Consider the following 55,655-nt stretch of genomic DNA (forward strand, 5'->3'; position numbering starts at 1 on the left):
TGCAGGAATGCCGATGCCTGACCATGGTGGTCGCGCTTGACGGTGATGCGGTATTCCGAGGTATCGGGCGCCCCCGACACGGAATAGTTGCGCTTGACGCCCGCAAGACCGGCGATGTCCAGACGAAGCGTCAGATACTGCCCCGGCTGGTGCGGCACGACAGGTCCGCCATCCTCCGGCCGCAAGGTGAACGACACGATCTCGTCCGCCTCGGCGTGCCGATCGCTGATGACGAAGCGGCGCCAATCCGTCCAGCCGCCCGGCTGCGCAAGGATTTCAGCGCGGATTTCGGTCTCACGGTCGATCATGACATTGGCGAGAAACCAATAGGCTTCACCCCACGCGGCCAAAACCTCGGGCGACGCGGCATCGCCCAGAACCTCTTTGATCGCCGTCAGCAACGCATCTGCGACATAGGGATAGTGAGCCGGTAGGATCACGTATCCGATATGCTTTTGCGAAATCCGCTCGATGACCGGTCCGAGGGCACCGGGATTGTCGATGTTTTCAGCATAGGCAATCACTGCCTGCGACAGGGCCAGCGGTTGCGCGCCGGTCGTCTGGTTCGCGTGGTTGAACAGCGCTGCGATGCTCTCGTCTTTCAGGAGGTGGCGATACATCGTCGTGGCAATGGCAGGCCCATGTGCCTTCAAGGGCGGAACCGTGGCTTTGATGATTGCGATCGTTGCGGCCGAAAGCGGAGTGGGCATGTTCTGCTCCAGTGATATATCAGAAGATCTGTGATGACGCTCGCATGAGCATCTGTCAGCCGACTCATGCCAATGAGTGCCATGATCGGCCTGGAACCGACATCGAAGGTGTCCACGAGACCGAAGACCCGACAGGTCCTGCTATCACCGCCGTGATCACAGGCAACTAACCTGCGTCAGTTCCGGACGCGAGATGCCATGCCATTTTGACAAACAGCAAAGCCAGAGACGGGTTGATGTGACGACGATACAGCCCCGAGAGCTTTCGGCATGAGGGCTGCACGAAGTCCGGCGACCAGTGCTGAATGGGTATTGGGGTCAGGGGCATTGGCGGGCGTGTGCCCCGGGCACGCCTGCGGCCCCGCCTGCGCCGGACCGGAAGCCCTTCTTCGCGGGTGAGCCGATACAGCTTCTTCGGGTTTGCCAGCATGCTCCTGCGCTCTGGCAGGCCAGAGCGTGAAGATAAGCGTGACCCGGCTGAGCGGCTTTGGTCCCAGGTGTCAGATCAGCGGGAAAAGAGCTTGTCTCAGATGCCCGATGCGGGACGCAGGCTTTGATACATCGCAGAGATGACCAGATGCGCTGATGCCGCCCCCGGGTCGATATGACCGATCGACCGGGCGCCCAGCTTGGCAGACCTGCCGCGACGGCTTTCGATGTCAGCGGTGCGGTCCCGGCCCTCTTGCGCGGCCGCGGTGGCGGCGCGCAGGCAAGCTGACGGATCGCTGTCATGGGCGCGCGCGGCCTCGGCGGCGGGCAGCCACGCATCAATCATCGTCTTGTCGCCGGGGCGCGCACCGCCGCGCGACAGGATGCCGTCGCAGATGCCTGTGATCCATGCGGCCATGGCGGGGCCGTCAAGGTTCAGCCGGTCGGCCACAGCCCGGGCAGCCTCATGAAATGCGCTGGCGTAAAGCGGCCCTGTCGAGGCGCCGACCGCGTCGAGAAAGGCCGCCGACATGCGCGTGCAAAGCTGTGTGATCGTCTCGTCGGCGGGGGCCTCGTTCATCACGCGGGCAATGGCGGTCCAGCCGATCTCCATCGTGATGCCGTGATCGCCATCGCCGATGATCCCGTCCAGCTCCGACAGCCAGTCCCGCTGCGCGCGGATCGCCTGTGCGGCGGCCAGCATCATGGCGCGGAAGACATCCGGTGTGACCGTCCCCTCCGTCGCCAGCTGGTCGCGGTCCTGCGCGATGGTGGTGACCGCCGGCGCCCGGACCACACGCGGCATGCGGCGGGTGGCGGGCGCTGTCACCGCGCTGCCGACCGTCAGGGCAGGGGTGCGGCAGGGATGGTCCAGCAGCCGGGTCAGGTCCTCGTCCAGCCGCATCACCGTGACCGAGGCGCCCGACATGTCCAGCGAGGTGCAGTATTCGCCGACCCAGGTGCGATGGGTCGCAATGCCGCGTGCGGCCAGTATCTGCGCCACCCGGCGATTGAGCACATACAGCTCAAGCTGTCCGGTCGCGCCCAGGCCGTTGACCAGCACCGCCACCCGGTCGCCTGCGGTCAGGCCCAGATCGTCCAGAATGGCGCCAAGCAACTCGTCCGCCACCGCGTCGGCAGTGCCCACAGGCCCCGATCGCATGCCCGGCTCGCCATGGATTCCCATACCGATCTCCATCCGGTCAGGCGCGATGTCGAAATGCGCACGCCCTGTCTGCGGCATGGAACAGGGCGTCAGCGCGACCCCCATGGAGCGTGTGGCCGCATTGGCGGCCCGCGCGGCCGCCACGCAGCCGTCCAGATCACGGCCCGCATCGGCGGCGGCGCCCGCAACCTTGAAGACGAAGAAATCACCCGCGATCCCGCGCCGTTCGCCTTCCCGCCCGGCAGGGGCCGAGGCGACGTCATCGGTCACCGCGACGGACCGTGCCGGAATGCCTTCGGCCTGACACGCCTCGGCGGCCATGTCGAAATTCATCACGTCGCCGGTGTAGTTGCCATAGAGAAACAGCACGCCCGTCCCACCATCGACAGCGCGGGCGGCGTCCATGATCTGCTGCGGACCGGGCGAGGCGAACACATTGCCCACCGCCGCCGCATCGGCCAGACCCCGGCCCACATAGCCCGCAAAGGCCGGTTCATGGCCCGAGCCGCCGCCGATGACGACCCCGACCTTGCCCTCGCGCGGGCCGTCGACGGCGACGACGGCCCGCCGCGTCGGCCCCTCCAGCGCCAGCAGGTCGGGATGGGCGGCGATCATGCCCTCCAGCGCGTCGGTCACGATGGTCTCGGGTGCGTTCAGCAGGCGCTTGGTGCAGTGGTCGGTCATGGTGTCTCCTCCCTCAGGTGACGATGCGGCGGGCATGGGCGACGGTCTGGTCCAGCCACGGGCCTTCTGCGGCACGGGCCCGGGCGGGATCGTCGCCCAAAGGCAGCCAATGTTCCAGAATGCAGCTTGTGTCGGGCGGGCAATGGGCCAGCTGCGCCAGCACCCATTCCAGCGGCGCGCGGCCCTGCCCCAAAGGAACGCCCCGGATGCGGAACCCCACGCCATAAGGGTCGGGCGTGATGACGTAGTCCTTCAGGTGCAGGTTGATCGTATAGGGGGCCAGCATGCCGACGGTTTCCTCGGTCCATTCGCCCGCGCAGATGGAGTTTGCCACGTCCAGACAGACGCCCAGCTGCGGATCGTCGACGCTGTCCAGCAGATCGACCATGCGCGGCGAGGGATAGTTGAAATGGTTTTCGATCGCGATCCGGAGACCGGCGGTTCGCGCCCTGTCCAGCAACGGGCGCAGTTGCGCGGCCAGACCGGCCACCGGCAGATGCGCATCGGCCTCGTCCAGCGCCACGCGCAGGATGCGCGCACCGATCCGCTGGCCGATGACCAGATAGCGCGCGACCTCGTCGGCATCAAAGCACTGGGTGCCCAGTTCCAGCGCGATGCCGCGATCATGGGCCGCCTGCGCCAGCGCGTGCTGCGCGGCCTCGGACAGGCGGTCCAGCGGCATGTTGTCTGCATATTGCACGACACCAAGTCCGCGCGCATGCGCCTCGTCCAGCAGGTCCAAGGCGGTCATCGGCTGCGGTGGGTACTGATCCCTGATGCCGATGTTCCAGCGAAAGGCATAGCTGCCCAGTCCCAGTTTCATGCGCGTCCCCTCCCGTCTGCGTTGCGCGACCTTGCCTGAGTGGCGCGCCGTTACAATTCAGTTTTTCTACACAGTTTGTTAATTTTTACTGCCTTACGCGGTGCCGTCTTTCAGCTAGCGTCATGGCAACTGGTCGCAGGGGAGGACGACATGACCGCAATGACACGGCCCTTACACGGGTCGAACATTTCGCTGGCCCGCCGGGCATGGGCGATCCGCCGCCATGCCCTGCGCATGGGGCAGGTGCAGGGGCAGGGCTATATCGGTCAGGCACTGGGCATCGCCGATGTGCTGGCTGTGGCCTATTTTCACGCGATGGATTTTCGTCCCGAAGACCCCGAATGGGAAGGGCGCGACCGCTTTTTGCTGTCGATCGGCCATTACGCCATCGCGCTGTATGCCGCGCTGATCGAGGCGGGCATCCTGCCGGAAGAGGAAATCGAGACCTATGGCATGGATGACAGCCGCATGCCCATGTCCGGCATGGCGTCCTATACGCCGGGGATGGAGATCACCGGCGGCTCGCTGGGTCACGGTCTGGGCATTGCCGTCGGCATGGCGATGGGTCTGAAGCGCAAGAAGAACCCCGCATTTGTCATCAATCTGATGTCGGACGGCGAACTGGGCGAAGGCTCGACCTGGGAGGCCGCGATGTCGGCCTCGGCGCAGGGGCTGTCGAACCTGATCTGTCTGGTGGACTTCAATGACCAGCAGGCGGACGGGCCTTCCACGCAGGTTCTGTCCGCCGAGCCGGTGGCCGACAAATGGGTGGCCTTTGGATGGTACACGCAGCGCGTCAACGGCAATGATATCAACGCCGTGCGCGATGCGTTCGATGCCGCCCGCAACCATGCCGGGACCCAGCCCCGCGTGATCGTGTTCGACACCACCATGTGCAAGGGCGTACCCTTTCTGGAAGCCCGTGACGTGAACCATTTCGTGCGCGTCGAGGCCGAGGAATGGGACCGCGCGCTGGCCATTCTGGACCAAGGACAACCGCAATGACCCATGCAAGCCAGGCGCGCAAATACGAGGCCCGCCACGCCCCCGAGGGCCCCCGCGCCGCCACATCGGCGATGATCGCCTCGCTGGCCGCCGAAGGCTACGATGCCGTGCCCGCGCCGTTCGGTCACGCGCTGATCGAACTGGCGAAAAAGGACGACCGCGTTGTCGGCCTGTCCGCTGATCTGGCCAAATACACCGACATGCACATTCTGGCGCAGGCGATGCCGGACCGGTTCTTTCAGATGGGCATGGCCGAGCAGCTGCTGATGTCCGCGGCGGCCGGGATGGCGCGCGAGGGCTTTTTGCCCTTCGCCACCACCTATGCGGTCTTTGCCAGCCGCCGCGCCTATGATTTCATCGCCATGGCCATCGCCGAGGAGAACCTGCCGGTCAAGATCTGCTGCGCCCTGCCGGGCCTGACCACCGGCTATGGCCCCAGCCATCAGGCGACCGAGGATCTGGCGATCTTTCGCGGCCTGCCCAACATGACCTTGATCGACCCCTGCGACGCGGCGGATATTCAGGGCATGGTGCCCGCAATGGCCGCCCATCCCGGCCCGGTCTATGCCCGCCTGCTGCGCGGCAAGGTTCCGGACGTGCTGCGCCGCCACAAGCCCGACTACAAATTCGAGCTGGGCCGCGCGCAGATGATCCGCGAGGGGGGCGACGTGCTGGTCATCTCGACCGGGATCATGACGATGCGGGCGCTGGATGCCGCCGTCCGGCTGGAGGCGGACGGGATCGGGGTGGCCGTGCTGCACGTCCCCACGATCAAGCCGCTGGACCGCGCCACCATCCTGGCCGAGGCGCGGCGCGGTGGCCGTCTGGTCGTCACCGCCGAGAACCACACCGTGATCGGTGGGCTGGGCGAGGCTGTCGCCACCACGCTGATGCTGGAGGGTGTGGCGCCGCAATTCCGTATGATCGGCCTGCCGGATGAATTTCTCGAGGCCGGTGCGCTGCCGACCTTGCACGACATGTATGGGCTGTCCGTCGACCGGGTGGCCGAACAGATCAAGGGCTGGCTGTAGGCCAGAGAGGGAGAGGATGAGAATGGGACTTCTGGACGGTAAATACGCGATCATCACCGGCGCCGCCTCGGCGCGCGGTCTGGGCAAGGCCACGGCGCAATTGTTTGCCGATCACGGCGCGGCGGTGGCGATCCTGGATCTGGACGAGGGCGCGGCGCAGGCGGCGGCCGATGATCTTGGCGCGGGCCATCTGGGCCTGGCCTGCGACGTGACCGACAAGGCGGCCTGCCAGGCCGTCATCGAGCGGCTGACGCTGGCCTGGGGCCGCATCGACATTCTGGTAAACAACGCAGGCATCACGCAGCCGCTGAAATCGCTGCAGATCGAGGCGGCGCATTACGATGCGGTCCTCGATGTGAACCTGCGCGGCACGCTGTATATGACACAGGCGGTGGTGCCGGTCATGCAGAAGAACGGCGGTGGCAGCATCGTGAACATGTCCTCGGTCAGCGCGCAGCGCGGCGGCGGCATCTTCGGCGGGCCGCATTACTCGGCGGCCAAGGCGGGGGTGCTGGGTCTGACCAAGGCGATGGCCCGCGAATTCGCGCCCGACCAGATCCGCATCAACGCGATCTGCCCCGGTTTCATCGCCACCGACATCACCGCAGGCAAGCTGACGCCCGAGATGATGGAGACGATCCTGTCGGGCATCCCGATGGGGCGGGCGGGCGAGGCGCGCGACGTGGCGGGCTGTGCGCTGTTTCTGGCCTCTGACCTGTCGGCCTATTGCACCGGCACAGAGGTCGATGTGAACGGCGGCGCGCTGATCCACTGACGACGAAGCCGCAGGCCTTTGGAGGGGCCGGCGGGTGACATATCAATCAAATGGGAGGACTGACCAATGACCAAGAAAATTCTCACCGCTCTGACGCTGTCCGCGGCCCTGACGGGGGCGGCTGGCGCACAAGAGGTGATCTTTGCCCATGGCGCCGCGCCCGGCAATCCGCGCGATGTCGCCGCGAATGAATGGGCCGAGGCCTTCGCCGCCTGTTCCGAGGGCGCCAGCGTCAACGTGGCAGGTGCTGCCACCATGGGCGATGACGTCGAAATGCTGACCTCGGCCAGCGCGGGCATCATCCATGTTTCTGCCAACAGTCAGGGCGCGCTGTCGCAGATGGTGCCGGAAATCGGCCTGCTTGGCCTGCCCTTCCTGTTCCCCGATCTGCCCACCGCATGGGAGGTGATGGACGGCGAAGTCGGCCAGATGCTGGACGCACAGGCGCAGAACGCGGGGCTCAAGATTCTGGGGTTCTGGGACAACGGCATCCGCCATGTCAGCCACATGTCGAAGACGGTCGCGACCCCGGCGGATCTGGCCGGAATGAACATCCGCACGCCGCCCGATCAGATGACGATCGACATTTTCTCGGCCCTCGGGGCCTCGCCTGCGCCGCTGTCGTTTTCCGAGCTGCCGACCGCGCTGCAATCGGGTGTGTTCGACGGGCAGGAAAACCCGCTGACCAATATCTATTCCTCGAAGATCCACGAGATCACCAAATTCATCACGCTGACCGGGCACAAATACGAATCCACCCCGGTCGTTGCGGGTCTGGGATGGTGGTCGGGGCTGGACGAGGCCACCCAGACCTGCGCGCTGGAGGCGACAGCCGAGGCTGGCGCGCGCCAGCGTCAGGCCTCGCTTGAGGCCGAGGAAAGCCTGCGCGCCGCGATGGAGGCCGAAGGTGTCACCTTTGCCGAGGCCGACCGTGACGCCTATATCGCGGCCACGACGGGGGTCTATGAACGCCATGCGGCCAACTTCCCCGAACTGGTCGAGGCTTTGCGCGCCGCGTCGGGCCAATGACACCGGGTCAGCCGCAGGCAGGGCAGGGGGGCGTGACCCCTCTGATCCTGCGCGCGGGCCGCGGGCTGGCATGGCTGATCGAGGGCAGCGGCAAGGTGATTGCGGTCGCCTGCCTTGCCTTCATGTTCGGCGCGTTGCTGGTCAATGTGATCCTGCGTTATGCGTTTTCCAGTGGTATCCCCTGGGCCTACGAAATCCACGCGGTGCTGCTGCCGTGGCTGGTCGCGGGCGGCGTCGTGATCGCCGCCGCAAACGGTGCGAATATCGCCATCACGCTGCTGCCCGGAGTGCTGCGGCCACGCGGGGCGCGGGCGCTGCTGGGCGTTGTGCAGGTGGCGATCCTTGTCATCTCGCTGTCGGTGCTGCTGAGCAGCCAGCCGATCCTGCGCGCCTCGCAGTTTCAGACATTGTCCACCTTGGGCATCCGGCAGGTCTGGGGTTACGCCAGTCTGGTCTACGCCTTCGGGGGCATGGCGCTGATCGCCGCGCTTGACCTGTTGCGTGTGGTTCTGGGCGGGCTGACCTGGGACCGCGATCCGGCTGCAAACAGCCTCAGCTGAAAGGATGATCCGATGACGACAACGATGATCTGGGTCTTTTTCGCGCTGATGGCGCTGGCGGTGCCGGTGGCCCACGCGATGCTGGGCGGCACCGCATTCGCCCTGTGGATGGAGGGCCGCCCGATGGCCGTCATCGCGCAGCGCCTGTATTCGCCGACGCAGAGCTTTCCGATGCTGGCGGTCCCCTTCTTCATTCTGGCGGGCAGTCTGATGATGCAGGGGCGGTTCGGCGAGTATCTTGTCAATATCGCCCGCCTCTTTGTCGGTCATATGCGGGGTGGGCTGGGACAGGTCTCGGTCATCGGCTCGGTGATGTTCGGGGGGGTGTCAGGCTCGGCGGTGGCGGATGCCACGGCGATGGGCAACGCGCTGATCCCGGTGCAGAAAAAGGCCGGGTATCCGGGCGGATTTGCGGCCGCGGTCAACGCCTCATCCTCGACCATCTCGGTGCTGATCCCGCCCTCGATCCCGTTGATCCTGTATGGGCTGGTGGCGAATGTGTCGATCATCGACCTGTTCGTCGCGGGCATCCTGCCCGGCGTGATTCTGGGACTGGGCATGTTCGGTTGTGTCTGGTGGGTCGCCCGCCGCCGCGACCTGCCCCGCGCGCCGCTGGAAGGCGGTTTCCGCGCGTTTCGCAGCCAGTTGCTGATGGCAGTGCCCGCGCTGCTGATGCCCGTCTTCGTCATCGGCACGCTGCGGTTCGGGGTCGCCACCCCCACCGAGGTCAGCGTGATGGCGGTGGCCTATGCACTGGTCATCAGCGGGCTGATCTATCGCGACCTGACGCTGCGCGCCGCATGGCGGGCGTCGGTCGAGACGGCGATGATGACGGGCGCGGTGATGCTGATCATCATGGCCTCGTCGACGATCCAGTGGTTGCTGACCGCCGAGCGGGTGCCACAGGAACTGGCGGTCTGGGTCACCGGCACGCTGTCCGAACCGTGGATGGTCATCCTGGCCCTGAATCTGGTGATGCTGATCATCGGCGCCTTTCTTGACCTGCCTGCGGCGATCTTGCTGCTGGGGCCACTGTTTGTGGGCATCGGTCAGGCCATCGGGCTGGACCCGGTGCAACTGGGCCTGATGATGGTCGTGAACCTGTCGATCGGCCTTTATACCCCGCCGGTGGGCACGACGCTGTTCATATCCGCCGGGATCGCCAGGGTCGGGATCGGCGAGACGGTGCGCGCGCTGGTGCCCTTCTATCTGGTCGCACTGGCGGTGTTGCTGCTGATCTCGTATGTGCCGGCGCTGACGATCTACTAGGGGGCGCCAGGCAGGCCGGGCGGATCGGCCTGTCGGAAGCGGCAGCCGAGGTCTGCCAGCGTCGCACGCGCCTCGGCCTCATGGGCCTGCGCTGCGGCGCTGATCCAGTCGGCAAAACGGGCCACGATGCGGCGGTTCAGGTGGCGCGGCGGGCAGACCATCCAATAGGCGGGAAAGTCGATCACCTCGAACGCCGTCGACAGCGGCACCAGATCGCCACGCCGGATGTCGGGCAGGCACAGGTTCACGCTGTCCAGCGCCACCCCCATGCCCTGCCGCGCCAGCTCCAGCGACATCGAGGACCGGTCGAACGCCATCGGATAGGTCAGATCCGGCAGATCCACCCGGTTCAGCGCCAGCCAGAGATCCCACCGGAACATCGTCTTGACGCTGTCGATCAGCACGGCATGGCGCAACTGCCCGGCCGGATCGTCCGACATGGCGCGCAGCCGGGCCAGATAATCCGGGCTGCACATCGGCATGACCAGATCGTGCATCACCCCCATGACCGACAAGCCCGCCCACTGACCATGGCCATAGCGCAGGTCGAAATCGACCGTCTCGGTCTCGAAGGCGGTGAAATCCTGGGTGGCATCGACGCGGATGGCCCATTCCGGGTTGGCGGTCAGAAAGGCGCCGATGCGCGGTCCCAGCCAGCGCACGCCGAAACTGGGGCTGACGCGCAGGATCAGGTTGCGCAGGTCACGCTGCCGGGTGATGGCGCTGCGGGCGTTGCGGATCGCGCCGAATGCGTGGGTGGCGGTCTGGTACAGGATGTCGCCTTCCTGCGTCAGGATCAGTTTGCGCCGCTCGCGGCGGAACAGGCGGACGCCGAACTGCTCTTCCAGCAGGCGCAGTTGCTGGCTGACGGCCGAGGGCGTGACGCCCAGCTCTGCGGCGGCTCCGGTGACCGACCCCTGCCGGGCGACAGTCTCGAAATATTCGATCGCCTTGATGTTGATGTCACGCATGGGGGCGTTGAACCGGCTGGCGCGGCATGTCCGGCCTCTGCATCATGTGTTGCGGCGAATATTCGGTCGGGCCACGTCTTCTCCGATGCAATCTGCAATGGACTGCCTGAATAGCCCTATTCGATGCGATTCGCGAACGGCAAGGCAGCGGGCCGCAAACCGCCGGACCGGCATTGCTGAACGCGCGGACCGGATCCGGGCGGAACGGCAGGTGCTGCCGAAAGCCCTTTCAGGGCCTGTGCCGCGCCCGGATCGTTGAGGCCGGCCCATCCTGCAGGCGGCGGTTGCGGCAACGCGGCGACGATCGGTCTGATCTGGCGTTGATGGCGCGCCGTCCGCATGCCTGTGCCGCCGCGTTTTGGTCGGTCACGTCTCGCCGGGTCGTTCCGACATGTCAGAGACAGAGGCCGCGATTCCGTCCATGCCCTTGCTGAAGTCGATCCCGACCTCTTTGCCGAGCGCGGTCAGGATCGGCATGGCCACGGCATTGCGCTGCATGCCGGACATGACCTGATCGACGATCCCCCCTCCTGCCCCCCCTCGTGCGCCGTCCTCGGCCCCGCCGGTTGCGGGCGCACTGCCGGACATGCCGGTCACCTGATTGATGCGGAACGACTGGATGTGCCGCGCAGGTTCCACCATCTCGCGGATGATGGCGGGCAGGGCTTCGATCTTGGCAAGGCGCAGCTTGAAATCCATCACCTCGGACGACAGAGAGTTCTCGGCCTCGACCTTGGCGCGGATGGTGGAGGCCTCGGCCTCGCCCTTTTCGCGCTCGGCGGCGGCGGCAATCTTGATGGCGTCGGCTTCGGCCCGTGCATGGGCGATGATTGCCAGCGCCTGATCTTCGGCAGCCTCTCGCTCGACCCGGGCGCGGACGCGGACGGATGTCGCTTCCCTCTCGGCGTCCTTCTCGGCCTGGATGATCTCGATGGTCTTTTCGCGCTCTGCGATGGCGGTCAGCTTGGCCGTGTTGATGGCCTCTTCGGCGGTGATGGCTTCGGCGCGGGCAAGCGCCGCCTGCGCTTCGGCGCGGCTTTGCTTTTCCGATTGCAGCGCAACGCTGGCCGTCGATTCCTGACGGGCAATCTGGAGGGTCAGTTCCTGTTCGATCTGTGCCGTGCGCACGCCGCGCTCTCGTTCGATCCGGGCGACCTCGCGCAGGCGCTCGGTCTCTTCGGCGATGCGGGTCTGCTCGCGTGCGGCCCGCGCCTCCAGTTCGGAGACGGCAATCCGCTGCGCCTGCGTCGCCTCGGCCTCGACCCGCTCCACCTCCAGCGTGTGGATGCGGTTGGATTGCTGCGTGCGGGCGATTTCCAGCGCCGCGGACTCTTCGATCACGACCCGTTGCTTCTTTTGCTCGGACACGATGGCCGAGCGGACGCGCATGCCTGTCACGTCAAAGGTGTTGTTCTCGTCCAGCTTGCTGATCGGCGTTTCGTCCAGCTTGGTCAGCGCAACGCTTTCAAGTTCCAGCCCGTTGGGGCTGAGGTCGTTGTTCAGCGTCTGCTGTACCTTCTGCACGAAACTGGCGCGCGACTGGTGCAGCTCGATCAGGTCCATCCCCGCGGTGATCGCGCGCATGGTGTCCTGAACCTTGCCCTCCAGCAGGCTGCGGATCGCGCCCAGATCATTTGTGTTCTGGCCCAGTGACTGTGCGGCGCGGGCAATGGCGTCGATATCGGGTGCCACGCGGATGAAGAACTGCGCCGCGGCATCGACCCGGCGGCTGTCCTTGGTGATCAGCCCGTCGCCGCCGTCGACCGTGATGGTCATGGTCTTCATGTTGACGCGCAGCAGGTCGTGCAGGCCCGGCAGCACGATGATCCCGCCGCCCATCACCACCCTGAGCCCGCCGGCACCGGTGCGGACCAGCGCCATTTCCTGGGTGGACCGGCAATAGAGCCGCACCATGATGAGGCCCAGCACCACAAGGGCCAGAACGATGATGGCGCCGGGAATGAAAACAGCCAGAAAATCCACGGAGAACTCCTTTCAGCGGAACAGGGCTCAGCTTGTGCTGATGGAAACGATGCGCGGTTGCCGCGCCTTGGTCTTGACGATGAGAACTTCGGTATTGGCCGCGATGGTGTCGCCGTCGCGCAGCGGTTCGGCCATCAGGCTGTGCGTGGTGCCGTACATGTCGCGCCAGCGCACCTGCGCAGGCTCGCCACGGCGCGCCTCGCCGATCACCACATGGCCCCGGCGGCCGTTATAGGTCTGCCCCGAGATGGCGTGGGATTCGAACGAGGGGATCAGACGCGACGCGAAGGCGGCCAGCCGACCGCCCAGCAAAAGCCCCGGCACAAGCGCAATGGCCAGGGCAAGGCCTGCCGGAAGCATGGCTCCGGTGGCCGCCTGAAGCGACAGCTGCAGGAAGTATCCGCAGGACGAGATGCCCGAGGCGATGCAGGTCAGCGACACCAGCAGCGGCCCGTGGCCCAGACCGGCCAGGCGCAGCAGGCGGGCTGTGCGTGACGGGCCACGCGGGGGTGCGTTCGGCGGCAGATCGAGTGTCGCAAGCTCTGCCTCGGTCAGCACTCCGGTCTCGGGCAGGGTGATGCTGTCGTAAACCCCGGCGTCGAAACCGGCGGCCACATCCGGCCCTTCGCCCGCGCCCTCCACCTCGATGTTGCTGGACAGCCCGATCAGCATCAAGGCGATCTCTGTGACCAGAAGCACGACGATGAATCCCGCCAGCACGGAAAAGGGCTTCAGTCCGTCCACAAGCAAGAGGTGCATTTGTCAGTCTCACCGATTTTCCCGGCAGTATGCGCAGTTCTCTTCGGCAGGCAATGACCAAAGCGCCTGAAATCAGGCACATGTACGGATCTGCTGTCAGCGCATCGGTCTGACCGTGACGCGGATCGCTTTTGTCGCAAGGCGGGTCCATGGCGCTTTGACGGTCAGTCTGGCCGACAGCGTGGACGCGCCGTGAACCTGCCGGTCGCACGTCAACGGGGCGCAAATGCAATGCGCCGGACAGCATGGCTGACGCACCGCTTGCGCACCAACAGCAAGCACGACGGAATTGCCGGAGTGCTGATCGTCAGCGAAGCGGAGTTTGTGCAGATCCCGGAGGGTCCCCGAACGGCAGTTTCCAGGAGTTTCATGCACATCATGCAGGACAACCGGCATCAGAATGTCAGAATCCTGTTTGCGGGCGCAGGCAACAGCTCGCATCAGACCGGGCCCAGGGGAAACGAGAGGGTGACAACCAGGCCATCCGGCTCATAGATCTGCTCAACGCGACCGCCGAGATCGCTTTCTGCGGTGAACTGGATAAGGCGCGTGCCGAAGCCGGTCGACGTTGGTGACGTCACTTCCGGACCATTGCTTTCCCGCCAGCGCAGGTTGACATGAGGTTGTCCGATCTCTTCATCGCTGATGGTCCAGACGATGGTCACCCGGCCATCGGGTGCGGAAAGTGCGCCGTATTTGGCCGCGTTCGTCGCCAGCTCATGCAGGATCATCCCCAGCGCCATCGACTCATGCGCGGACAGAGACACTTTCGGCCCTTTCTCCAGCACGACAGCGTTTCTTTTCCCCATATAGGGCGCGAGGACCGTTTCCGCCAAGGCGGGCAGTTCTGCCATGTCCTCCTTGGCGGTCACTTCCAGAACCTTTCCCAGCGCATCAAGACGGCCGAGAAAGGCGTCACGGTATTCTGCCGCCGTGCGATCCTTTACGTTCGTCTGGCGGGCCAATGCGCGGGTGACCGACAGAAGGTTTTTGAGGCGATGGTGCAGCTCGCCGATCAGGTTGCTCTGCGACTCCTCCTTTTGTTGTCGCAGGGTGGCATCCACCATCGACAGCAACAGGATGCGACGTCCGCTGCCAGGCTGGGCGATGCGCTGTGCGCTGAGCAGCATCGTGCGCTGCCCGATGGCAGGAAATTTTGCCGTCACCTCATAGTCAAAGACCGAGGCGCTGTTGGGAATCACCTTTTCGAGAATGAGGCGCAGCTCGTCAATGTTCCACTGGCCATCGCCCAGTTCGTGGAACGCAACACCGACAGTGTCGTCGCGGCTGGTCTCGAACATGCGGTAAAATGCGGGGTTGGCGCTAATGATCGTCAGCTCGTTGTCGAGCACCAGAAGCGGGTCGCGGATGGTATCAATCACCCCCTGTGTCTGGAGGTGGGACGTGCGCAACAGGCGATAGAGGTCATCAAGGTCCAGAGACATGTTTCACCGGTAATTGTCAGGCATCTCAGGGTTGCATAGCCCAAGTCCCTAAGGCAACACGACTTGCTCACGAACCCGCGAAATCGCTGTCCGCGCGCGCGTGAAACAGACGGTCATCATCGCGTGCAATCTGCGCCCATCACCCGCTGACGTCACGCCCGCCATCATGCGAAACACGCAGGCCATGCCTGTGCTGTCAGGTGGGATCCTGCAAGGGGCCGCCCTGCGCCTGATGCGGGCGACCCGGTGTCGTGCAGAGCCGGGTTGAAGCCGGTCGCCGCCTGCCGGAAGCTGCGCAACGCCGCGTGCTTTTGTAAATGCGGTTCGGTATGATTTGATCATCACTTGCGGATTTTGTCGGAACTGGCTGGGCGCTGGTCTGGCCTGCTGGCCCGGCAGGCGGCACAGGGCACATAAACGTTTGGAGGTCCATTTGCAGCGGCTGAACAAACGCCACTCGCTTTCGGTGCAGATCACCGGGTCCGTCCTCGTCGTGCTGGCGACGGGAATGCTGTGTCTCATATTCGTGGGCCGGGACGCGGTTCACAGGGCCGATATGAATGCTGTGGCACGACAGGAACGGTTTGCCGCAGGCAATTTCTCTGCCGCCGTCGCGCACCTTCCCGAGCAACAGCGAAGCGCGACGATCTGGGATGACGCAGTTTTCAGAACCGGGCTCCGGGATCACGACTGGATGGATGCGAACCTGGGTGCCTGGATGCAAAGCTATTTCGGGCACAACGAAAGCTACATTCTGGATCATCGGAACAGGCCGTTTTTCGCATCGGTCGCAGGCACGCGCCTTTCGCCCGAAGCCTACGACATCCGGCGCGAGGCCATCGCGCCGCTGGTGATGCAGCTTCGGGCGGCGATGGCCGAGGTCAGCGAAGGATCTGACAATCCCTATCAGGCGCTTGCCGAGGCGTCGATCGCAGCTCCTGTCCGGTTTGACAGCGGCGCGGCCATCGTCAGTGTGGTTCCCATCGTTTCTGATACGGGAGAGATGGCGCAAACGCCCGGTACGGAAGCATTGCACGTTGCGGTGCGTTATCTGGACCTTGGTCTTGCGCAGGCAATCGGCAAGCCGATCGAGCTTGCGGATGTGGCATTTGACAGTGCTCCCAGGGGTGGCGGGATGGCGGGCATTCCTGTGAATGCGTCGTCCGGGGACGCCATAGCCTGGCTTGTCTGGCAGCCAGAGCGGCCAGGATCGGGACTGGTGATGCGGATGCTGCCAGTGCTGCTGGGAAGCGGCCTGGCCTTCGCACTGTTGATATGGTGGATTATCCGACATCTGCTGCGTGTCTCGGGGCAATTGCAGGTCAGCGAAGCGCAGGCCCGGTTTCTGGCGAACCATGACGCTTTGACCGGCCTCCCGAACCGGGCGCTGTTTCACGACCGGCTTGCGCAGGCCATGCGCACTGCAGGGCAGGACGGTCAGTCCCTAGCCCTTCTGGCCATCGATCTGGACGGATTCAAGCGGATCAATGACACTCTGGGCCACCCGGCCGGAGACGAGCTGATCCGGCAAGTCGGAAACAGGTTGTCAGAACTCGTGCGCGCGTCAGACACGGTCGCGCGCATCGGAGGGGACGAATTCATGCTGCTTCTGTCCAACATGAACGACGACAGCGCGCTTCGACGCATCGGCACCAAGATCGTGGAGGACCTGTCACGTCCATACTCGTTGCTGGGAAATTCCAGCCGTGTCGGTGCCAGCGTGGGGGCCGTCAGGACCAGCACCCCGCTCGCTGACCCGGACGAACTCGTCCGGCGGGCCGATATGGCGCTCTACCGGGCCAAAGCTGAAGGCAAAGGGCGGTTCAACCTGTTCGACGAGAATCTGACAGCCCCGGCAAAGCAGCGGAGCGCCATCGGGTCCGACCTGCGGCAGGCGCTGGAAACCGGGGAAGGGCTCAGACTGGTCTATCAGCCATTTTATGACAGAGACGGGCAGGTGACCGGCGCCGAGGCCCTGTGCCGTTGGGATCATCCCCGCCATGGCCCGTTGTCCCCCGAGATCTTCATCCGCATTGCCGAGGAACGGGGGTTGATCGACAAGCTGGGACGCTGGACGCTTGAAACGGCCTGTCAGTTTGCGGCCGACACGAACCTGCCCAAGATCGCCGTCAACGTCTCTCCGATACAACTGCGACATGCTGAATTCATCCCGTTGGTGCTTCGGACTTTGGAAAGCACCGGCCTTCCACCCCCGCGGCTGGAGCTGGAACTCACTGAGAATGCGGTGCTCGAACAGAGCCGTGAGATCGCAGATACCCTCAGCCGGCTTCGCACTATCGGTATCAGGATTGCTCTCGACGACTTTGCGACTGGCAACTCATCCCTGCAATATCTGCGTGACCATCGGGTCGACTGCCTCAAGATCGACAGGACATTTGTGGCGCGCCTTGGCATGGACGAGGAATCGGATCGCCTTGTCCGGGCCATCTTTGGATTGGCGCGGGCGACGGGCATTTCCGTGACGGTCGAAGGGATCGAGACCGAGGCACAGCACAGCCTGCTGGCCGCGATGGGGTGCACGACATTCCAGGGGTTCTTTCTGAGCCGCCCGTTGGAGCCCCAGCAGTTCGCGGCGCAACTTCGCGATGACCGGATGCAGCCGTCACGATCTTCGCCATAGCGTCATCCTGAGCGGCGGACAGGCCCGGAATCAGCAGCAGTGCAGCGACAATACAGACCGGACGGTGGAGGCCGAATTCGCGCAGACCCTTCAGAAACGGGTGCCCGGCCAGAACGAAGACCGGCCCCTGCGCGACCCGGCGCGATACCGCCAGATCATGCTGGCGCTGCTGGAAAACACGAGCTGTCATGCGGAAGGCGGCGGTTGGTTGCGCGTCGAGACCCAGCTGCATGCCTGATCGCGGCCCAGGCTTCCCCGAGGATATGGACGCGGTTGCGATCAATCCGGTCTGGAGAGGCGCGCCATCTGCGTCCGGAACAGCGTGCGGCTTCCTCCGGCGTCGTCATCGCGTGCGGCGCATGGCCGGGCACCGGCCTTGGGGCCGTGGGCCTTCAGCCTCCTGAGGATGCGGGTGCAGGGCGGGTGCCCAGCCATGCGCAGATCAGGACGATGACCGCTCCGGTCAGCTGGACGGGGCTGAGGGTCTCGCCCAGAATGGCCCATCCCAGAACCACGGCAGTCAGCGGGCTGAGAAAACCCAGACTCGTGATGGCCGAGGGGCCAAGCCGCTCGATCCCGCGGAACCAGAAGAAATAGCTGATGGCCGCCCCGAAACTGCCCAGCCACAGAAAGCCCAGAATGTTCACGCCGCTCAGCACCGGCAGGTGCGGCTCGAACCACAGTGCGGCGGGGGCCAGCAGCAGACCGCCCGCTGTCAGCTGCCACGCGGTCAGCGTCAGGGTCGGCACATCGGGCCGCCATTTGCGCGTCAGAACCACGCCGCAGGCCATCGACACGGCGCCGGTCAGCGCCGCGACGATGCCCACCGGGTCAAGCTGCATCCGGGGCCCCAGCACCAGCAGCGCAACACCCGCGATGCCCGCCAGCGCCACCGCCAGCCGCAGGCGTGTCAGCGGCGCGTCCAGCGCAAGCCGCGCCAGCAGCAGCACGATCATGGGCTGCACCGCCCCCAGCGTCGCGGCGACGCCGCCCGGCAGGCGATAGGCCGCAACAAACAGCGCCGCCCAGAAAACCGCAAAATTCAGCCCGCCCAGAACGGCCAGCCGTCCCAGCCAGGCGGCGGGCGGCAGGTGTCGCGTCACCATCATCAGCACCAGCCCCGCCGGAAGCGCCCGCAAGGCCGCATCCGTCAGCGGATAACCCGCAGGCAGCATCTGCGAGGTCACGATATAGGTGCTGCCCCAGATTGCGGGCGCGCAGGCGGCAAGCAGAATGTCGGTCTGGCGGGACATGGGGGTGCTCCATTTATCTTGATGTCGAGATATGTGGGGCATTTGTCTTGACGTCAAGATAGATGTGATGCATTTGCTGGTCATGGATCAGGTGGACCGCATCTTGCAGCAATGGCGCCGGGAGCGGCCCGACCTTGATGTCGGGCCCATGGGCCTCATGGGCCGTCTCAAACGGCTGGCCGATCATCTGTCCGAGGAACTTGGCCGGACCTATCAGCGCCACGGCCTGACGGCTGCGGGCTTTGATGTGCTGGCCACGCTGCGGCGGGCGGGTGCGCCCTATGCGCTCAGCCCCTCGGCGCTGATCGGCTGGACAATGGTCGCCTCGGGCACAATGACCAATCGCCTCGACCGGCTGGAGGCGGCGGGCCTGATCGAGCGTCGCCCCAACCCCGAGGATGGTCGCGGATCGGTTGCCGCGCTGACCTCGAAGGGACACGCCCTGATTGATCGGGTCGTGTCCGAGCACGTCGCCAATCAGCACCGGCTGTTGCAGCCGCTGCCTCCGGCGCTGCGCACCCAGCTGGATGAAAGCCTGCGGACATGGTTAAGCCTGTTCGAAGACACGGGCGACCGCACAGACCAGGCGGCCGCCCGGAAAAATCAACGATAGGACCTTGCCGTTAAACGGTACAAGCCCGGTTGCGGCGGCCTGCCTGACTCCGGACTGATCGTTTGCGCGCCTCCTGCCAGGAAGAGTGGCCTCTCTGTGGGGCCGGACGAACGCACCCTTTGTGGGGCGTGCCGCGCGTCATGGGGCGGGGATGCGAGCGATGACCTTGATCTCGAAGTCGAAGCCCGCCAGCCAGGTCACGCCAACGGCGGTCCAGCTGGGGAATGGCCTGACCGGAAAGAACCGCTCTTTCACCGGCATGAGAACCGGGAGCTGCGTCTCGGGGTCGGTGTGGAACGTTGTGACGTCAATGATGTCGTCAAAGCTGCAACCGGCTGCATCCAGCACCCCCTTGAGGTTGTCGAAGGCGCGCTGAACCTGGCCCAGATAGGTGTCTTCGGGCGAGCCATCCGCCCGGCTTCCGACCTGGCCCGAGACGAAAAGGAGGTCGCCCGACCGCACGGCGGGTGAATAGCCATGCGCCTCATATAGCGCGTGACGGGCAGAGCTGGCGGGGAAGATCGCGTGGCGAAGTGCCATGGGTTAATCCTTTGATGTGGCAAGGCGTGGGGCCGGGATGGGAAAAAGCAGCCTTGCGCGCGAGGCCGCCTTTTCGGGGGGTGAATTTCAAGATACGCTGCGTATCTGAAATCTATCGGCATACGGGGCGTATGTAAATAGAATACGCAACGTATGTATCCGGAGGCGATATGGTCAGAAGAACGCGCGCAGAAATGATGGAGGGGACGCGCCGCAGGCTGCTGGCATCGGCGCGCGGGTCCTTTGCCGAAAAGGGCTTTGCGGCCACGTCGATGGACGATCTTACGGCTGCGGCGGGCCTGACGCGCGGGGCGCTCTATCACAACTTCGGGGACAAGAGGGGCCTCTTTGCGGCGGTCGTCGATCAGATTGATGCCGAGATGGCTGGCCGGGCCGGTACTGTCGGTGCCGCTGCCGGAACGTTGTGGGGCGGTCTTCTGGCCGAAGGCTGCGCCTATATCGAGATGGCGCTTGACCCCGAGGTGCAGCGTATCGTCCTGCTCGACGGTCCTGCGGTGCTGGGGGATCCGGCCCACTGGCCCAGCCAGAACCGCTGTCTCGACGCGACCCGCTCGGCGGTGGCGCAGCTGCTGGCCGAAGGCGTGCTGCGGCCTGTGGACGTCGAGGCGGCCTCGCGCCTGCTGAACGGCGCCGCGCTCAATGCGGCGCTCTGGGTGGCGGCCTGCGACCAGCCCGCCGCGATGCTGCCCAAAGCACAGGAGGCCTTTCGCATGCTGGCCGAAGGGCTTCTGGCGGATTGGGCACCGCCGGAACCGGGCGAGACCGAAGGTTGACAGAGCGACCTTCGCTTGGGTCGGATGATGTGGTCGCCTGCGCGGGCCGAACCGTCTCGGAGGCCATCACCGGGTCAGTGACCCTTTCGATCAAGCGGTGATCTCTGTTTCGTGGACGGCGCGAAGATGGTTCCGGTCAGGTCCGGTCATGTATCGGTGTCATGCATCGGTGCGTTTTTCGGCAATTGTCATGTGCAGGATATATGCTAATCCCGAAGCAGGATGGGGGGCTTCAGCATGACAGCAGCAAAGGATGCCCGCTTCTGGGACCGGGCGTCGCGACGATATGCCAAGGCAAAGATCTCGGATCAGGGCGGGTACGAACGGACGCTGGACCGAACCCGCGAGGTGTTGAGCCGCGATGACCGGGTGCTGGAACTGGGCTGCGGGACCGGAACAACCGCTTTGCGGCTTGCCGGGGACGTGCAGAGCTATCTCGCGACCGATATTTCCGGGCAGATGATTGCGATTGCCGAGGAAAAGGCCGCGCTCAGCCCTGTCCCCGGTCTCGTGTTCCGCAGCGGGACGGCAGAAAGCCTGATGTCCGGGCCGGCAGCGTTCGATGCGGTTCTCGGGTTCAATTATCTTCACCTTGTCCGCTCTCCTCAGGAGACGCTGCGCCATATCCATGGATTGCTCCGGCCCGGTGGTTTGTTCGTCTCCAAGACCCCCTGCCTTGCGGATATGAACGTCCTCATCCGAAGCGTCCTGCTTCCGGTCATGGGTGCCGTAGGGCTGGCGCCACATGTCGGTGTCCTTGGCGCGGACGATCTGGTGCGGCTGATCAGCGGGGCGGGTTTCCAGATCCTTGCCACCGAGCGCCATGGCACCAAAGGCAGGGACACCCGGCCCTTTATTCTGGCGCGTAAATCGTGATGTGCCGGGTCTGATACAGCAGCATTGCGGCGACGCGGACCTGACTGATGGTCAGGAAAGGATCATGCATTTGACCGGCTGCGGGGACCGCTGCCTGCCCCGTTGTCAATCAGCCGGTAGAAGATCTGAATTGATCTGGCGCAGCTGGCGTCAATCTCTGCCTGCGACGGGGCCGGGCAATTGTGAATGATACGCCTGATCTGCCGATCTTGGACCAGCAGGCTGATGAACAGCCGGGTGGCTTCTGCGGGCTGGAGGTCGCTGTCGGTGCAGATCCGGTTCATAACCCCGGTCACAAGCGGCATGACCTGCGCGCGCCCCCCGGCCGAGATGGCGGCGCCCAGTTCTCCGGTCGGGTCGGCGGCAGCGGCACGGTTCAGCAGGATCGCCCGGTCCCCCAGCAGCATCCCGAGAAAGACCGGCGCGACGCGTTCCAGCGTCTCGCGCGGACAGCCCCCGTGCTCCAGCGCGCGCAAAAGCACGAGGCGGGTCTCGGCGGCATTGTCCTCGACCATCGCCCGGAACAGCCCCTCTTTGTTGCCATACCACCGATAGAGGGTCTCGTTCGAGGCTTTCGCCGCCGTGGCAATGCGCAGCATCGAGGTGCCGGCATAGCCATGTCCGGCCAGCAGGTCATAGGCCGCGCGGCTGATTGCGCTGTGTCGTTCCTGTCGCTCGCGTTCGTTCATGGAGGCCGCCGAAAGTTCTTCCCTTTTCCCGTACACTTGGGTACGTCTGAGTGAAAGGCGTATTGATCTGTACGCCACTGAACCGGAGAGCGGAGATGAAGCATCTGACCTGCGCCATGATCTTTCTGGCGCTGACACTGAATGCCGCGATCTTTGGATTTTTCTTTGCGTGGGTCTGTTCGACCATGTGGGGGCTGGACGCGGCTGACCCGCGCGTGGCGATCAGCGCCATGCAGGCGATGAACGCCTCGGTGAGGAATGCGGTCTTTGCCCCGGCGTTTTTCGGAACCCCGTTTGCGCTTGCGGCGGTCGCGGGGCTGCTGTTGATCCGGCACCACCGGCGCAGCGCCGCCGCGTTCGCGGCGGCTGCGATCGTCTATCTGGGCCTGGGCCTCGTGCTGACGATGTTGGTCAATGTTCCGATGAACGAGGCATTGGCGGCGGTCGCCATCCCCGATGATGTCGAAAGCGCCACGGCGATCTGGCAAGCCTATTCCGGGCCATGGCAGGTCTGGAACGGGGTCCGCACCGTCGCGTCCGGCGCTGCCTTCCTGCTGGCGCTTTCCGGGCTGATGCTGATCGGTCCGCGCGGACCGTAGGCCAAAGCGGACCGATCAGCTAGAGCGTCATCTGCCGAAGTTCGTCGGGACTGCGCAGCTCCAGCAACTCGTTGGTATAGGCCCAGACATCCGACAGCATGTCGGGGTTCTGGTGCAGCGTCGTGCCGATGGACGGGATCAGCCGACGCAGCGCCCGTTGCCATTCCCGCGAGGCGTATTCCTCGGGGAACATCTGCGCCAGGGCATCGAGGATGATCGAGGTCGCCACTGATGCGCCGGGCGAGGCGCCCAGCAGGGACGCGAAGGTGCCATCCTGTGAGGTGACAAGCTCGGTGCCGAACTGAAGATTGCCGCCGCCGTTTTCGGTGCGCTTGATGATCTGCACCCGTTGCCCCGCCTGTATCAGCCGCCAGTCATCATCCCGGGCCTGAGGGAAATAGCTTCGCAACTGATCCATGCGCGCGCCGTGCGTCTGGATCACCTGACCGGCAAGATAGGTGACCAGCCCGAAATCGTTCAGCCCGACACTGACCATCGGGCGCAGGTTCGACGTGTTGATCGACCGGAACAGCGCCGTCGGATTGCCATGCATGAGAAAGTTGGTCGAGAAGGTCGCGAAGGGCCCGAACGACAGTTTGCGCGCGCCGTCGATGTAGCGGGTGTCCAGATGGGGCACCGACATCGGCGGATCGCCCGACTCTGCCCGGCCATAGGCACATGCCAGATGCCGCCCGGCCACCGCCGGGTCTTCGTTGACGATAAAGGACCCGCCAACCGGAAAGCCGGCATAGTCCCTCGACTCGGGGATGCCGCTTTTTTGCAGCAGCAGCAGGGCCGCACCGCCTGCGCCGTTAAAGACCCGGTCCGCGTCGATGGCCCGCAGCCCGGTATCGAACTCGCGGTTGCGGAAGGTGATGCGCCAGGACCCGTCGGCATTGCGTTCCAGATCCTCGACCTCGGTTCCCAGCAGCAGTTGCGCATTCTCATGCGCCTCGAACGAGGCCACCAGCTGGCGGGTGACCTCGCCCCAGTTTGCATCCGTGCCCATCGGGTGCCATGTCGCAGCGATGGGATCGGCCGGGTCCCGGCCCTCGACCAGCAGGGGCGCCCATTCCCCGATCCGGCCGTGTTCTGCCGAAAACTCCATTCCGGCCCAGAGCGGGTTCTCGGTCAGCCGTTCATGGCGCAGCCGCTGGAATTCCTGCTGGCTGGCCCCCAGGCCAAAGCCCATATGCGGGACCGAGTTGATGAACCGGCGCGGCTCGCTCATCTCGCCGATGCGGACCATCGAGGCCAGGAACTGCCGCGTCACCTGAAACTGCTCGTTCACCGGGATGGCGCGTTCAATGTTCAGCTGACCGTTCTCGACCGGCGTATAGTTCGGCTCGCACAGCGCCGCATGGCCCGTGCCCGCATTGTGCCAGACCCCCGAGCTTTCGCGCGCGGGGGCGTCCAGCCGTTCGAACATGGCCATCTGCCAGTCAGGCTGCAGCTGTTTGATCATGGCCCCCAGCGTCGCGCCCATGATGCCGCCGCCGATGATCGCCACGTTCACGCGGCCCTCTGCGGGCACTGCCGACCGGCCGCAGCCGCTGATCGTCACCGCCGCGCCGGCGGCGATCCCCCCGGCCAGAAGCTGCCGGCGCGATATGCCGCGTCCCGGACTTTCGGGTCCGGTCATGTGATCCAGCGTGCTGTTCATGGATTAACCTCTTGCATTGACGGAATGGCCCACGCCGGTTCAACGGAGAGGTTGCTGCGGGCCAACGCATGTCCGCGCCCGCAGGTTGCAGAAATTCTGAAGACCGTGGTTCTGAACAGCCTGAACATGGAGGTGTGGACGCGCGGGCCCGGATCATGTCTGGCCGCCTGAAGGCCGGGCGCCGCGTCGTCTCGGGGTATGACCGACGCGGCAGGCTGTCCCTCAAGGCAAACACGTTGCGGCAACCGTTCCTTGCTGGCGGCCAGTCGATTGTCCCGGAGCCTAGCCCGCGCTTAGGGCCAGAATGGCCTCTGGCTTGCTTCGCGTGAACGGCCCATGCGGGATCATCGGCGGCGCAAAGCTTTGCGCCGATGCACGGTCCCATCGGTCATGCCATTCGGCCAGATCGGGGTGCCGTTCAGGGGCAAGCAGAAACCCTTCGGGAACATACGCGAACATCTCGTTGCCATCTATGAAACTGCTCGCCTCTTGCCGGAACATCAGATGATAGGGCAGAAATTCGGTCGGATGATCCAGCCCGGCGGCACTGGCCAGTTCGCCCAAAGCATGCAGGGTATTGCGATGAAACCGCGCCACGCGCTGGCCCTTGTCCTCGGGGTCAAGCGCGCGCTGGCGCAGCTTGTCCTGGGTGGCGATGCCGACCGGGCATTTGTTCGTGTGACAGGCCTGCGCCTGAATGCAGCCGATCGCAAACATGAAGCCCCGCGCCGAATTGCACCAGTCCGCCCCCAGCGCCAGCACGCGCGCGATGTCGAATGCGCTGACGATCTTGCCTGCGGCCCCGATCTTGACCTGATCGCGCAGCCCCGCACCGCGCAGGGTGTTGTGGACGAAATGCAGCCCCTCGCGCATCGGCATGCCGACCCGGTTGGCAAACTCCAGCGGGGCCGAGCCTGTGCCGCCCTCCTTGCCATCCACCACGATGAAATCGGGCACGATGCCGGTCTCAAGCATCGCCTTGACGATGCACATGAATTCGCGCCTGTGACCGATGCACAGCTTGATGCCGACGGGTTTGCCATCCGACAGTTCGCGCAGCCGTCCGATCATCTGCACCAGACCCATCGGCGTCGAGAATTCGCTGTGCGCGGCGGGCGAGATACAGTCTATGCCCATCGGAATGCCGCGGGCATGGGCAATTTCGGGGGTGATCTTGGCGGCGGGCAGCATTCCGCCATGTCCGGGCTTGGCGCCCTGGCTCAGCTTGATCTCGATCATCCTGACCTGCGGATCGGCGGCCTGCGCGGCAAAGGCCTGCGGATCGAAACGACCATCCGGCGTGCGGCAGCCGAAATAGCCCGATGCGATCTGATAGATCAGATCGCCGCCCCCGGCGCGGTGATACTGGCTGATGCCCCCCTCGCCGGTGTCATGGGCAAAGCCGCCAAGCCGGGCACCAGCGTTCAGGGCAGAAATCGCATTGCCGGACAGCGCCCCAAAGCTCATGGCCGAGATGTTGTAGAGCGAGGCGTCATAAGGCTGCGTGCAGCTTGCATTGCCGATCCTGACCCGGAAATCGGTATCGGTGATCTGGCGCGGAACGACCGAATGGGTGATCCAGGCATATCCCGCCTCATAGACCTTTTGCGTGGTCCCGAACGGGCGCTTGTCCTCGACGCCCTTGGCACGCTGATAGACCAGACTGCGGGCCTCGCGGCTGAACGGCTCTTCGTCATGCGTGCCTTCCAGCAGGTATTGCCGGATCTCGGGGCGGATGCTTTCCAGCATATAGCGGATATGCCCGACGATCGGATAGTTTCGCAGCACCGCGTGCTGTGTCTGATAGATATCATGGATTCCCACGAGGCTGAGGAACGCCAGCGCCAGCGCCGGAATCGCCAGCCATGAGGCAACAAAAACCGCAAGAAGCGCAAAGGCGAATGTGCCGATAAACACAGTCGCAAGAATGGTGAAACGTCCGAGGGAGGATTGACTGAACATAGGGCGCTGTCTTTCTGTCTTGGGCAGGGACGACATTGGTCCAGGATCAGCTGTGCGGTATCGGGCCAGCCAAGGCCGCCATTACCACGCAGCGCCAGGGGTGGCGAGTGCCGCGACAGGTCCCGCGGCGACCCTGTGATGTGGCCCGGCCCCGATGATACCATCGCTCTGTAACGTCAGGCCGGTCGAGATCGGGGAGACCAGAGCTGAATCGACACGTTCCGCCATGTCATTGCAGGTCGTGAACCCCGCGATATGTCCTTTGCAGAAGCGAAGGTCGGAACCGGCTTTCACCGATGCGGCAGTGCAGATGGGATGCCCTGCCCTCTGGCACATTGAAGGATCGGGGTCGAAGCGCGGCAGGAAAACCACAGCCCATCGCCTTCCGATGGATCACAGATGGTCTGGGCAGGACTGGCAGAGCCTGTGGTGATGGTCCTGCGTCAGGTTCGTGGGTTTTCGGGGAGGAGTCTGAGCCTGCATGATGAGTTCGGGCAAGACCTGACCCTTAACGCCTTGATCTGCCGCTTTGGCCGCGCAGACGTGGATATTCGGGGGGCTTTGCACCGGATTGTGACGACCCGCACAGCACATGTGCGGCGGGGCGGATTTCTCTGCCGCGCGGGCTGGGTTAAGGCAGGTGTGACCGTAAATCAAAGGCCCTCCATGCGCCAGAACACCCTCCGCAGCTATGGCAGCGTTGCCCGCAGCCTTCACTGGCTGACCGCATTCGTGATCCTGACCAACATCGCCCTGGGCTTGTGGGCTGTCCGCATCCCCCTGGACCAGATGGCCCTGAAGGTGCAGGTTTTCTCGTTTCACAAATCGCTTGGGATTGCGGCGCTGGCCGTCGCGCTGGCGCGGATCGGCTGGGCGCTGACCCAGACCCGTCCCGCGCCCGTCCATCCCCGCCGCCGCGCCGAGACGCTGATGGCCGAGGCGGTTCACTGGACCCTCTATGCGTCGATGGTGCTGGTCCCCGTGACCGGCTGGATCGAACATGCGGCCACGGACGGTTACGCGCCGATCCTGTGGCCTTTGGGTCAGGGGCTGCCATTGGTCCCGAAATCGCCTGCGCTGGCGATGACCATGGCCTCGGTCCACCATATCTTTGCATGGCTGCTGATCGGGTCGGTCGCGCTGCATGTGGCGGGGGCGCTGAAACATGCGCTGATCGACGGCGACGGCGTGCTGGCCCGGATGACCCGTGGCCGGCCTGCGGGTGACGGGATTGCCGCACGCCATCTGATGCCCGCGCTGATCGCGTTTGCGGTCTTTGGCGCTGGCGCGGCATGGGCCGTGGCGACCCGGCCCGTCGACCCGGCCCCGTCGGGCCAGCTGCAACAGGCGGCCTCCGACTGGCAGGTGCTGGACGGAGAGCTGGGCTTTACGGTGCGCCAGATGGGATCGGCCGTGCAGGGCGGATTTTCCGACTGGACGGCGGCGATCACATTCGATCCCGACACCGGCACCGGCGATGTCCGCGTGACGATCAATATGGACAGCGTCACGGTGGGCACCGTCACCGATCAGGCGAAAGGGGCCGAATTCTTTGACGTGCCCGCCCATCCGACCGCCGTTTTCGACGGCACGATCCGTCCCGACGGCGCGGGCTTTGTGGCCGAGGGCCCGCTGACACTGCGCGGACAGACGATGCCCGTCATCCTGCCCTTCACGCTGGAATTCACCGATGGCGTGGCCAGCATGCAGGGGCAGGCGGTGATGGACCGCCGCGACTGGCAGGTCGGCGCGGGTTATGGCGACGAGACGACCGTGGGCTATCAGGTCGATCTGGCGATCAGCCTGCGGGCACAACGCTGACCCCACGCGGTTGTGCGCAGGCTGACAGGTCATGTTCGCTGATCGCCAGTTGCCCCGTGCCCTGCTTTCAGAGAAACCTGCGTACATATTCAAAGGAGACCATGATGCTCAAGACCACAGCACTGATTGCCGCCTTCGCTCTTGCAGGCGGCGCCGCCCTGGCCGAGCCGCAGGCCTATCAACTGGACACCTCGCACAGCCAGATCGTGTTCGATTACAACCACCTTGGGTTTTCGACCACCACCGGCATGTTCGGCGACATCACCGGCGTGATCACCTTTGACCCCGAGGATCCGGCAGCCTCGTCGGTCGAAGCCAGCTTTCCGGTGGCCTCGCTGATGACCGGCTTTGCGGGTCGTGACGAACATTTCCTGTCGGGCGATTTCTTCGGATCAGAGGCCGCCGCCCCCGAGGTGACGTTTGTCTCGACCGGGATCGAAGTGACGGGCGACACCACTGCGCTGATCACGGGTGACCTGACGCTGAACGGCGTGACCCAGTCCGTTGTTCTGGACACCACGCTGAACCAGCAGGGCACGCATCCGATGGAAAACAAGCCCTGGCTGGGCTTTGATGCCACCACGACGCTGCTGCGCAGCGACTACAATCTGGGGATGTTCGCACCTGCCGTGTCCGACGAGGTTCAGGTGACCATCTCGATCGAGGCGATGCCGCAGGAATAATCCTGAGGCGGGATTGCATGGCCTGCGGCAGAACCGGGTTCTGCCGCAGGAGTGCCGCCTGCTTTCGGTCGGCGGTACTCCGGACAGAATTCCGCCGTGAAGGTGGCAGACGACTGGACGGCAGAATTGCAGGTGAACCGAACTCTGCACATGTGGCGTTCGGCTGATTCAAGAAGGCCGTGCCGATGCCTCCGGCGATACAGCGGCCTTAGTGGCGATCGCATTCAGGTCTGGCTGTTCACCGGGCAGCCCGCGCGTCTGGTGGCATCAGGCGACCCATCAGATCCCCGACCCTGCGGGCGGCGCGCCCGGTGCTGCGGAAACGCCGCCGATCCAGCCGGGACGTGATCAGAGCGAAATGCACCTGACCCGGAGGATCGCTTGCGCTTTGTGCAGCATCGGCGACATTGCCCCGTCAGTGGTCAGACGCTTCTGCCAGCGAACGCAGCAGAACCTGTGCGGCGAACTGCAGATCCGGGTGACTAGTGACTGTGACCGGCATGGCGGTGAGCGGTGGCACCTGCGGCTTCGACCTCGACATGCACGTCCAGATGCAGATCGCCGAACATCACCTCGATCTCCAACTCGTCACCCTCGGCCAGCGGCGCGGTCAGGTTGGACAGCCGCAGGGCAAGGCCGCGCGGTTCAAGGTCGAGATGCTGGCCCGCAGCGACAGGCATCTCTGGAAGGACCTGCCAGGTTTCGACGCCGTTCACATATTCATAGCCCACCAGATCGGCCCGCTGCCCGTCTTCGGTCTCGGCGCCGGTGAGGGTCAGCGCGTGGTCCGATCCGTTCTCGATCTCCATATAGATCAGCGCCTCGGGGCCGGAGGTGGCCGGGGTCCAGGCGTGCAGAATGCGCAGCCCGTCGGCCTCGGACAGGTGGTCGTGACCGTGCTGGGCAGCCAGCGGCGCGGCGGTCAGGATCAGGGCGGCGACAAGCGGAATGAGACGCATGGAGGGGGTCCTTTTGGATCAGCTGCGAAGATCGGCGATGTGCTGGCGCCGCGTGGCGGCCAGCGCGGGCAACAGGGCCAGAAGCAGGGTCAGGCTGACGAATCCTGCGACCAGATGCACCTCGGTCCAGGTCACCGTGGCGGTGACCAGAATGTCGGTGCGGGCGGTGATGATGCGCGAAAACACGCTGGCGGCCAGCCAGCCAAGCGCCAGCCCGGCCAACGATCCGGCGGCGATCAGCGTGGCGCTGTAGCTCCAGACCACGGCAAAGACAAAGCGGCGACCGGCGCCGATGGCACGCAGCAGGGCCAGACCGCGCGCAAAGATGCGGGTCAGGATGACCAGCCCGGCCAGAATCGAGACGGTGACCAGCACCTGCGTGACCACGGCCAGCAGCGACATCGCCTCGCGCACGTCGCGCATCAGCCCGTGCATCTGCGCCAGCACGGTGCCGGGAAAGAAGGCCATCATATCGGGGCGGGAATAGCGCGATTGCAGCGCATAGTGACCGGCCAGAGAGTCGGCGCGGACCAGAATGGCCGGGGTGCCGGGGAAATAGTCGGCGTCAAAGGGAGGGCCGATGCGGTCGCCTTCGGACAGGGCGTGGCCGTTGGCCAGCCCGTGAACCTCCCACACGCCCTCGACCGGGACGAGGATGGCGCGGTCCCAGGGGCTGCCGGTGGGCGCCATGCGTCCGGTGACGGTATAATCGGCGCCTGCATGGGCATCGTGTTCGGCGCTTGGGCCGTGGCCATGGGCGGGGGTAAAGCTGTCGCCGGTGGCGACGGGGGCATAGGCACCGGCCACCGCCTCGGCCGAGGTGGCGAACATCCGGCCCTCGGGCAGGTCGCCGGCCAGATGGGTGACGAATTCGGCGGTGGTGCCGACGACCGGCGCGCCCTGATAGCTGTCGCCAAAGGCGATGGGGGCGGCCAGAACCACATCGGGGTTGGCGGCAACCTCGGCATATTGCGCGCCGGTCAGCAGCGGCACGGCCGAGGGTTGCAGATAGACGGCGGCCAGCATGGTGGTGATCTCACTGCCCGGCGCGGCAAGGATCAGGTCGAACCGCTCTGCCGCCCGCGCGCTGCCCTGACGCAACCCGCGTTCCTGCGCGGTGAGGCCCACGCCGATGGCGACCGAGACGGCGATCAGCGCGACAAAGACCGCATTCGAGGCGCTGAACCGGCGCAGCATCGCGCGCACCAGCCGCCACGGCGCAAAGCCGCGCAGCACGAGCGCGCCGGTCGCCAGACCCGGCAGCAACAGCAGGATCGCCAGCACAATATCCTGTGCGGTGGCGGGCAGGCCCGCCCAGAGATTGGCCACGCTATGCATCCGTATCCTCGACGATGCGGCCCTCGGCCATGGTCAGGACCCGGTCCAGCCGGTCGGACAGCGCCGCGTCATGGGTCACGGCGATCAGGGTGCGGCCCGTGCCGCGCGACAGGGCGGCCAGATCACCGATCAGGCGGTCGGCGCTGGCGCGGTCCAGACTGGCGGTCGGCTCATCGGCCAGAATGACGGGCGGGTCATTGGCCAGCGCGCGGGCAACCGCGATCCGCTGACGCTCGCCGCCCGAAAAGCTGTCGGCCCGGCGCGTGCCCGCCGGTCCCAGACCCAGCCGGTCCAGCCATTGCGCCGCCCGCTGGCGCAGCGCCGCGCGGTCTGCGCGCGGCAGGAAGGCTGCGGCGAGGGCTGCGTTGTCCAGCGCGCCCAGTTCCTCGAACAGCAGGAAATCCTGAAAGATCAGCCCGACATGGTCGCGCCGGAACCGGGTCAGGGCGGCGTCATCCATCGCGGTCAGGTCGCTGCCGCCCCACAGCACCCGCCCGGCGGCAGGGCGCATCAGCCCCGACAGCGCATGCAGCAGCGTCGATTTTCCTGCGCCCGACGGACCACGGATGGCGACCGAGGTGCCGGGGGCGATGGACAGGTCGGGGACAAGGGCCAGCGACCGTCCTTCCGGTGCCCTCAGATCAAGGCCCGTCACCGTCAGCGCCAGACCGGGATGGCCGGTCTCAGGCACGGGCATAGGTCGCGTCGCTCAGCCGGACCTTGGAATAGAAGCCCAGTTCCGGGTCGACATAATCGCCCAGTTCCAGCACGCCCGTCGTCTCCAGCGGCACATTGAAGGGCACCACATTGACGACGCGCTTGGCATAGACGGCCAGAATGTCATCGGGCCAGGGCATGCCGGGTTCGCAGAACGGGCAGACCGCCATCGGCATCTTGGTCAGCACGAAGAAATTCGTCTCGGCCCGCAAGGGCGGCGCCATGAAACCCGCGATGGTGATGCGCTCCCCTTCCTGCGACAGGGCCAGATCGGAAAAGCTCAGGTCGCGGTTATAGAGGTCACGCAGCCGGATCGGCCCCTCCTGCGCCTGCACCCTGCCGGGCAGCGCGGCCACAAGCGGCAGGGCGGGCAGGATCGACAGCAACGTGCGGCGGGACAGTCGGGACATCGGGCTTCCTTTGGCGGTCGGGTAGCAGGTAAACCTGACAGGTCTATGACAAATGACGGGCCCCGCCTGAGCAGGGCCCGCCCGGTGGTGATGCGGCGGATTACTCGGCGGTCATCGCGTAGTTCATGACGTGGAAGATCACGTTCTGCTCGATGGTGCCGCCGACCAGATGCGCCCAGGGACCTTTCGCATAGACGGCGACATCGGCGCCCGAATGCGTTTCCGAGTCCATCGGCACCAGCGCCTGCTGCAGATAGTCGGGGTCCATCGCCGCTTCGTTGGTCAGATCGTCGGGACGCGTGCCCGAGAAGCTGCCGTCTTCCTGTTCGACCAGAACCGAACCTGCGCCGTTCAGATAGCCCGCGACGGTATAGGGCTTGCCGTCGGCAGCCAGCTCCGGCTCTCCCGTATGTTCGACACCCTCGTCATTGACGGCCATGCACAGGCCGGTGATGTCGGATCCGCGACCGCAATAGCCGTTGAAGGCAAGGGCATGGGCGTGGTCGGCGGTCACGATGATCAGCGTGTCGCTGTCATCGACCATGTCGATGGCGGTCTGCACAGCCTCGGCAAAGGCCACGCCGTCGCTCAGCACGCGGTGCAGGTTGCCGCCGTGGTTGGCGTGGTCGATGCGGCCCGCCTCGATCGACAGAAAATAGCCCTCGTCATTGGCCGACAGCCGTTCGATCGCAGCCGAGGTCATCTCGGCCAGCGACGGCTCGTCGGTGCGGTCATGCTCGTATTGCATGTGCGAGGCTTCAAACAGGCCAAGGATCGGTGCGTTGCCCGTCGCGCCCAGACCGGCAAAACCCTCGCTGTTCCAGACATACTGGCCGCCCAGAGCGGTGATTTCCTCGATCAGGTTGCGACCGTCGGTGCGCTTGCCCATGCGACCCTCATCGTCGGTCACGTCGGCCGGCAGGAAATGCTGACGTCCGCCGCCAAGGGCCAGATCAATCAGACCGCTTTCCATTGCGTCGAACAACTGCGCGGCGATGTCCTTTTGCGTGTTGCAATCTGCGGGCATCAGGCTGTCGTCTTCCCAGTTGCGGTGCACGGTGGCCGCATAGGCCGCAGCCGGGGTCGCATGGGTCAGCCGCGTGGTCGTGACGATGCCCACCGATTTGCCCATGTCCTTGGCAATCTGCGACAGGGTGGTCAGCTCGTTGCCGGGCAGATTGGCGCAATCGCCCACGGCGACATCGCCATCGACGTTGATCATGGTGTTCTTGCTTTTCACGCCGGTCAGCATGGCCGAGGCGGTGGGCGCCGAATCGGGCGTCTGGCCGTTCACGGTATAGGTCTTGACCAGCGCCATGTTGGGAAATGTCTCGTGGGGCAGGACGTGATCGTCGCCCAGACCACCGGCCTGCTGGCCCGCGAACAGCCGGATCGCATAGTTGGTGGCGACCCCGTTGCCGTCGGCGCTGAACAGGATGACATTGCGTGCCCGGTTGGTGTTGGGCTGCAGCGCCAGCCGCTGTTCGATGGTGGCCTGACCGGCGGTGAACCACTCGCTGTCAGCCTGAGAAATGTCCTGCGCAAAAGCGCCAGTGGCGGTCATCGCAGCGATGACGGCAAGAGCAGAGGTTTTCATGAGTGAGCTCCATCAGATCTAATCTTCCGGGGCACGCATAGCGGGACATTATCACAGCGATGTGATGGTCGCTAAATTTTTCTGCCATTACAATATGTTATTATATAACATGGCGTGATCGCATACTCCCTCGCTTCCGCTTCCGCATCCGGATCAGCGCGTTTCACCAGTTGCAGGACAGGTGCCTGTTCGGTCCCGGCGGTCTGTGACAGCGATGTCCCGCGCGGCCTGATGTCAGGGCAGGCGTTGCGGCAGATGGGCCGCGACCTCGGAGAGAAGGGCCTCGCCTCCCGCATAGAGGGCGCTGGTGTCGATCAGGCGGGTTTCGTCCGGCAGATGCAGGGCAAGCTGCGGCACGCCCCGGATGCCCAGCAGGTCCATCTGGTCCCGTGACCCGGCGACCCTCGCAGTGGTGGCCCGGTGCAACGCGGCGTCCTCAGCCAGCCGCGCCCGCCACGCGCTCGTCCGGGCGTTGTGCCCATGGGCACGGGCCACCATGGCGGCAATCCCGGCCACCACATCAGGGCGTGAGGTGTCGCGCCCGTCGACATAGCGCGCGATCTGCGCTGCGTGCAGAAACGCAGGCTCCAATGCGCGGTTGCTTTGCCCCAGTGCCACCAGCGCCCGCGTCAGCGCGGCGGACGAAAAGATGCCGTCCGGCGCCAGCAGCACATTGCGGTGATAGGCCGCCGAGAAGGTCTGCCCGGTCATCGCGCCGATGCGGCGGTCGTTCGTCCATGCATGATCCGCAATGGACGAGACCGGGCGCGGGGCGGCGAACAGCCCCGAGGGTCGCATGGTCAGGCGGTCGCCGTGATGGCGGGCCAGCACAGCCAGCGCAGGCGCGCTGGCATAGCACCAGCCACACAACGGATCAAAGAAATAGCTGAGCGAGAAATCCGCAGTCATGGCTGGCCCTTTCATCATCTGAACCCGGGTCTAATCTGTCCCGCCGCGAAGAGGTACGGCAGAACGTGCGCGGCACGTACCCCATGAGGTGCCGCGACAGGGTCCCGCAGGGGGGCCTTTCTGCCGCCGCTTGATGCCAGCGCCGCGTGCCGTCACGTCCTGCTGCGGCCGGTTCCGACGCGAGAGCGGGCGTCCATGCCAATATGTGTCATGGGGCGCGCGGCCTTTGGGGCCGGCGCAGTCGACCGTCTGAACCCGGGTCCGGCCTTCTGAGGGCCGCATGAAGATCGCAATCCCTGAGCGCGATGCCGGGGCGTGTCCCTGACCGCAGCCGGGCGGCGCTGGCTGGGCCTTTGGTCCGATCACGCCAAGCCGCACGCCAGAGGCGCGCTGTCCGAACGGATCCGCGCCCCGCCCTGCGCGGGCCAGCCATGGGACGGGGACAGCGCGGCGGATTGTCCGGACCGTCCGGGATGGATGCGCGCTGTGCCTGCCCTCTGTCCGGGGTGGCAAGCCATGGTGGCCGACGATGATCATCGGGGTCGGGGTCGGGGTCGGGGACGCGGATCCGATCATTGTGGCGACCGGGGAACGTTTGTCGATCAGGGCCGCAAGGCATTGACGCCGCAGCCTCAAAGGTCGAACAAGCAGCATGTTTGCATCTGGGGGGATCCTTGCCATGACCGTTCGTAACCGCCGCAGCCTTGCCCTTGTCGCCGCAGTCGGAGGCACCTTGCTGTCCCCGGCGGCGATGGCGCAGGACTGGCCCACCGCGCCGGTCCATGTCTTTGTGGGCTTTCCCGCCGGGTCCTCGCCCGACACCATCGCCCGGTTGGTGGCCGAGCCGCTGGCCCTGGCGCTTGGCCAGCCCGTCATCGTCGAGAACAAGCCCGGCGCGGGCGGCGTGATCGCGGTCCAGCAGATGCTGGCGCGGGGCGATGACGATTACAGCTTTGGCATCAATATCAACGGCCCGCTGACCACGGCGCCGCGGCTGATCCCCGATCTGGGCTATGATCCGGCCACCGACATCGCCCCCGTGGGCCTGATCGCCACCAGCCCGCTGGTGCTGGCCGTGGCTGCCGGTTTCGAGGCAGATGATGCCGCAACCTTTATCGAGGCCGCCCGCGCCGAGCCCGAGGCGATCAGCTATGGCTCGGTCGGCGAGGGCTCGGGCGCGCATCTGACCGCCGAGCTGTTCGCAAATGCGGCGGGGGTCGAGCTGTTCCATATTCCGTTCCAGAGCTATGCCGAGGTGACCACCTCGATCCTGGGCGGAGAGATCGACAGCGGCTTCATGGCGCCCTCGGCGGCGCTGCCGCAGGTGCAGGCGGGCGCCATGAAGATGCTGGGCATCACCTCGGCCCAGCCCTTCGCGCAGGTGCCCGATGTGCCGGTGCTGGCCGGGCAGGCGGGCCTGCCCGATGATTTCCGCGCCGAGCTGTGGAACGCCTTCATCGCCCCCGCAGGCACTGACCCCGACATCATCGCGCGCCTGAACACAGAGCTGAACCAGATCCTGAACGATGCCACGGTCAGCCAGCGCCTGCTGGACATGGGCTGGCAGGTGCAGCCGGGCACGCCGGACGATCTGGCGCAGCGGATCACGGATGACACCGCCATGTGGGGCGGCGTGATCGACGCCACGCAAGCCGCAGACTGACGCGGGACGGGGCGACAAGATGCAGCGCGACAGTCACGACATCCTGTGGGGCGGGGTGCTGGCCCTGCTGGGGCTGGCCGTGGCGGGCTATGCCGCGCTGCACTATGATCTGGGCAGCCTGCGCCGGATGGGGCCGGGGTTCTTTCCGGTCGGGCTGGGGCTGGCGCTGGCCGGGCTTGGCACCGCGATTGCCATCCCCGCCTTTGGCCGTCCGGGCCAGTCGCGCCCCTTTGCATGGCCCGAAACCATCGGCATCGTGGCGGCGCTGCTGGTGTTCGGCCTGCTGCTGAACCCGGCTGGGCTTGTCGCCACGACCGCACTGACGGTGCTGATCTCCAGCGCGGTGGCGCCGCGCCGGGGCATCTTGTGGCGGCTGGTGCTGACGGTCGCGGTCACGGCGCTGGTCTGGCTGCTGTTCATTGCCGGGCTGAACATGTCGGTTCCGGTCTGGCCACAGGTCTGACCCCGCAACTGGTGATGGAGCCGCTGAGATGACGACAATGGACGGGCTGGCCCAGGGGCTGACGGTCGCGCTGGACCCCTCGATCCTGATCTACAGCCTGCTGGGCGCGCTGCTGGGCACGGTGGTCGGCGTGCTGCCGGGCATCGGCGCCATGGCCGCGATCACGCTGCTGCTGCCGGTCACCTATTACATCTCGTCGCAGGCGGCGCTGGTGATGCTGGCGGCGGTCTATTACGGCGCGCAATATGGCGGCGCGGTCTCGTCGATCCTGCTGCGCCTGCCGGGCACGCCGCAATCGGCGGTGACGACGCTGGACGGCTATCCGATGGCGCAGCAGGGCCGGGCGGGGGTGGCGCTGTTCGCGGCGATGATCTCGTCCTTTACCGGGGCGATGCTGGGGATCGTGATTCTGGTGCTGCTGTCGGGCTGGCTGGGGCGGCTGGCGACCAGCTTTGGCGCGGCGGAATATGCGGCGATGATGGTGATGGGGCTGGTCGCGGCCTCGACCATCGGCGAGGGGCGGGCGACCAAGGCCCTGGCGATGGTGGTGCTGGGCGTCATTCTGGGCTGCGTGGGAACGGATGTGAATTCCGGGGCGCAGCGCTTTACCTTCGGGCAGATCCAGCTGATGGACGGGATCAATCTGGTCGCGCTGGCCATGGGCCTGTTCGGTCTGGCCGAGGTGATCGGCAATATCCGCAAGGCCGAACGCAGCGGCCCGCCCGCCCGCGTGTCCCTGCGCCAGCTGATCCCGGCGCGCGACGATCTGCGCCGCCTGTTCGCGCCGATCACGCGCGGCACGTTGCTGGGCGGGTTCTTCGGCGCGTTGCCGGGCACCGGCTCGACCATCTCGTCATTCCTCAGCTATGCGCTGGAGCGTCGGGTCGCGCGCCATCCCGAACGCTTCGGCCACGGCGCGATCGAGGGGGTGGCGGGCCCCGAGGCGGCCAACAACTCGGCCTCGATCACCGCCTTCGTGCCGACGCTGACCCTTGGCATTCCCGGCGATCCGATCATGGCGCTGATGCTGGGCGCGCTGGTCATCCACGGCATCCAGCCCGGCCCGATGATGCTGGAGGCCAATCCCGACATGTTCTGGGGCCTCGTGGTCAGCTTTGGCATCGGCAACCTGTTCCTGCTGATCCTGAACCTGCCGCTGATCGGGATCTGGGTGTCGATGCTGCGCATTCCGTTTCGCTGGCTTTATCCCGCCATCATCGTCTTTGTCTGTCTGGGCGTCTATTCGGTGCGCGGATCGACATTTGACATCGTCATGGTCGCGGGCATCGGCGCCATCGGCTATGCGCTGTCGGTGGCGGCGTTCAGCCCGGCCCTGCTGCTGCTGGGCTTCGTGCTGGGCCCGCTGATCGAGACGAACCTGCGGCGCGCCCTGCTGGTCTCGCGCGGGGATCCGATGACCTTTCTGGAACGCCCGGTCGCCTGCGGCTTTGTCATCGCCACGCTGGCACTGCTGGTGCTGCCGCTGCTGAAGATCGCGTTCCGCCGCAGGTGACGGGGCTGATCGGTCAGGTCAGCCTCACAATCCGCGCGCGCATGGCGGCGCTGGAGGCCCTATCCCGCAAATCGGGTTTCGGCCAGACCGGCCACTCCGGGCTCCAGCGCCAGCAGCGATCCGGCAAGGGCTGGCGTGCAAGGGCCTGACCTTCCAGATCCCAGATCGCGCTTGTGACAAAAAGCGTGCGCAGATCGGCGCCCCCGAACATCACGCTGGTGGGCTTTTGCACCGGCAGCATGACCACGCGGTCCACCGTGCCGTCGGGCGCATAGCGCCCCAGACGCCAGCTGTCCCACTGGGCGTTCCACAGAGACCCCTCGCCATCGACCGTGCCGCCATCGGGGTTGCCGGGATCGCCGCCCAGATCGGCGAACAGCCGGAGGTTGGAGATGGCCCCGCTTGGCGCGTCGTAATCATAGACGCGCAACTGCCGCTGCGGCGTGTCGCAGAAATAGAACCGGCTGTCCTCCGGGCTCCATGCCAGCGCGTTCGAGATGCAGATGCCGGTCTCCATCACATGCACCGACAGGTCCGCGTCCAGAGCCCGACGAAATGCGGTGTGCGAAGGGGTCGTGTCACCAGTCCACGATTGTGCCATCCGGCAGAACGGCATGCGCTGCGTGAAGCACCTCGGGCGGGACGGGGTGGCGCCGGGCCTGCATCAGGCGGGCGCAATGGTCGATGGCGCGGGTGGGGGCAAGGATATGCGTATAGGGAACAAAGACGACCTTCAGCGCCATATACCCCTGCGCCACGACCGCGCGGGCGCTGTCGGCCAGCGCCTCGGGGTCCGTCGTCTCATGGACCGCGCGCAGGTCGCCAAGCCCCAGATGGGTATAGACCGGCAGCCGGTCGCGGACTTTCCCGCCCAGCAGACGCCAGACCGGAACGCCAGGCTCTTTGCCCAGAATGTCCCACAGCGCCACCTCGATGGTCGAGATCGCGGTGGCCCCGATCACGCCCATCTTCCAGAAGCCATGCTTGTGCATGCGCCGGATGGCCTGTTCGATATCGCGCGGATCGGTGCCGATCAGAAGCGGTTCAGGATCGGCAATGGCGCCCATGACCGCGCGCATCTTCTATTCCAGCGTGCCCTCGCCCCAGCCATACAGCCCGGGCTGGTCCGTCTCGACCCGCACAAAGATCCAGTTGCGCATCTCGGCATTCACGGCCCGCGCGGTTATCCGGGTGATCTTCACTGGTCGATTCTTCTGAACCGGCATCGTCCGCGCGTCCCGGCGAAGGTTACTATGATGATACGTATCAATCATCAGATCAATTTGTTTTTTGATCGCGTTTCTTGTGGCTTGCGCCCAGGACCCGCTTTTCCCGGACGCTGTCAGATCACGCCTGTGCGCCGCCGCCAAAGACCGTCGTCCGGCTCGCGTCCCGAGGCGCGACAGGCTGAGGGCGCGCCGGGCAGGGCCATATGGCCTTGTTGCGGCATGTCCGGTCGGGCAGTCTCGACGTTGCAGCACCCGGAACGCAGGCCAGACACACGCATGTCCAGAAAGACCCTCAATACGGCAAACCTCGAACAGCTGGGGGCAGAGCGGCTCGCCGCACTGGTCATGGAACTGGTGCAGGGCAGTGCGGCCCTCCAGCGCCGGGCACGGATGGAACTCAGCGCCGCGCAAGGCCCCAGGGATGTGGCCGCCGACATCCGCAAACGGTTCGCTTCGTTGCGGCGGTCGACCAGTTATCTGGACTGGCGCGGGCAAAAGGCGCTGGTGCGCGATCTTGGCGGGCTGCTGGGGATGATCGAGGCCACGATCGCGCCGCAGGATGCCGATGAGGCGTTCGATCTGCTCTGGTCGTGTCTGCAGCTGGCACCGTCGATCCATGCCCGCACCGATGACAGCAACGGCGCGATCGGGGATGTGATGGCGCAGGCCGTGGACATGATCGCGGCCCTGTCGCCCCGGATCTCGGCCGCGCCCGAGGCGCTGGCCGAGCAGATCCTCGATGCTGTCGCGGATGCGGGCTATGGTGAGTTCGACGGCATCGTCCCCGCGCTGGCAGAGGCACTGGGCCATAGCGGGCTTGAGCATCTGAAGCAGATCACCGCGGCATGGGCAGCCGCACCGCCGGGCGCGCAGGAGCTGGCGCAGTATGACGGGATTGGCCTGCGATCCGCCTCGGCCGCTGACAGCGCGCGGCGCAACCGTCGACTGACAGGCTCGGTCATTCTGGCGGATGTGGCCGATGCGCAGGGCGATGTCGACGCCTATATGGCCCGCTATTCCGCCGAGCAGCTGACCTATGGCACCATTGCCCCGGATGTCGCGCGCCGGTTGCTGGATGCCGGTCGCACGGCTGAGGCCTTCGACATCGTCATCCGTGCCCGTGCCGCCGATGCGGGCAATGCGTTCCGGATGTTCCGCTATGATCTTGATGAGGTCTACGAGGAATGCCTGGGGAAACTTGGCAGGCATGACGATCTTGCCCGGCACCTGTGGGACACGTTCAGCCAGACCCTCAGCGCGCGCAGCCTGCGGGCCTACCTGAAAGCACTTCCGGATTTTGACGATATCGAGGCGGAAGAGAAGGCGCTGGATCTGGCCGAGGCGCATCCCCATCTGGGCTGTGCGATCGCTTTCCTCGTGGGCTGGCCCCGACTGGACCGTGCGGCCCGGATGGTCGTGGCGCGGGCGGATGAGCTGGACGGGAATGCTTTTGAAACGCTGTCGGCTGCGGCTGACGCCCTTGACGCCGGCCACCCGCTTGCAGCCACGCTGATGCGGCGGGCGATGATCGGGGATGCCCTGGATGGCGGCAAGTCAAAGCGCTACCGCTATGCCGCGCGTCACCTTGCCGAATGCCGGTCACGCGATCCGGACATCGGCGACTATGGCGATGTTCCCGACCATGAGCAGTTCGTCGCAGCGCTGAGGCAGAAGCACGGGCGGAAATACGGGTTCTGGCAACTGGTCGAGGGATGAGGGATGAGGGATTCAGAGGTTGTTGCGGCGCGGCGACACGCCGATCGACCTGCAGGTGCGCCGGAACCTGCGACTGCGGGCGATCCTTGACCGGGAAACCTCACCTTGCCGTGCCGTTTCACGGGTCAGTCATCCTCGGAACGTGAAACCGGCTGGCGAGATTTGTCTTTATAGTCGGCGTCGGGATTCACATTGTGAACTGGCCACGCGTCAGAAGGAGAAGAGAATGGTGCGACGCTTTTGTTATTCCGCGATCATCGCAGGTGCGATCTTCATTTCCGGGCCTGCGGCGCAGGCCGACCAGAAGCTGGGGGATATCGTTGGCACCATCGCAAGGGGCATCCTGGAGCAGCAACAGGCCGCTCAGGAGCAGGCGCTCTGGGACGGGGTCGTCAGGAACGGATCGGCCGCGGCCTACAGGCAATACCTGGACACCTATCCTCAGGGCCCGAATGCGCGCGACGCGCGGACGCGTCTGTCCCGGCTGGAGGCGGGCGCGGCGGCAGAGACCAGCGCCGCGCAGGCCGAGGCCCGGCTGGGCCTGACGCAGGCCGACCGCGTCGCCATCCAGCGACGGCTTGCGGCGCTTGGCCATTACAATTCGGGCATCGACGGGGTTTTCGGCGCCGGAACCCGGCGTGCGATCACGGCATGGCAGACATCGACGGGGCAGCCGGGCAATGGCTATCTGACTGCCGAACAATCGCGCCTGCTGCGCGGCGCGAACGTGACCACGCCGGTGACACCCACGCCGCCAGTCCCGGCCCCCGCCCCAGTCCCGGTCCCTGCGCCGAACGACCCCGACATCTCGTCCGCGCAGGCCGAGCTGAACCTCGGCCTGACGCGCACGCAGCGGGTACAGATCCAGCGCGATCTCATGGCCCTGGGTTATGACACGAAGGGGGCCGACGGCCTGTTCGGTGCCGGAACCCGCGAGGCCATCCGCGCGTGGCAGCGCAACACCGGCCAGCGGGCCTCGGGCTATGTGACCTCGGCCCAGATCAGCGCCCTGAACGCCGATGCAGCCGCACGCGGCTCGGAGACGACCGGCAGCCGGGCGGCCGCGATTGACGAGGACTTGCTGGGCCTGACCCGCGACGAGCGCGTCAAGATCCAGCAGCGGCTGATCAGTCTGAATTACCTGACCGGACAGGCGGACGGTGTGTTCGGATCATCGACGCGGCGTGCCATCGGACGTTGGCAGGGAGACAATGGCCTGCCGGAAAGCGGCTATCTTACAGCCGAACAGGTCAGGACGCTGCAGGAGCAGGCGCGCATCTAGCGACCGGATGCCCCGATCTTGGGGACCCCCTGAACGGGTAGTTTTCCAGATCACGCCGGGGAAGAACTGGCGCAAGGATTTTCCGGCGCGGCCCGGATCCACTTTCCGAAGTGGTCCGGGCCGTTGCGCGGCATGTCCGCCTGTCATCGCTTCGGGACATGTATCGAATCTGCCTGATTTGCCTTGGTCGTCGAGCGGGCCTGACGTGAGAAGCGTTGCGGTATCGGCTGCTGGGCTGGGGCACAGCCTGCGGGCTTGCTGAACGGCACGAGATCGCACTATATGCGAGCTGCGCCATGGCGCAGTCGAGCGGTGACCGGGCCCCTCTGGCGGAAGTGGCGGCGCTTTCGCGATGTCGGCACCTGTTCTTTATCCAGCCGTCTGGACTCTTTCATAATGACACAAGGAACCTCGTCCCGGGCCGGAGGCAGGCATTCGGATATGCATGGCCGCTCGGTCCTGTCATATCTGAAATGGGCGCTTGTCGTGACCGGCTTTGGCCTTGCGCTTGGTGCGCTTCTGGGTTGGCAGACCACCGGCACCTTCGGCGGAATGCTGTCGATCCTTTTTATATGTGCTGTTCTGGCGGTGCTCGAAATCTCGCTCTCGTTCGACAATGCCATCGTCAATGCCAACAAGCTGAAAGACATGCGGCCCGAATGGCAGCGACGTTTTCTGACCTGGGGTATCCTGATCGCGGTGTTCGGTATGCGCATCGTGTTTCCGTTGCTGATCGTGGTGATCGCCGCCGGGATAGGCCCATGGCAGGCGCTGCTGCTGGCGGCCAGCCAGCCCGAGGAATACGCGCGGATCATGCATGATGCCCATCTGCCCATTGCGGCCTTTGGCGGGACCTTCCTGATGATGGTGGGGCTGAGCTTTTTCTTCGACCACGAAAAGGATGTTCACTGGGTTGGCTGGATCGAACGGCACATGGCGAAATATGCGTCCATCCGCGGTGTCGAGGTGGCTGTCGTGCTGCTGTTCGTCCTTGGCTTTTCGCACCTGCTGGAGGGGGCCGAGCGAACGGTCTTCTTTGGTGCGGCCATCTGGGGATTGATGACCTTTCTTCTGGTCGAGGTCCTTGGCGGGCTGCTGGACAGTTCGCAAGAGATGTTGCACGGCGCCGCGCGGGGCGGTCTGGGCGCCTTTCTTTATCTTGAGGTGCTGGACGCCTCGTTCAGCTTCGATGGCGTGATCGGGGCTTTTGCGCTCAGCCAGAACCTGTTCGTCATCGCCATCGGTCTGGGCATTGGTGCCATGTATGTGCGCTCGATGACGATCATGCTGGTCGAGAACAGCACGCTGTCCGAGTACCGCTATCTTGAGCACGGGGCCTTTTACGCGATCATCGCCTTGTCGGTGGTCATGTTCACCCAATCCCTCGTGCATATTCCCGAGGTGATCACGGGGCTCGGCGGCGCGGTCCTGATCGGGATTTCGCTCTGGTCGTCAATCAGGTGGAACCGAAAGGCAGTCGTTCAACCCGCCTAGAGCCGGATTGGTCGGTGGGGGCAGCGCAGCGGCGTTGCTTCTGCCGGTCGGTCTGACCCGCGATGTCAAACCTTATGGCGGCGGGCTGGCAGCGATTACAGACAAGGCTTTCGGCCCGGACGCAGTTGAGCGGCCATGGAAGAATGGCCCCGCGTCATCATCCGGTTCGGTCTGGCATCAGGTGACACAGGACAGGGACCGCCCTCTGTGCCCCTGCATTCGCGGCGCTCCGCGACGGGCGGGTGCCTGTGGCCCGAGGCGGACCTGCCCGGCGCCTTTTGCGCCGGGCAGGAAAACGTCAGGGCCGGACGGCGGTCACTTCCAGTTCCACAAGCCAGGCGGGGTTCACCAGCGCTTCGACGACCATCGCCGAGCGGACCGGCAGGTTCGGCTGCTCGTCAGTGCCGAAGAACTGGCGATACCCTGCCATGAAGCCGTCGAAATCGACCGCTTCACCTTCCGGTGCCACAAGGAAGGCCTGCATCTTGATGATGTCGCCCACGTCCATGCCCAACGATTCCAGCTGGCTCTGGATGCGGGTCATGACGCTGACCGTCTGCTCTTCGGTATTGCCGAAGGCTTCGAGGCTGCCGGGCTCGGCATCCTCGTTGATCACGGCGGGCACCGTCCCGCTCAGGTAAACGGTCGTCATGCCCGCCGGAACCTCGACCGCCTGCAGGATCGGAAAATCGGAATTGGGGATCGGGTGGCGGGTCAGTTCCTGCGCGGCGGCGGGCAGGGCCAGGGCGGCCAGTGCCAGTGCAGTCGGGGCCAGTGCAGCTAATGTCGTTTTCATGGTCATTCCTTTCGTCATCTCTCAGCGTGCGTCGGCGACGCGGTCGGGGGTGGCAGGATCCTCGGCATAGTCGTTGCCGAACGAGGTGCGGATATAGTTGACCACATCCGCCACCTGCGTGTCGTCCAGAACGCCACCCAGTGGGGGCATGGCCTTGTGACCCTGCAAAATCACATAGATCGCATAGTCCGGCGTCAGCAGGGTTTCGCTCCCGGCCAGCGCAGGATAGGCCCCGGCGCCGGTCGCGCCCTCGCCATCGGGCATGTGGCAAGCGGCACAGATCGCGTCATAGACCTGCTGACCGCCGCTCTGGGTCAGGCGCGAGGGGTTCTCGAACCAGCCCGCGCGATCGGTCATCGACACCTGCCCCGCCTCCTGGGCGATGGCGGGCAGCGTCAGGGCGGCGAAGGCGGCCGTCAGGAGTGTCAAACGGTTCATCATGGCCTCCTCAGGCTTCGGTGACGGTGGCATGCAGGCGTTCGACGGCGTCCAGCGCCGACAGGATCGCGCCCTCCATCCAGGCCGGCAGGTAAGAGATGTGCTCGCCCGCCATCAGCGTGCGGCCATCCATCACGGTCGCGTCCATGTAATCGGCCTCGCGGTCCTTCCAGATGCCATAGCAGCCCAGCACCCATGGCACGCGATGCCAGGCGACCGTGACGCCGGACAGGAATTCGTCGCGGTACTGCGGATGGATCTGGCTACCATAGTCCAGCACCGCCTCGATCCTGTCAGCCGGCGGCAGCGCGTTGAACTGATAGGACGTGGCGCCCCAGCTGTAGGCCGCCAGCAGCACGCCCGGCCCGTCGCTGAAATAGTCCGACGACGGATAGGAGATCAGCGAGATCGGCAGGTTCGTATAGCTGATCCCGCCATAGATATGCTCGTCCTGCTCCCAGAAGCGGCGCTTGAACTCCAGCCCGCATTTGAAGGACGAGGCATAGTACATGCTGTCGATGATGCCCGACATGCGCCCCGAGAAATCATGGTCGATCTGGCCCAGGATCGAGAACGGGATGGTGCAGATGCAGTAATCCGCCGTCTCGGTCTGTTCCTCGCCACCGCCCGAGGGGATCCATGTCGCGGTGACGGTGTCGCCCTCGTGGCGGATGCGGGTGACCTTGGCGCCGAAGGTGATCAGATCGCCGGTCTCGCGCTGGAAGGCCTGCGCGATCTGGTCCATGCCGCCGACCGGCTGGAAGATCGTCGATTGCATGTGCAGGTTGTCGCCCGCCGTCAGGTTGCGCCACAGGTTCGACTGCAGGATCACCGACAGCGGATGCACCTCGGAGGGTTCCGGCTTGCCGGTGGTGCCGCCGCCCTCGGGCACGGCCCATCCGCGGAAGGCCGAGGACGCCTCGCCCGTGGTGTATTCCATGTCGTCATTCAGCGCGCCGTACCGCTTCAGCGCGTCCATCAGCAGTTTCGCGTCGCCCTCGGTCACGTCGGCGTCCAGCGCCTGCTGATCGACGACCTTGGCCAGCAGTTCGGCAACATGGCCCCGGAAGTCGGTCGAGATTTCCTTGAACCGCTGCGGCTGACCGTCAAAGGCGTCGGAATTGTGCAGATAGGCGTTGTAATTGACCTGGATGAACGGCTCCAGCTTGACGCCGAACCGCTTGCAATAATCCAGAACCGCATAGTGATCCGACGGAATGCGCCACGGACCGGGGTTGAGGTAGTTGCCTTCGGCAAAGGTCACGTCCTGCGTCTCGCCGCCCAGTTCGGTATAGCTGTCGCCTCCCCGCAGGGTCCAGCAGCGGCCACCGGCTTTTTCCCGGAACTCCAGCACCTTGACCTGATAGCCGGCGGCGCGCAGCTCATAGGCTGCGGTCATGCCCGCAAGCCCCGCCCCCAGGATCAGGACCCGTGTGCCCTGCACATCGCCTTGCAGATCCAGCCGCCCCGCAAACCCTGACGTCTGTGCAAGCCCCATCGTGCTCATGGCGCTGTACATGGCACCGGCACCGGCCACGGCCCCGATCATCGACAACAGCGAGCGGCGCGAGATCCCCTGAGAATTGAATGTCATGTCTGTCCCTTCGGTCTTGTCAGCCGAGATCGCGTGAACTCAGGCTGTGTCGGCCAAGGAATTGAGGGATCAAGCGGGAAGGTAAATCGCCAGCGGGATGCAGATTGTGCAAAAAAATGTACTGCGGGGTTTATGTGCATCTGCCCGGGCGCCAAGCGGACCGGACAGGCAGTTTCTGGTCGAGGACCCGCAGACTGCGCGACCCTGATGGATCATTCGGGAAAGTCCTGCGCCGTCAGTTCGACCGGGTGGCCATGCGGCGTGCGCGCCGCGGCATGTTCCCAGGCGTGACGCGCGCGGTGCAGCTGGGTGGCATCCGTCAATCCCTTGCGCGCCAGCAGGGTTTCCAGCGCGGTCAGCCATTGGGTGAAATACACATCCGCCAGATCGGTTTCGCCGGGGCGGCTGTGGATCTGGGCCGAGAATGTCTCGGTCCATTCGGGCCATGCAAAGGCCCCCTGCTCGTGCAGGCGCACGGTCATGGCAAAGGCCTTGGCCTGCCAGGGTTCGGCAAAATGCGGCTGCGGCAGGGTGTCAAAGATGTCACGCGCGAGGGTCATTCGGCGGCCTCCGGTTCAAGATAGGGGTCCCAGCAGTCAACGATGACGGCGCTGCCGGGCTCGGCGTCGCGCCCCCACAGATCGCGCCCGTCAAACCGCACGGCATACAGCCATTGCGGGTCGTCGCCCTTGCCGATGGCACTGCTGTCGGGAAAGACATGCGCGCCATAGGCCGCGACCACCACGCCGGGCTTGTCGCGCGCATAGCGGGGCAGCCGTGTATGGGTTGGCGGGTTCATCCGCACCGTGCGGACCCGGTCACCGGGCGAAAAGCGCGCAGGCCGGTCACAGGGCCGCATCGACGAGGCGCCCGTTGCATAGGCGCGATCCACCCCGGCACGCGTCAGCCGGTCTTTGACCGGGCGGGCCGGATCGACCATCTGCCCGGCCACAAGATCCGCCGGTGTGACAAGGCCGTGGTCCTGATACATCCGCTCGGCCCGCACCAGCCAGCGGTCGAAATAATCCAGTGTTTCGTACGTCGAGGGCGGCAGGCTTTCCATCGCCATGCGCGACGAGTCGATGTTCCACAGGCCCGCCGCGCCCATGGCCTGCACGATCGCAAACAGCCGCGCCTCACCGGGGCGGTGAAAGACGGGCTCATCCGCTGCCGGGCGCAGCGGGCCATAGCCGTGCATCCCGCCCAGATCATGCGGGCCGTTCATGTCAGCCCCCCGGAGGCGCGATCCGCAGACGACAGGTCTTCGGGCGACAGATCTTCGGGCGACAGGGCAAGCCCGGCGCCGATCATGCTGTCACGGGTCACCAGCCGCGCCAGTTCCGCCTCGGACCAGCCGTCGGTTCCGGCAGGCCGCATCGGCAGCACCATATAGCGCATCTCGGAGGTGGAATCCCAAACCTGAACCTGCGTGTCCTCGGGCAGGGTCACGCCGAAATCGGCCAGAACGGCGCGCGGCTCGCTGACCGAGCGGGCGCGGTATGCGCGCGATTTATACCATGCCGGCGGCAGGCCCAGCACCGGCCATGGATAGCACGAACACAGGGTGCAGACGATCATGTTGTGGGTCCGGGGGGTATTGGCGCAGACCATGATATGTTCACCCTGCCGCCCGGTATAGCCAAGGGACGCAATGGCCGCGGTGCTGTCGCGCATCAGCCATTCGTGAAAGTCGGGATCGGCCCAGGCTTTCGCCACCACCGCCGCGCCGTTGCGCGGCCCGATCTCGGTCTCGAACAACTCGACGATGCGGTCCAGCGCGGCGGTCTCGACATAGCCCTTTTCGGTCAGGATGGTTTCCAGCGCGCGGATGCGCAGCTCGAAATCGGACAGTTCGGAATGATCGTGGGGGTGGTCGTGCATGACGGGCTCCTTGACCGGTTCACTGTGAGATATGGGTGGCGATGCGGTCCGCAAGCGAGACCCAGGCCGCGTCCCGGCGCGAGGATTCGACGGCGGCCGCCACAAAGGCCACGCCGTCACGGCCCTCTGCGACCAGCGGCAGGTGAGGGGCGGCGCCGCCCCGGATCAGCGCGGCGGCATCGGCATAGACCGACGCGAAAGCCTCGATATAGCCCTCGGGATGGCCTGCGGGAACGCGTGTGGGCTGGGTTGCGCCCGGACCGCCACGGGTGATGAGGCGGGTCGCCTCGCCCGTCGGCGTATGGCGCAGCGTGTTGGCGTCGTCCTGGCACCAGTCCAGCCCGCCATCTTCCCCGAAGATGCGGATGCGGACCGAATTTGCAAAGCCCGGCGCCACCTGACTGCACCACAGCATCCCGCGCGCGCCCCCTTCAAAGCGCAGCAGGATATGGCCGTTGTCGTCCAGCACCCGGCCCGGCACGCAGGCGGCCAGATCGGCGGCAAGGCGTTCGACCCGCAACCCGCTGACGAATTGCGCCAGATGAAAGGCATGGGTGCCGATGTCGCCCACGGCGCCGCCCAGCCCGGCCCGCACCGGATCGGCCCGCCATTCGGCCTGTTTCGAGCCCTGCGTCTCGACCGGCGTGGTCAGCCAGTCCTGCGCATATTCGACCTGCACCAGCCGGATCCGGCCAAGCGCGCCATCCGCCACCATCTGCCGGGCCTGCCGCACCATCGGATAGCCCGAATAGGTATAGGTCACGACGAAATGCGCGCGTGCCGCCTGCGCCTCGGCGGTCAGGGCAAGGGCCTCGTCCAGCGTCGCGGTCAGCGGCTTGTCGCAGATGACATGGATGCCGCGCGCCAGAAAGGCGCGGGCGGCGGGGGCGTGCAGGTGGTTGGGCGTGACGATCGCCACGGCCTCGACCCCATCGGGGCGGGCGGCCTCGGCCCCGGCCATGGCGACGAAATCCGTATAGCAGCGGGCCGGGTCCAGCCCCAGTCCGGCACCGCTGGCCACCGCGCGGGCCGGGTCCGACGACAGGGCGCCCGCGACCAGAACATATTGCCCGTCAAGCCGCGCGGCCATGCGGTGGACCGCGCCGATAAAGGCGCCCTGTCCGCCACCGATCATTCCAAGGCGGATCGGCGTCATCACCCGGCCTCCAGCCCCAGCATCCGCCGGTTGGCGGAGCGGTCGGTGCCTGCCCCGGCAAAGTCGTCGAACGCGCGGTCGGTGACGCGGATGATGTGATCGCGCACGAACGAGGCGCCCTCGCGTGCGCCGTCCTCGGGGTGCTTCAGGCAGCATTCCCATTCCACCACGGCCCAGCCCGCAAAATCATACTGCGCCAGTTTGGCGAAAATCGCGCCGAAATCCACCTGCCCGTCACCGGGGCTGCGGAACCGGCCCGCCCGGTCGGCCCAGGGCTGATAGCCGCCATAGACGCCCTGACGCCCGGTCGGATTGAACTCGGCATCCTTGACGTGGAACATGCGGATGCGGTCGTGATAGATGTCGATATGCGCCAGATAGTCCAGTTGCTGAAGCACGTAATGCGACGGATCGAACAGCATGCAGGCCCGCGCATGGCCGCCGACACGGTCCAGAAACATCTCATAGCTGCTGCCGTCATGCAGATCCTCGCCCGGATGAATCTCGTAGCAGAGATCAATACCGCAATCTTCAGCATGGTTCAGGATCGGCAGCCAGCGGCGGGCAAGCGCGTCAAACGCCTCTTCGACCAGCCCGGCAGGGCGTTGCGGCCAAGGGTAAAGATAGGGCCAGGCCAGCGCGCCCGAAAATGTGGCCATCGCCGTCAGACCCAGCCTGCGCGAGGCCGACAGCGCCAGTCTGACCTGTTCTGCCGCCCATTCGGCCCGCGCGGCGGGTCTGCCGCGCAGGGCTTGCGGCGCGAAGCCGTCAAACAGCGTGTCATAGGCGGGATGCACCGCGACCAGTTGCCCTTGCAGGTGGGTCGACAGCTCGGTCAGGGTGACGCCCGCCTCGGCCAGCCTGCCCCTGACCTCATCGCAATAGCTGTCCGAGGTCGCGGCGCGCGCCAGATCCAGAAAGCGCAGGTCATGCGTGGGCAGTTGCACGCCCTGATAGCCGCAACCGGCGGCCCAGCCCGCGATGCCGGGCAGGGTGTCGAAGGGCGCCTGATCGCCCATGAACTGGGCCAGAAACAGGCCGGGGCCTTGCAGGGTTTTCATTCACGTTCCTTTCGCATCGCCCATTTGGGGCGGGTCTCTTTCGGGGCGGTCAGGCCAGCCCCGAGGCGTAGAATGCGCAGTAGAGGCCGACCATGATCGCCCCCAGCAGCAGCATGAAATGCAGATTGCGGCCAAAGACGACCTGCCGCAGCGACAGCCCGAAATTCGACGTGGCCAGCACCGTCAGCATCGACGAGGCCGACAGCATCGCGCCGCCCGCCCAGCCAAACAGCAGCAGGGTCACGATGGCCAGATCGCCGGGCTGATCGCCCAGACCGGAATGGATGGCCACGACCACGGCCCCCGTCACCGTCGCGTGAAAGCCCAGCAGCGAGCACAGCAGGACCAGCACGGTCAGCACCGCAAACACGGCGGGCGGCGACTGCCCGGCCAGCCCCAGATGGGCCAGCCCCCAGACAAAGGCCGGGTTCTGGCTGACCACGATGCCCATGCTCACCGAACTGGCCAGCAGCAGAATTTCGCCGCCAAGCGCGCCGCTTTCGATCCGGCCCACCCGTGCCAGCCCGCGCAGCCGTCCCGCCCGCAGACCTGCCGGGGCGGGCAGCGCCAGCAGCGCAATGACACACAGGACGGGCATGACAAGGCAGACCAGCGACAGGCTGTTCATCCCGGTCATGGCGTTCAGAGCCACCAGAATGGCGGCGGGCAGGATCACGGGCAGCAGAACCTTGCGCGCGATCGAGGTGATCTGCGCCAGATCGCCCCGCTCCATCCGCAGGCATGTCAGCGCAAGCCCCAGAAGGCTCAGCCCCATGCCGGTCAGCATCGGTTGCCACAGCGGCATCTGCGGGAAATGCGCCCCGGCAAACCCCATGCCAACCGTGAACGGGGTCCACAGGAACGACAGGCTGATGCCACGAACCGCCAGAAGCCCGCCCTCGCGGCGCAGAACCGGCTCGTGCACGCCGCGATACATCGGGATCGCGGCCGCCATGGCGCCGACCGCCATCAGCGCGCCCAGAATATGCGAGACCACGAGGATGGCCTGATTGCGGCTGGCCGCCGAGGCCACCGCGATCTGGTCGATCACGCGTGTCAGACCCGGCAGGATGTCGAACAGCCCGCGCACCAGCCCGATTGTCGGCAGGAAGGCCATGAAGATCAGCACAAAGCCCAGCCCGTCCAGCACCGATGACAGCGGCGCGCCGCTGGCCAGCGCCAGAACCATGACGACCGAGCAGACCACCGCGACGCGTCGCGCCAGACTGCGCGCCTGATACAGCGTCAGGGCGATATAGGGCAGCAGCAACAGGCTTGCGACGAGGCGCAGCCCGTCGACAGGCCAGAGAAAGTGCTGCAGGTTCTGCGCCCAGAGCAGCATGCCCAGCAGTTGCGCCGCCCGGTGCCGGGCGGGATGAGGCGCGTCGTCGGTTGGGGCCATGACCTTGCCGTCGTCCGTCGCTCAGGCCGCCGCGCGCGCCGAAGCGGTCCAGTGGGCCAGCCGCTCCAGATCGGGGCGATGCGCGGGCCAGCCGGTCGCCCTCTCATACCCGGCCGCGACCGAATAGAGCGACGCCTCATCGCCATGCCGTCCGATCAGCTGCATCGACAGGGGCAGCCGATCTTGCGCGGACAGCCCGGCCATGACCGCCAGTACGGGATGGCCCGTCATGTTGAAGGCGCGGCGGGCCTGCCGGGGAAAGGTGAAATCGACATCCTGCTGATCGTCCAGACGCGAGGCCGGGTCCATCGCATTGGCGCAGATGAGCACATCGAACGGCGCAAGAACCTGGTCCAGCAGGCGGCGGATCGCCATGCGCTGGCGCTGCGCCTGAAGATAGTCGGTGGCGCCAAGGAACATCCCGGCCATCAGCCGCTCGCGCGTGATCTGGCCGTAATCGCCGGGGCGCGTCTGAAGCCACTGCTGATGCACCGTCGCCGCCTCGGAATACATGATCGTGCCCAGAACCGCGTCCAGCACCCGCAGCGGCATGAAGCGCACCTCGGTCACCTCTGCCCCCTCGGCGCGCATCACTGCCACGGCGGCGTCCAATGCGTCGGTGAAATCCGGATGCGCGATGTGATCCTCGGTGTGGAAATGGCGGATATAGCCGATGCGGCGGCCCCGCAGGGGCTGGTTCAGCGCGGCGGTATAGCGGCCCGGTGCCGCGGTCAGACCCTCCAGCATCAGGGCATTGTCGCGCACGGTCCGCGTCATCGGCCCGATATGGTCCAGCGTGGGGGCCAGCGGAAAGACGCCCTCGACCGGCACAAGGCCAAAGGTCGGCTTCAGCCCCACAAGACCGCAGGTCGCGGCGGGGTTGCGGATCGACCCGCCGGTGTCCGAGCCAAGCGCGGCAGGCATCATCCGCCCGGCCACCGCCGCCCCGGACCCCGAGGATGAGCCTCCGGTAAACCGCTCGCGGTCCCAGGGATTGCGGGCGGGCGGATAGGGCAGATCGAAGCTGGGTCCGCCAAGCGCGAATTCAAGTGTCGCCAGCTTGCCCATCGGCAGCGCGCCCGCCGCGCGCAGGTTCGCCACACAGGCGGCATCCGCCCCGGCGGGACGATCGGGGGCGATGCGCGAATGGCAGGTGGTCACGCTGCCCGCCACATCAATGATGTCCTTGGCACCAAAGGGGATGCCATGCAGCGCCGAGCGCGGGCCGCGGGCCGCGATCTCGGCCGTGGCCCGCCGGGCGCCGTCGCGCAGCGCGTCCCGGTCCAGCGAAACAAAGGCATCCAGTGCCGGGCCAACCCGCGCGACATGGTCGAGAAGGCCATCGACATAGTCCAGCGGCGACAGCGCCTTGCGTGCGATCAGGTCCGAGGCCTCGGCGATGGTCAGGTCGGTCAGGGACATTGTGCTATTCCTTTTCTGCGCAGGCGCCCGCATGGGCAAAGACCTCGTCGGCGCCAAAGGGCCACGCGATCACCATCGGGTCAGAGGGGGCGGTCAGGGTGGCGCGATAGCCGCGCGCGGTCGCAAGGCCAAAGGCGACATCGGCGGGAAAGGCCGCAGCGGTGGCGACAAGACCGGCACGCGCAATCAGAAGACGGTCTTCGGGGGAAAATTCGGTCATGGTGCTGATCCTTGCATCGGGGTTGCCCCGCCCGTCCGGCGGGGCCATGCCTGCATCATTCGGCGGCGACCGCCGCGTGGCCCAGCAGCGCCTCTGCCGCCTCCGGGGGCAGGGCGGCGGGGCGGTCGCAGGTGGTGGTCATCTGGATGAACCGCCCTTCTTCGCCCGAGGTCAGGGTCGCATTCAGCACCTCGACCACGTGCAGCGCGAATTCCAGCGAACAGCGATGGGGGCGGTTGCCCACGATCGCCGCCGCCATGTCGGCCAGACCGGCGGTTCTGTAGTCGGCCACCTCGCGTCCGTTGCGCAAGGTCCGGTTGGTGCCGGCAAACGGGTGGTTCCCGACGGGCAGGGCCGTGATCACGCCGTCCCGGCCCGCGATTTCGGGCTGGTCGCCGAAGAAGTTGGGATCGGGCACAAACAGCGCGCCTTCGGTACCGTAAAGCTGCATGTTGGTCTGCTTGCTGGCAAAGACATCCCAGCTGGTCATCAGGGTGATGGTCGCGCCCGAACGGAACTCCAGCAGCGCCTGAATATTGGTCGGTGTCCTGACCGGGATCTCTTGTCCCCGGCGCGGCTCGGAGGCGATGACGCGCGTGTCGCGGCCCTTGTTGGCCAGCGCGGCCACGCGGCGGACCGGTCCCAGCAGCTGCACGAGGTTGGCCACGTAATAGGGGCCCATATCCAGCATCGGCCCGCCGCCGGGCAGAAAGAAGAAATCGGGGTTCGGATGCCAGCCTTCCATGCCGGGGCTGAGAAAACAGGCGGTGCCCGCCGTGATCTGCCCCACGCGCCCCGCATCCAGCGCCGCGCGGACCGCCTGATGAGAGCCTCCCATCCATGTGTCGGGGGCCGATCCCACGCGCAGGCCGGTGGCCGCCGACAGGGCCAGCAGCTCGTTGCCCTCATCCAGTGTCAGGACCGCGGGCTTTTCCGAATAGGCGTGCTTGCCCGCCTGCAGAATGCGTTTCGTCACCGCGAAATGCGCCGAGGGGATGGTGAGGTTCAGCACCAGTGAGATGTCGTCTGCCGCCAGCAGCTCGTCCACCGTCAGGGCGCGGATGCCGGGATATTCGGCGGCACGGGTGCGCGCCGCCTCCATATTGATGTCTGCCACCGCCCGGATGTCCAGCGCCGCAAAGCGGGGGGCCTGGGTGAGGTAGCTGGTCGAGATATTGCCGCATCCGATGATGCCGACGCCGATCCTGGTCATATTCGTCTTCCTTTGGTCAGAATGCGCGGGCGTTGGCGATCGCCCTGGCGGCAAAGCGGCTGTGGTCAGAGGGCTGGTCATGCTCGGCCACAAACACCGTCGCTGCCGTGTCAGCGCGGATCGCCGCGATGATCTGGTCCCAGCCCATTGTGCCGGTGCCGAAATCGGCCCAGCCCCCCTCGTCGGTCTTCTCACCCTCGGGGGCGAGGTCTTTCAGATGCACGGCGACGATGCGGCGGCCCAGCTTGCGGATCTGGGCCACCGGGTCCAGACCGGCCCGCACGACCCATGCCACATCCAGCTCGACCTTCAGCGAAGGGGCCGCCGCAAGCAGGATGTCCATCGGCAATTCGCCTGTCGGCAGGGGCGCGTATTCAAAGGCATGGTTGTGCCAGCCGACCAGCAGCCCC

The 55,655-nt window shown here is 65.7% G+C and carries 54 protein-coding genes and 1 pseudogene (2 of these 55 cut by a window edge); 21 read left to right on the forward strand and 34 right to left on the reverse strand.

Features of this window, described 5'->3' with window-relative positions; translation table 11 throughout:
• The 4 genes and pseudogenes from hmpA to ACK41U_RS01085 form a co-directional block, all read right to left on the reverse strand.
• Positions 1-710, reverse strand: the 5' portion of a protein-coding gene (hmpA, locus tag ACK41U_RS01070) for an NO-inducible flavohemoprotein (RefSeq protein ID WP_409674623.1). It extends 481 nt beyond the left edge of the window; only the first 710 of its 1,191 coding nucleotides appear in the window; the start codon lies at positions 708-710; the stop codon falls past the left edge of the window.
• 280 nt (positions 711-990) lie between these two features.
• Positions 991-1,152: pseudogene (locus ACK41U_RS01075) on the reverse strand (IS3 family transposase); the annotation flags it as partial.
• A gap of 84 nt (positions 1,153-1,236) precedes the next feature.
• The gene (gene dhaL, locus ACK41U_RS01080) at positions 1,237-2,988 is read right to left on the reverse strand and encodes a dihydroxyacetone kinase subunit DhaL (protein WP_409674626.1); all 1,752 of its coding nucleotides are present in this window, start codon (positions 2,986-2,988) and stop codon (positions 1,237-1,239) included.
• 13 nt (positions 2,989-3,001) lie between these two features.
• On the reverse strand, positions 3,002-3,811 hold the full coding sequence (locus ACK41U_RS01085) for a sugar phosphate isomerase/epimerase family protein (protein ID WP_409674629.1): 810 nt from the start codon (positions 3,809-3,811) through the stop codon (positions 3,002-3,004).
• Between the two features lie 159 nt (positions 3,812-3,970).
• Between ACK41U_RS01085 and ACK41U_RS01090 the strand changes: the two genes are divergently transcribed.
• From ACK41U_RS01090 to ACK41U_RS01115, 6 genes are all read left to right on the forward strand, one after another.
• Positions 3,971-4,816, forward strand: coding sequence for a transketolase (locus tag ACK41U_RS01090; protein ID WP_409674864.1), 846 nt, complete (start codon positions 3,971-3,973; stop codon positions 4,814-4,816).
• On the forward strand, positions 4,813-5,847 hold the full coding sequence (locus ACK41U_RS01095) for a transketolase family protein (RefSeq protein WP_409674632.1): 1,035 nt from the start codon (positions 4,813-4,815) through the stop codon (positions 5,845-5,847). The genes ACK41U_RS01090 and ACK41U_RS01095 overlap by 4 nt, the downstream gene beginning before the upstream one ends.
• Positions 5,848-5,869: 22 nt before the next feature.
• A complete protein-coding gene (locus ACK41U_RS01100; RefSeq protein ID WP_409674867.1) occupies positions 5,870-6,622 on the forward strand; it encodes an SDR family NAD(P)-dependent oxidoreductase in 753 nt (250 codons plus the stop codon).
• A gap of 66 nt (positions 6,623-6,688) precedes the next feature.
• Entirely contained in the window at positions 6,689-7,651 is a 963-nt protein-coding gene (locus ACK41U_RS01105; RefSeq protein WP_409674635.1) for a TRAP transporter substrate-binding protein, read from the forward strand.
• Positions 7,652-7,683: 32 nt separating this feature from the next.
• Complete coding sequence (locus ACK41U_RS01110; protein ID WP_409674638.1) at positions 7,684-8,211, forward strand: TRAP transporter small permease; 528 nt, start codon at positions 7,684-7,686, stop codon at positions 8,209-8,211.
• A 12-nt stretch (positions 8,212-8,223) separates the two neighbouring features.
• A complete protein-coding gene (locus ACK41U_RS01115) occupies positions 8,224-9,480 on the forward strand; it encodes a TRAP transporter large permease (protein ID WP_409674641.1) in 1,257 nt (418 codons plus the stop codon).
• On the opposite strand, the gene ACK41U_RS01120 is transcribed toward ACK41U_RS01115, so the two are convergent.
• The 3 genes from ACK41U_RS01120 to ACK41U_RS01130 form a co-directional block, all read right to left on the reverse strand.
• Entirely contained in the window at positions 9,477-10,451 is a 975-nt protein-coding gene (locus tag ACK41U_RS01120) for a LysR family transcriptional regulator (RefSeq protein WP_409674643.1), read from the reverse strand. The two genes, ACK41U_RS01115 and ACK41U_RS01120, sit on opposite strands and share 4 nt — an antisense overlap.
• Before the next feature lie 366 nt (positions 10,452-10,817).
• On the reverse strand, positions 10,818-12,434 hold the full coding sequence (locus tag ACK41U_RS01125) for a flotillin family protein (protein ID WP_409674646.1): 1,617 nt from the start codon (positions 12,432-12,434) through the stop codon (positions 10,818-10,820).
• A gap of 27 nt (positions 12,435-12,461) precedes the next feature.
• Positions 12,462-13,193, reverse strand: coding sequence for an OB-fold-containig protein (locus tag ACK41U_RS01130; RefSeq protein WP_409674649.1), 732 nt, complete (start codon positions 13,191-13,193; stop codon positions 12,462-12,464).
• Positions 13,194-13,424: 231 nt separating this feature from the next.
• Here ACK41U_RS01130 and ACK41U_RS01135 point away from each other — a divergent pair, with 231 nt between their 5' ends.
• Positions 13,425-13,688: a BLUF domain-containing protein gene (locus ACK41U_RS01135; protein WP_409674870.1), complete on the forward strand. Its 264-nt coding sequence runs from the start codon at positions 13,425-13,427 to the stop codon at positions 13,686-13,688.
• On the opposite strand, the gene ACK41U_RS01140 is transcribed toward ACK41U_RS01135, so the two are convergent.
• The gene (locus tag ACK41U_RS01140; protein ID WP_409674652.1) at positions 13,634-14,638 is read right to left on the reverse strand and encodes a sensor histidine kinase; all 1,005 of its coding nucleotides are present in this window, start codon (positions 14,636-14,638) and stop codon (positions 13,634-13,636) included. The genes ACK41U_RS01135 and ACK41U_RS01140 overlap by 55 nt on opposite strands.
• A 433-nt stretch (positions 14,639-15,071) precedes the next feature.
• On the opposite strand from ACK41U_RS01140, the gene ACK41U_RS01145 reads away from it, so the two are divergent.
• Entirely contained in the window at positions 15,072-17,279 is a 2,208-nt protein-coding gene (locus tag ACK41U_RS01145) for a putative bifunctional diguanylate cyclase/phosphodiesterase (RefSeq protein WP_409674655.1), read from the forward strand.
• A 64-nt stretch (positions 17,280-17,343) separates the two neighbouring features.
• Positions 17,344-17,517 carry a hypothetical protein gene (locus ACK41U_RS01150; RefSeq protein ID WP_409674658.1) on the forward strand — a complete coding sequence of 58 codons (174 nt, stop codon included), beginning with the start codon at positions 17,344-17,346 and terminating at the stop codon, positions 17,515-17,517.
• A 154-nt stretch (positions 17,518-17,671) separates the two neighbouring features.
• Here the strand turns inward: ACK41U_RS01150 and ACK41U_RS01155 are convergent, their stop codons facing one another.
• A complete protein-coding gene (locus tag ACK41U_RS01155; protein WP_409674661.1) occupies positions 17,672-18,532 on the reverse strand; it encodes an EamA family transporter in 861 nt (286 codons plus the stop codon).
• A 67-nt stretch (positions 18,533-18,599) separates the two neighbouring features.
• Between ACK41U_RS01155 and ACK41U_RS01160 the strand changes: the two genes are divergently transcribed.
• Entirely contained in the window at positions 18,600-19,145 is a 546-nt protein-coding gene (locus ACK41U_RS01160; RefSeq protein WP_409674664.1) for a MarR family winged helix-turn-helix transcriptional regulator, read from the forward strand.
• A gap of 138 nt (positions 19,146-19,283) precedes the next feature.
• Here the strand turns inward: ACK41U_RS01160 and ACK41U_RS01165 are convergent, their stop codons facing one another.
• Positions 19,284-19,685 carry a RidA family protein gene (locus ACK41U_RS01165; protein ID WP_409674667.1) on the reverse strand — a complete coding sequence of 134 codons (402 nt, stop codon included), beginning with the start codon at positions 19,683-19,685 and terminating at the stop codon, positions 19,284-19,286.
• A 170-nt stretch (positions 19,686-19,855) separates the two neighbouring features.
• Here ACK41U_RS01165 and ACK41U_RS01170 point away from each other — a divergent pair, with 170 nt between their 5' ends.
• On the forward strand, positions 19,856-20,479 hold the full coding sequence (locus ACK41U_RS01170) for a TetR/AcrR family transcriptional regulator (RefSeq protein ID WP_409674670.1): 624 nt from the start codon (positions 19,856-19,858) through the stop codon (positions 20,477-20,479).
• A gap of 222 nt (positions 20,480-20,701) precedes the next feature.
• Positions 20,702-21,355, forward strand: a complete 654-nt coding sequence (locus ACK41U_RS01175; protein WP_409674673.1) for a class I SAM-dependent methyltransferase — start codon at positions 20,702-20,704, stop codon at positions 21,353-21,355.
• A gap of 62 nt (positions 21,356-21,417) precedes the next feature.
• On the opposite strand, the gene ACK41U_RS01180 is transcribed toward ACK41U_RS01175, so the two are convergent.
• Positions 21,418-22,044 carry a TetR/AcrR family transcriptional regulator gene (locus ACK41U_RS01180; protein WP_409674676.1) on the reverse strand — a complete coding sequence of 209 codons (627 nt, stop codon included), beginning with the start codon at positions 22,042-22,044 and terminating at the stop codon, positions 21,418-21,420.
• A 95-nt stretch (positions 22,045-22,139) separates the two neighbouring features.
• Here ACK41U_RS01180 and ACK41U_RS01185 point away from each other — a divergent pair, with 95 nt between their 5' ends.
• On the forward strand, positions 22,140-22,643 hold the full coding sequence (locus ACK41U_RS01185) for a DUF1772 domain-containing protein (RefSeq protein ID WP_409674679.1): 504 nt from the start codon (positions 22,140-22,142) through the stop codon (positions 22,641-22,643).
• A gap of 19 nt (positions 22,644-22,662) precedes the next feature.
• Here ACK41U_RS01185 and mqo read toward each other — a convergent pair whose 3' ends face one another.
• Together mqo and ACK41U_RS01195 are read right to left on the reverse strand one after the other, a co-directional pair.
• The gene (mqo, locus tag ACK41U_RS01190; protein ID WP_409674682.1) at positions 22,663-24,306 is read right to left on the reverse strand and encodes a malate dehydrogenase (quinone); all 1,644 of its coding nucleotides are present in this window, start codon (positions 24,304-24,306) and stop codon (positions 22,663-22,665) included.
• 282 nt (positions 24,307-24,588) lie between these two features.
• Positions 24,589-26,268, reverse strand: coding sequence for an FMN-binding glutamate synthase family protein (locus ACK41U_RS01195; RefSeq protein ID WP_409674685.1), 1,680 nt, complete (start codon positions 26,266-26,268; stop codon positions 24,589-24,591).
• A 666-nt stretch (positions 26,269-26,934) separates the two neighbouring features.
• Between ACK41U_RS01195 and ACK41U_RS01200 the strand changes: the two genes are divergently transcribed.
• A complete protein-coding gene (locus tag ACK41U_RS01200; RefSeq protein ID WP_409674688.1) occupies positions 26,935-28,089 on the forward strand; it encodes a cytochrome b/b6 domain-containing protein in 1,155 nt (384 codons plus the stop codon).
• A 104-nt stretch (positions 28,090-28,193) separates the two neighbouring features.
• The gene (locus ACK41U_RS01205) at positions 28,194-28,772 is read left to right on the forward strand and encodes a YceI family protein (protein ID WP_409674691.1); all 579 of its coding nucleotides are present in this window, start codon (positions 28,194-28,196) and stop codon (positions 28,770-28,772) included.
• 482 nt (positions 28,773-29,254) lie between these two features.
• Here ACK41U_RS01205 and ACK41U_RS01210 read toward each other — a convergent pair whose 3' ends face one another.
• From ACK41U_RS01210 to ACK41U_RS01235, 6 genes are all read right to left on the reverse strand, one after another.
• Positions 29,255-29,731 (reverse strand): copper chaperone PCu(A)C, encoded by a 477-nt coding sequence (locus ACK41U_RS01210; RefSeq protein ID WP_409674694.1) that lies wholly within the window; start codon positions 29,729-29,731, stop codon positions 29,255-29,257.
• A gap of 18 nt (positions 29,732-29,749) precedes the next feature.
• Positions 29,750-31,060, reverse strand: coding sequence for an ABC transporter permease (locus ACK41U_RS01215; RefSeq protein ID WP_409674697.1), 1,311 nt, complete (start codon positions 31,058-31,060; stop codon positions 29,750-29,752).
• A gap of 1 nt (position 31,061) precedes the next feature.
• Positions 31,062-31,766, reverse strand: a complete 705-nt coding sequence (locus ACK41U_RS01220; protein ID WP_409674700.1) for an ABC transporter ATP-binding protein — start codon at positions 31,764-31,766, stop codon at positions 31,062-31,064.
• Positions 31,753-32,196, reverse strand: a complete 444-nt coding sequence (locus ACK41U_RS01225; RefSeq protein ID WP_409674703.1) for a hypothetical protein — start codon at positions 32,194-32,196, stop codon at positions 31,753-31,755. Before ACK41U_RS01225 ends, ACK41U_RS01220 begins: the two co-directional genes overlap by 14 nt.
• A gap of 100 nt (positions 32,197-32,296) precedes the next feature.
• Entirely contained in the window at positions 32,297-33,793 is a 1,497-nt protein-coding gene (locus tag ACK41U_RS01230) for an alkaline phosphatase (RefSeq protein WP_409674706.1), read from the reverse strand.
• 234 nt (positions 33,794-34,027) lie between these two features.
• Positions 34,028-34,702: a DsbA family protein gene (locus ACK41U_RS01235; protein WP_409674709.1), complete on the reverse strand. Its 675-nt coding sequence runs from the start codon at positions 34,700-34,702 to the stop codon at positions 34,028-34,030.
• Positions 34,703-35,381: 679 nt separating this feature from the next.
• On the opposite strand from ACK41U_RS01235, the gene ACK41U_RS01240 reads away from it, so the two are divergent.
• From ACK41U_RS01240 to ACK41U_RS01250, 3 genes are read left to right on the forward strand one after another with little or no spacing between them, the layout of a single operon-like run.
• Positions 35,382-36,365 (forward strand): Bug family tripartite tricarboxylate transporter substrate binding protein, encoded by a 984-nt coding sequence (locus ACK41U_RS01240; RefSeq protein WP_409674712.1) that lies wholly within the window; start codon positions 35,382-35,384, stop codon positions 36,363-36,365.
• 19 nt (positions 36,366-36,384) lie between these two features.
• Positions 36,385-36,828, forward strand: coding sequence for a tripartite tricarboxylate transporter TctB family protein (locus ACK41U_RS01245; RefSeq protein ID WP_409674715.1), 444 nt, complete (start codon positions 36,385-36,387; stop codon positions 36,826-36,828).
• Positions 36,829-36,856: 28 nt separating this feature from the next.
• A complete protein-coding gene (locus tag ACK41U_RS01250; protein ID WP_409674717.1) occupies positions 36,857-38,341 on the forward strand; it encodes a tripartite tricarboxylate transporter permease in 1,485 nt (494 codons plus the stop codon).
• A 13-nt stretch (positions 38,342-38,354) separates the two neighbouring features.
• On the opposite strand, the gene ACK41U_RS01255 is transcribed toward ACK41U_RS01250, so the two are convergent.
• Together ACK41U_RS01255 and ACK41U_RS01260 are read right to left on the reverse strand one after the other, a co-directional pair.
• Complete coding sequence (locus ACK41U_RS01255; RefSeq protein ID WP_409674720.1) at positions 38,355-38,957, reverse strand: SMP-30/gluconolactonase/LRE family protein; 603 nt, start codon at positions 38,955-38,957, stop codon at positions 38,355-38,357.
• Positions 38,920-39,420, reverse strand: a complete 501-nt coding sequence (locus ACK41U_RS01260) for a hypothetical protein (protein WP_409674723.1) — start codon at positions 39,418-39,420, stop codon at positions 38,920-38,922. The genes ACK41U_RS01255 and ACK41U_RS01260 overlap by 38 nt, the downstream gene beginning before the upstream one ends.
• Before the next feature lie 426 nt (positions 39,421-39,846).
• On the opposite strand from ACK41U_RS01260, the gene ACK41U_RS01265 reads away from it, so the two are divergent.
• From ACK41U_RS01265 to ACK41U_RS01275, 3 genes are all read left to right on the forward strand, one after another.
• Positions 39,847-41,286 carry a DUF6880 family protein gene (locus ACK41U_RS01265; protein WP_409674726.1) on the forward strand — a complete coding sequence of 480 codons (1,440 nt, stop codon included), beginning with the start codon at positions 39,847-39,849 and terminating at the stop codon, positions 41,284-41,286.
• Between the two features lie 226 nt (positions 41,287-41,512).
• Positions 41,513-42,568: a peptidoglycan-binding protein gene (locus ACK41U_RS01270; RefSeq protein ID WP_409674729.1), complete on the forward strand. Its 1,056-nt coding sequence runs from the start codon at positions 41,513-41,515 to the stop codon at positions 42,566-42,568.
• A gap of 441 nt (positions 42,569-43,009) precedes the next feature.
• Positions 43,010-44,062 (forward strand): DUF475 domain-containing protein, encoded by a 1,053-nt coding sequence (locus ACK41U_RS01275; RefSeq protein WP_409674732.1) that lies wholly within the window; start codon positions 43,010-43,012, stop codon positions 44,060-44,062.
• Positions 44,063-44,360: 298 nt separating this feature from the next.
• Here the strand turns inward: ACK41U_RS01275 and ACK41U_RS01280 are convergent, their stop codons facing one another.
• The 13 genes from ACK41U_RS01280 to ACK41U_RS01340 form a co-directional block, all read right to left on the reverse strand.
• A complete protein-coding gene (locus tag ACK41U_RS01280) occupies positions 44,361-44,858 on the reverse strand; it encodes a RidA family protein (protein WP_409674735.1) in 498 nt (165 codons plus the stop codon).
• A gap of 21 nt (positions 44,859-44,879) precedes the next feature.
• The gene (locus ACK41U_RS01285) at positions 44,880-45,296 is read right to left on the reverse strand and encodes a c-type cytochrome (RefSeq protein WP_409674738.1); all 417 of its coding nucleotides are present in this window, start codon (positions 45,294-45,296) and stop codon (positions 44,880-44,882) included.
• A gap of 10 nt (positions 45,297-45,306) precedes the next feature.
• On the reverse strand, positions 45,307-46,890 hold the full coding sequence (locus tag ACK41U_RS01290) for an NAD(P)/FAD-dependent oxidoreductase (RefSeq protein ID WP_409674741.1): 1,584 nt from the start codon (positions 46,888-46,890) through the stop codon (positions 45,307-45,309).
• 212 nt (positions 46,891-47,102) lie between these two features.
• A complete protein-coding gene (locus ACK41U_RS01295; RefSeq protein WP_409674744.1) occupies positions 47,103-47,450 on the reverse strand; it encodes a nitrile hydratase accessory protein in 348 nt (115 codons plus the stop codon).
• Positions 47,447-48,115 (reverse strand): nitrile hydratase subunit beta, encoded by a 669-nt coding sequence (gene nthB, locus ACK41U_RS01300; protein ID WP_409674746.1) that lies wholly within the window; start codon positions 48,113-48,115, stop codon positions 47,447-47,449. The genes ACK41U_RS01295 and nthB overlap by 4 nt, the downstream gene beginning before the upstream one ends.
• The gene (nthA, locus tag ACK41U_RS01305) at positions 48,112-48,771 is read right to left on the reverse strand and encodes a nitrile hydratase subunit alpha (RefSeq protein ID WP_409674749.1); all 660 of its coding nucleotides are present in this window, start codon (positions 48,769-48,771) and stop codon (positions 48,112-48,114) included. The genes nthB and nthA overlap by 4 nt, the downstream gene beginning before the upstream one ends.
• 19 nt (positions 48,772-48,790) lie before the next feature.
• Positions 48,791-49,927, reverse strand: a complete 1,137-nt coding sequence (locus ACK41U_RS01310; protein WP_409674752.1) for a Gfo/Idh/MocA family protein — start codon at positions 49,925-49,927, stop codon at positions 48,791-48,793.
• Positions 49,927-50,988, reverse strand: a complete 1,062-nt coding sequence (locus ACK41U_RS01315) for a sugar phosphate isomerase/epimerase family protein (RefSeq protein ID WP_409674755.1) — start codon at positions 50,986-50,988, stop codon at positions 49,927-49,929. The genes ACK41U_RS01310 and ACK41U_RS01315 overlap by 1 nt, the downstream gene beginning before the upstream one ends.
• A 49-nt stretch (positions 50,989-51,037) precedes the next feature.
• Complete coding sequence (locus tag ACK41U_RS01320; protein ID WP_409674758.1) at positions 51,038-52,390, reverse strand: hypothetical protein; 1,353 nt, start codon at positions 52,388-52,390, stop codon at positions 51,038-51,040.
• 21 nt (positions 52,391-52,411) lie between these two features.
• Complete coding sequence (locus ACK41U_RS01325; RefSeq protein ID WP_409674761.1) at positions 52,412-53,812, reverse strand: amidase; 1,401 nt, start codon at positions 53,810-53,812, stop codon at positions 52,412-52,414.
• 4 nt (positions 53,813-53,816) lie between these two features.
• A complete protein-coding gene (locus ACK41U_RS01330) occupies positions 53,817-54,032 on the reverse strand; it encodes a hypothetical protein (protein ID WP_409674763.1) in 216 nt (71 codons plus the stop codon).
• Between the two features lie 55 nt (positions 54,033-54,087).
• Positions 54,088-55,245: a Gfo/Idh/MocA family protein gene (locus ACK41U_RS01335; RefSeq protein WP_409674766.1), complete on the reverse strand. Its 1,158-nt coding sequence runs from the start codon at positions 55,243-55,245 to the stop codon at positions 54,088-54,090.
• 16 nt (positions 55,246-55,261) lie between these two features.
• Positions 55,262-55,655: the 3' portion of a sugar phosphate isomerase/epimerase family protein gene (locus tag ACK41U_RS01340; protein ID WP_409674769.1), read on the reverse strand. The gene runs 353 nt beyond the window's last position; only the last 394 of its 747 coding nucleotides appear in the window; the start codon falls outside the window, past its right edge; its stop codon occupies positions 55,262-55,264.

The sequence above is a fragment of the Paracoccus sp. (in: a-proteobacteria) genome (assembly GCF_046289755.1).
GTDB lineage: Bacteria > Pseudomonadota > Alphaproteobacteria > Rhodobacterales > Rhodobacteraceae > Paracoccus.

Coding starts and splice junctions, on each gene's coding strand:
- ACK41U_RS01250 (WP_409674717.1), top strand. CDS start 36,857: ATGACGACAATGGACGGGCTGGCCCAGGGGCTGACGGTCGCGCTGGAC.
- ACK41U_RS01245 (WP_409674715.1), top strand. CDS start 36,385: ATGCAGCGCGACAGTCACGACATCCTGTGGGGCGGGGTGCTGGCCCTG.
- dhaL (WP_409674626.1), bottom strand. CDS start 2,988: ATGACCGACCACTGCACCAAGCGCCTGCTGAACGCACCCGAGACCATC.
- ACK41U_RS01130 (WP_409674649.1), bottom strand. CDS start 13,193: ATGCACCTCTTGCTTGTGGACGGACTGAAGCCCTTTTCCGTGCTGGCG.
- ACK41U_RS01230 (WP_409674706.1), bottom strand. CDS start 33,793: ATGAAAACCTCTGCTCTTGCCGTCATCGCTGCGATGACCGCCACTGGC.
- ACK41U_RS01165 (WP_409674667.1), bottom strand. CDS start 19,685: ATGGCACTTCGCCACGCGATCTTCCCCGCCAGCTCTGCCCGTCACGCG.
- ACK41U_RS01220 (WP_409674700.1), bottom strand. CDS start 31,766: ATGCCCGTGCCTGAGACCGGCCATCCCGGTCTGGCGCTGACGGTGACG.
- ACK41U_RS01310 (WP_409674752.1), bottom strand. CDS start 49,927: ATGACGCCGATCCGCCTTGGAATGATCGGTGGCGGACAGGGCGCCTTT.
- ACK41U_RS01170 (WP_409674670.1), top strand. CDS start 19,856: ATGGTCAGAAGAACGCGCGCAGAAATGATGGAGGGGACGCGCCGCAGG.
- ACK41U_RS01335 (WP_409674766.1), bottom strand. CDS start 55,245: ATGACCAGGATCGGCGTCGGCATCATCGGATGCGGCAATATCTCGACC.
- ACK41U_RS01260 (WP_409674723.1), bottom strand. CDS start 39,420: ATGCGCGCGGTCATGGGCGCCATTGCCGATCCTGAACCGCTTCTGATC.
- ACK41U_RS01235 (WP_409674709.1), bottom strand. CDS start 34,702: ATGACTGCGGATTTCTCGCTCAGCTATTTCTTTGATCCGTTGTGTGGC.
- ACK41U_RS01120 (WP_409674643.1), bottom strand. CDS start 10,451: ATGCGTGACATCAACATCAAGGCGATCGAATATTTCGAGACTGTCGCC.
- ACK41U_RS01240 (WP_409674712.1), top strand. CDS start 35,382: ATGACCGTTCGTAACCGCCGCAGCCTTGCCCTTGTCGCCGCAGTCGGA.
- ACK41U_RS01315 (WP_409674755.1), bottom strand. CDS start 50,988: ATGAAAACCCTGCAAGGCCCCGGCCTGTTTCTGGCCCAGTTCATGGGC.
- ACK41U_RS01175 (WP_409674673.1), top strand. CDS start 20,702: ATGGGGGGCTTCAGCATGACAGCAGCAAAGGATGCCCGCTTCTGGGAC.
- ACK41U_RS01330 (WP_409674763.1), bottom strand. CDS start 54,032: ATGACCGAATTTTCCCCCGAAGACCGTCTTCTGATTGCGCGTGCCGGT.
- ACK41U_RS01265 (WP_409674726.1), top strand. CDS start 39,847: ATGTCCAGAAAGACCCTCAATACGGCAAACCTCGAACAGCTGGGGGCA.
- ACK41U_RS01325 (WP_409674761.1), bottom strand. CDS start 53,812: ATGTCCCTGACCGACCTGACCATCGCCGAGGCCTCGGACCTGATCGCA.
- ACK41U_RS01205 (WP_409674691.1), top strand. CDS start 28,194: ATGCTCAAGACCACAGCACTGATTGCCGCCTTCGCTCTTGCAGGCGGC.
- nthB (WP_409674746.1), bottom strand. CDS start 48,115: ATGAACGGCCCGCATGATCTGGGCGGGATGCACGGCTATGGCCCGCTG.
- ACK41U_RS01270 (WP_409674729.1), top strand. CDS start 41,513: ATGGTGCGACGCTTTTGTTATTCCGCGATCATCGCAGGTGCGATCTTC.
- ACK41U_RS01285 (WP_409674738.1), bottom strand. CDS start 45,296: ATGAACCGTTTGACACTCCTGACGGCCGCCTTCGCCGCCCTGACGCTG.
- ACK41U_RS01140 (WP_409674652.1), bottom strand. CDS start 14,638: ATGTCTCTGGACCTTGATGACCTCTATCGCCTGTTGCGCACGTCCCAC.
- ACK41U_RS01185 (WP_409674679.1), top strand. CDS start 22,140: ATGAAGCATCTGACCTGCGCCATGATCTTTCTGGCGCTGACACTGAAT.
- ACK41U_RS01210 (WP_409674694.1), bottom strand. CDS start 29,731: ATGCGTCTCATTCCGCTTGTCGCCGCCCTGATCCTGACCGCCGCGCCG.
- ACK41U_RS01085 (WP_409674629.1), bottom strand. CDS start 3,811: ATGAAACTGGGACTGGGCAGCTATGCCTTTCGCTGGAACATCGGCATC.
- ACK41U_RS01180 (WP_409674676.1), bottom strand. CDS start 22,044: ATGAACGAACGCGAGCGACAGGAACGACACAGCGCAATCAGCCGCGCG.
- ACK41U_RS01105 (WP_409674635.1), top strand. CDS start 6,689: ATGACCAAGAAAATTCTCACCGCTCTGACGCTGTCCGCGGCCCTGACG.
- ACK41U_RS01095 (WP_409674632.1), top strand. CDS start 4,813: ATGACCCATGCAAGCCAGGCGCGCAAATACGAGGCCCGCCACGCCCCC.
- ACK41U_RS01155 (WP_409674661.1), bottom strand. CDS start 18,532: ATGTCCCGCCAGACCGACATTCTGCTTGCCGCCTGCGCGCCCGCAATC.
- ACK41U_RS01320 (WP_409674758.1), bottom strand. CDS start 52,390: ATGGCCCCAACCGACGACGCGCCTCATCCCGCCCGGCACCGGGCGGCG.
- mqo (WP_409674682.1), bottom strand. CDS start 24,306: ATGAACAGCACGCTGGATCACATGACCGGACCCGAAAGTCCGGGACGC.
- nthA (WP_409674749.1), bottom strand. CDS start 48,771: ATGCACGACCACCCCCACGATCATTCCGAACTGTCCGATTTCGAGCTG.
- ACK41U_RS01290 (WP_409674741.1), bottom strand. CDS start 46,890: ATGACATTCAATTCTCAGGGGATCTCGCGCCGCTCGCTGTTGTCGATG.
- ACK41U_RS01100 (WP_409674867.1), top strand. CDS start 5,870: ATGGGACTTCTGGACGGTAAATACGCGATCATCACCGGCGCCGCCTCG.
- ACK41U_RS01255 (WP_409674720.1), bottom strand. CDS start 38,957: ATGCCGTTCTGCCGGATGGCACAATCGTGGACTGGTGACACGACCCCT.
- ACK41U_RS01135 (WP_409674870.1), top strand. CDS start 13,425: ATGCGCCGGACAGCATGGCTGACGCACCGCTTGCGCACCAACAGCAAG.
- ACK41U_RS01280 (WP_409674735.1), bottom strand. CDS start 44,858: ATGAAAACGACATTAGCTGCACTGGCCCCGACTGCACTGGCACTGGCC.
- ACK41U_RS01275 (WP_409674732.1), top strand. CDS start 43,010: ATGCATGGCCGCTCGGTCCTGTCATATCTGAAATGGGCGCTTGTCGTG.
- ACK41U_RS01195 (WP_409674685.1), bottom strand. CDS start 26,268: ATGTTCAGTCAATCCTCCCTCGGACGTTTCACCATTCTTGCGACTGTG.
- ACK41U_RS01090 (WP_409674864.1), top strand. CDS start 3,971: ATGACACGGCCCTTACACGGGTCGAACATTTCGCTGGCCCGCCGGGCA.
- ACK41U_RS01225 (WP_409674703.1), bottom strand. CDS start 32,196: ATGTCCCGACTGTCCCGCCGCACGTTGCTGTCGATCCTGCCCGCCCTG.
- ACK41U_RS01295 (WP_409674744.1), bottom strand. CDS start 47,450: ATGACCCTCGCGCGTGACATCTTTGACACCCTGCCGCAGCCGCATTTT.
- ACK41U_RS01160 (WP_409674664.1), top strand. CDS start 18,600: ATGCATTTGCTGGTCATGGATCAGGTGGACCGCATCTTGCAGCAATGG.
- ACK41U_RS01200 (WP_409674688.1), top strand. CDS start 26,935: ATGCGCCAGAACACCCTCCGCAGCTATGGCAGCGTTGCCCGCAGCCTT.
- ACK41U_RS01115 (WP_409674641.1), top strand. CDS start 8,224: ATGACGACAACGATGATCTGGGTCTTTTTCGCGCTGATGGCGCTGGCG.